62 protein-coding genes and 1 CRISPR repeat array (1 of these 63 running past the window's edge) are annotated in these 54560 nt (G+C 71.0%); of the genes, 34 read left to right on the forward strand and 28 right to left on the reverse strand.

The genetic code is table 11. The features are described 5' to 3' along the window. Positions 1-1039: 1039 nt before the first annotated feature. The 4 genes from D476_RS0105320 to D476_RS0105335 form a co-directional block, all read right to left on the reverse strand. The gene (locus D476_RS0105320) at positions 1040-1879 is read right to left on the reverse strand and encodes a hypothetical protein (protein WP_017622933.1); all 840 of its coding nucleotides are present in this window, start codon (positions 1877-1879) and stop codon (positions 1040-1042) included. Further along, positions 1876-2616, reverse strand: coding sequence for an AAA family ATPase (locus D476_RS0105325; protein ID WP_017622934.1), 741 nt, complete (start codon positions 2614-2616; stop codon positions 1876-1878). The genes D476_RS0105320 and D476_RS0105325 overlap by 4 nt, the downstream gene beginning before the upstream one ends. 9 nt (positions 2617-2625) lie before the next feature. Next, a complete protein-coding gene (locus tag D476_RS0105330; RefSeq protein ID WP_017622935.1) occupies positions 2626-3477 on the reverse strand; it encodes a radical SAM protein in 852 nt (283 codons plus the stop codon). A 175-nt stretch (positions 3478-3652) separates the two neighbouring features. Then, complete coding sequence (locus D476_RS0105335) at positions 3653-4447, reverse strand: sugar phosphate nucleotidyltransferase (RefSeq protein WP_152529225.1); 795 nt, start codon at positions 4445-4447, stop codon at positions 3653-3655. Between the two features lie 29 nt (positions 4448-4476). Between D476_RS0105335 and D476_RS0105340 the strand changes: the two genes are divergently transcribed. Then, positions 4477-4917: an NUDIX domain-containing protein gene (locus D476_RS0105340; RefSeq protein ID WP_239648602.1), complete on the forward strand. Its 441-nt coding sequence runs from the start codon at positions 4477-4479 to the stop codon at positions 4915-4917. Here the strand turns inward: D476_RS0105340 and D476_RS0105345 are convergent. From D476_RS0105345 to D476_RS0105365, 5 genes are all read right to left on the reverse strand, one after another. Further along, positions 4912-6552 (reverse strand): hypothetical protein, encoded by a 1641-nt coding sequence (locus D476_RS0105345; protein ID WP_017622938.1) that lies wholly within the window; start codon positions 6550-6552, stop codon positions 4912-4914. The genes D476_RS0105340 and D476_RS0105345 overlap by 6 nt on opposite strands. Positions 6553-6859: 307 nt before the next feature. After that, on the reverse strand, positions 6860-7051 hold the full coding sequence (locus tag D476_RS37260) for a hypothetical protein (RefSeq protein ID WP_152529226.1): 192 nt from the start codon (positions 7049-7051) through the stop codon (positions 6860-6862). Between the two features lie 155 nt (positions 7052-7206). Beyond that, positions 7207-7563: a hypothetical protein gene (locus tag D476_RS0105355; protein WP_239648603.1), complete on the reverse strand. Its 357-nt coding sequence runs from the start codon at positions 7561-7563 to the stop codon at positions 7207-7209. Continuing rightward, positions 7563-7883: a helix-turn-helix domain-containing protein gene (locus D476_RS0105360; RefSeq protein ID WP_017622940.1), complete on the reverse strand. Its 321-nt coding sequence runs from the start codon at positions 7881-7883 to the stop codon at positions 7563-7565. The genes D476_RS0105355 and D476_RS0105360 overlap by 1 nt, the downstream gene beginning before the upstream one ends. Continuing rightward, positions 7884-8273, reverse strand: a complete 390-nt coding sequence (locus tag D476_RS0105365) for a hypothetical protein (protein ID WP_017622941.1) — start codon at positions 8271-8273, stop codon at positions 7884-7886. It abuts the gene before it with no gap. A 223-nt stretch (positions 8274-8496) separates the two neighbouring features. On the opposite strand from D476_RS0105365, the gene D476_RS0105370 reads away from it, so the two are divergent. Together D476_RS0105370 and D476_RS0105375 are read left to right on the forward strand one after the other, a co-directional pair. Then, positions 8497-9345 (forward strand): helix-turn-helix domain-containing protein, encoded by an 849-nt coding sequence (locus D476_RS0105370; RefSeq protein ID WP_017559118.1) that lies wholly within the window; start codon positions 8497-8499, stop codon positions 9343-9345. A gap of 10 nt (positions 9346-9355) precedes the next feature. After that, complete coding sequence (locus D476_RS0105375) at positions 9356-9553, forward strand: DUF397 domain-containing protein (protein ID WP_017559119.1); 198 nt, start codon at positions 9356-9358, stop codon at positions 9551-9553. Between the two features lie 329 nt (positions 9554-9882). Here D476_RS0105375 and D476_RS0105385 read toward each other — a convergent pair whose 3' ends face one another. Next, positions 9883-10980 carry a methyltransferase domain-containing protein gene (locus D476_RS0105385; protein ID WP_017622943.1) on the reverse strand — a complete coding sequence of 366 codons (1098 nt, stop codon included), beginning with the start codon at positions 10978-10980 and terminating at the stop codon, positions 9883-9885. A 61-nt stretch (positions 10981-11041) separates the two neighbouring features. Continuing rightward, on the reverse strand, positions 11042-11230 hold the full coding sequence (locus D476_RS0105390) for a hypothetical protein (protein ID WP_017559122.1): 189 nt from the start codon (positions 11228-11230) through the stop codon (positions 11042-11044). A 97-nt stretch (positions 11231-11327) separates the two neighbouring features. On the opposite strand from D476_RS0105390, the gene D476_RS38770 reads away from it, so the two are divergent. From D476_RS38770 to D476_RS0105410, 5 genes are read left to right on the forward strand one after another with little or no spacing between them, the layout of a single operon-like run. Beyond that, on the forward strand, positions 11328-11810 hold the full coding sequence (locus D476_RS38770; RefSeq protein WP_239648604.1) for an asparagine synthase-related protein: 483 nt from the start codon (positions 11328-11330) through the stop codon (positions 11808-11810). A gap of 21 nt (positions 11811-11831) precedes the next feature. Beyond that, complete coding sequence (locus tag D476_RS38775; RefSeq protein ID WP_017622945.1) at positions 11832-12308, forward strand: hypothetical protein; 477 nt, start codon at positions 11832-11834, stop codon at positions 12306-12308. Positions 12309-12319: 11 nt separating this feature from the next. Further along, positions 12320-12835, forward strand: a complete 516-nt coding sequence (locus D476_RS0105400; protein WP_017559124.1) for a GNAT family N-acetyltransferase — start codon at positions 12320-12322, stop codon at positions 12833-12835. Between the two features lie 15 nt (positions 12836-12850). Next, positions 12851-13105, forward strand: a complete 255-nt coding sequence (locus tag D476_RS0105405; protein ID WP_017622946.1) for a 3'-5' exonuclease — start codon at positions 12851-12853, stop codon at positions 13103-13105. Positions 13106-13135: 30 nt separating this feature from the next. Then, complete coding sequence (locus D476_RS0105410; protein WP_239648605.1) at positions 13136-13474, forward strand: hypothetical protein; 339 nt, start codon at positions 13136-13138, stop codon at positions 13472-13474. Between the two features lie 102 nt (positions 13475-13576). On the opposite strand, the gene D476_RS0105415 is transcribed toward D476_RS0105410, so the two are convergent. Then, positions 13577-13810, reverse strand: a complete 234-nt coding sequence (locus D476_RS0105415) for a hypothetical protein (protein WP_239648606.1) — start codon at positions 13808-13810, stop codon at positions 13577-13579. 263 nt (positions 13811-14073) lie between these two features. Between D476_RS0105415 and D476_RS37265 the strand changes: the two genes are divergently transcribed. Then, positions 14074-14973 carry a hypothetical protein gene (locus D476_RS37265; RefSeq protein WP_152529227.1) on the forward strand — a complete coding sequence of 300 codons (900 nt, stop codon included), beginning with the start codon at positions 14074-14076 and terminating at the stop codon, positions 14971-14973. A 209-nt stretch (positions 14974-15182) separates the two neighbouring features. Beyond that, entirely contained in the window at positions 15183-15665 is a 483-nt protein-coding gene (locus D476_RS0105420; protein ID WP_017559128.1) for a hypothetical protein, read from the forward strand. Positions 15666-16699: 1034 nt separating this feature from the next. Here the strand turns inward: D476_RS0105420 and cas2e are convergent. From cas2e to D476_RS0105465, 9 genes are all read right to left on the reverse strand, one after another. Further along, complete coding sequence (gene cas2e, locus D476_RS0105425; protein ID WP_017622948.1) at positions 16700-17059, reverse strand: type I-E CRISPR-associated endoribonuclease Cas2e; 360 nt, start codon at positions 17057-17059, stop codon at positions 16700-16702. Then, positions 17056-18000 (reverse strand): type I-E CRISPR-associated endonuclease Cas1e, encoded by a 945-nt coding sequence (cas1e, locus tag D476_RS0105430; protein ID WP_026123259.1) that lies wholly within the window; start codon positions 17998-18000, stop codon positions 17056-17058. The genes cas2e and cas1e overlap by 4 nt, the downstream gene beginning before the upstream one ends. A gap of 1 nt (position 18001) precedes the next feature. Then, positions 18002-18700, reverse strand: coding sequence for a type I-E CRISPR-associated protein Cas6/Cse3/CasE (gene cas6e, locus D476_RS0105435; protein WP_017622950.1), 699 nt, complete (start codon positions 18698-18700; stop codon positions 18002-18004). Further along, positions 18700-19425, reverse strand: coding sequence for a type I-E CRISPR-associated protein Cas5/CasD (gene cas5e, locus D476_RS0105440; RefSeq protein ID WP_017622951.1), 726 nt, complete (start codon positions 19423-19425; stop codon positions 18700-18702). The genes cas6e and cas5e overlap by 1 nt, the downstream gene beginning before the upstream one ends. Further along, the gene (gene cas7e, locus D476_RS0105445) at positions 19422-20597 is read right to left on the reverse strand and encodes a type I-E CRISPR-associated protein Cas7/Cse4/CasC (protein WP_017622952.1); all 1176 of its coding nucleotides are present in this window, start codon (positions 20595-20597) and stop codon (positions 19422-19424) included. The genes cas5e and cas7e overlap by 4 nt, the downstream gene beginning before the upstream one ends. Then, a complete protein-coding gene (gene casB / locus D476_RS0105450) occupies positions 20594-21343 on the reverse strand; it encodes a type I-E CRISPR-associated protein Cse2/CasB (protein ID WP_026123260.1) in 750 nt (249 codons plus the stop codon). The genes cas7e and casB overlap by 4 nt, the downstream gene beginning before the upstream one ends. 2 nt (positions 21344-21345) lie before the next feature. Then, positions 21346-23007 (reverse strand): type I-E CRISPR-associated protein Cse1/CasA, encoded by a 1662-nt coding sequence (gene casA / locus D476_RS0105455; protein WP_017622954.1) that lies wholly within the window; start codon positions 23005-23007, stop codon positions 21346-21348. Further along, positions 22997-25894: a CRISPR-associated helicase/endonuclease Cas3 gene (locus tag D476_RS0105460; RefSeq protein ID WP_051061601.1), complete on the reverse strand. Its 2898-nt coding sequence runs from the start codon at positions 25892-25894 to the stop codon at positions 22997-22999. Before D476_RS0105460 ends, casA begins: the two co-directional genes overlap by 11 nt. 299 nt (positions 25895-26193) lie before the next feature. Then, positions 26194-26592, reverse strand: a complete 399-nt coding sequence (locus D476_RS0105465) for a hypothetical protein (RefSeq protein WP_017622956.1) — start codon at positions 26590-26592, stop codon at positions 26194-26196. Between the two features lie 435 nt (positions 26593-27027). On the opposite strand from D476_RS0105465, the gene D476_RS0105470 reads away from it, so the two are divergent. The 10 genes from D476_RS0105470 to D476_RS0105510 all read left to right on the forward strand — a co-directional run bounded on the left by D476_RS0105470 (position 27028) and on the right by D476_RS0105510 (position 35554). Continuing rightward, positions 27028-27924 (forward strand): pentapeptide repeat-containing protein, encoded by an 897-nt coding sequence (locus D476_RS0105470; protein ID WP_017622957.1) that lies wholly within the window; start codon positions 27028-27030, stop codon positions 27922-27924. Positions 27925-28375: 451 nt separating this feature from the next. Next, positions 28376-29593 (forward strand): helix-turn-helix domain-containing protein, encoded by a 1218-nt coding sequence (locus D476_RS0105475; protein WP_026123261.1) that lies wholly within the window; start codon positions 28376-28378, stop codon positions 29591-29593. 117 nt (positions 29594-29710) lie between these two features. Further along, entirely contained in the window at positions 29711-29920 is a 210-nt protein-coding gene (locus D476_RS37270; protein ID WP_152529228.1) for a hypothetical protein, read from the forward strand. 68 nt (positions 29921-29988) lie between these two features. Then, on the forward strand, positions 29989-30351 hold the full coding sequence (locus D476_RS0105485; protein WP_017622960.1) for a hypothetical protein: 363 nt from the start codon (positions 29989-29991) through the stop codon (positions 30349-30351). An 80-nt stretch (positions 30352-30431) separates the two neighbouring features. Next, positions 30432-30566: a hypothetical protein gene (locus D476_RS39615; RefSeq protein ID WP_275041538.1), complete on the forward strand. Its 135-nt coding sequence runs from the start codon at positions 30432-30434 to the stop codon at positions 30564-30566. 202 nt (positions 30567-30768) lie between these two features. Then, positions 30769-31017, forward strand: a complete 249-nt coding sequence (locus D476_RS0105495) for a hypothetical protein (protein WP_152529229.1) — start codon at positions 30769-30771, stop codon at positions 31015-31017. A gap of 14 nt (positions 31018-31031) precedes the next feature. Then, positions 31032-31859: a CPBP family intramembrane glutamic endopeptidase gene (locus D476_RS0105500; protein WP_017622963.1), complete on the forward strand. Its 828-nt coding sequence runs from the start codon at positions 31032-31034 to the stop codon at positions 31857-31859. A gap of 251 nt (positions 31860-32110) precedes the next feature. Continuing rightward, entirely contained in the window at positions 32111-33529 is a 1419-nt protein-coding gene (locus tag D476_RS0105505; RefSeq protein WP_338036231.1) for a replication initiator, read from the forward strand. Between the two features lie 328 nt (positions 33530-33857). Then, a complete protein-coding gene (locus tag D476_RS36050; RefSeq protein WP_083939421.1) occupies positions 33858-34055 on the forward strand; it encodes a helix-turn-helix domain-containing protein in 198 nt (65 codons plus the stop codon). Then, positions 34052-35554, forward strand: a complete 1503-nt coding sequence (locus tag D476_RS0105510; RefSeq protein WP_017622965.1) for a site-specific integrase — start codon at positions 34052-34054, stop codon at positions 35552-35554. Before D476_RS36050 ends, D476_RS0105510 begins: the two co-directional genes overlap by 4 nt. A 30-nt stretch (positions 35555-35584) precedes the next feature. Continuing rightward, positions 35585-35918: a CRISPR direct-repeat array (repeat unit 28 nt; unit sequence GGAACAGCCCCGCGTGCGCGGGGAGCAG). A gap of 333 nt (positions 35919-36251) precedes the next feature. Here D476_RS0105510 and D476_RS0105515 read toward each other — a convergent pair. After that, positions 36252-37007 (reverse strand): dienelactone hydrolase family protein, encoded by a 756-nt coding sequence (locus tag D476_RS0105515; RefSeq protein ID WP_017622966.1) that lies wholly within the window; start codon positions 37005-37007, stop codon positions 36252-36254. Positions 37008-37130: 123 nt separating this feature from the next. Then, positions 37131-37724: a TetR/AcrR family transcriptional regulator gene (locus D476_RS0105520; protein ID WP_017622967.1), complete on the reverse strand. Its 594-nt coding sequence runs from the start codon at positions 37722-37724 to the stop codon at positions 37131-37133. Positions 37725-37822: 98 nt separating this feature from the next. On the opposite strand from D476_RS0105520, the gene D476_RS0105525 reads away from it, so the two are divergent. Further along, entirely contained in the window at positions 37823-38512 is a 690-nt protein-coding gene (locus D476_RS0105525; protein WP_017622968.1) for a nitroreductase, read from the forward strand. 171 nt (positions 38513-38683) lie between these two features. Beyond that, complete coding sequence (locus tag D476_RS0105530) at positions 38684-38938, forward strand: PLD nuclease N-terminal domain-containing protein (RefSeq protein WP_017622969.1); 255 nt, start codon at positions 38684-38686, stop codon at positions 38936-38938. Here D476_RS0105530 and D476_RS40040 read toward each other — a convergent pair. Next, positions 38901-39020, reverse strand: a complete 120-nt coding sequence (locus D476_RS40040; protein WP_394296922.1) for a hypothetical protein — start codon at positions 39018-39020, stop codon at positions 38901-38903. The two genes, D476_RS0105530 and D476_RS40040, sit on opposite strands and share 38 nt — an antisense overlap. 111 nt (positions 39021-39131) lie before the next feature. Here D476_RS40040 and D476_RS0105535 point away from each other — a divergent pair, with 111 nt between their 5' ends. The 9 genes from D476_RS0105535 to D476_RS0105575 all read left to right on the forward strand — a co-directional run bounded on the left by D476_RS0105535 (position 39132) and on the right by D476_RS0105575 (position 50274). Beyond that, a complete protein-coding gene (locus D476_RS0105535; RefSeq protein WP_026123263.1) occupies positions 39132-39491 on the forward strand; it encodes an MmcQ/YjbR family DNA-binding protein in 360 nt (119 codons plus the stop codon). Positions 39492-39538: 47 nt separating this feature from the next. Further along, entirely contained in the window at positions 39539-40624 is a 1086-nt protein-coding gene (locus D476_RS0105540) for a methyltransferase domain-containing protein (protein ID WP_040725375.1), read from the forward strand. Between the two features lie 114 nt (positions 40625-40738). After that, complete coding sequence (locus tag D476_RS0105545) at positions 40739-41752, forward strand: LacI family DNA-binding transcriptional regulator (RefSeq protein ID WP_040725379.1); 1014 nt, start codon at positions 40739-40741, stop codon at positions 41750-41752. Positions 41753-41869: 117 nt separating this feature from the next. Further along, on the forward strand, positions 41870-43111 hold the full coding sequence (locus D476_RS0105550) for a sugar ABC transporter substrate-binding protein (protein ID WP_017622973.1): 1242 nt from the start codon (positions 41870-41872) through the stop codon (positions 43109-43111). Positions 43112-43123: 12 nt separating this feature from the next. Continuing rightward, positions 43124-44047: a carbohydrate ABC transporter permease gene (locus tag D476_RS0105555; protein ID WP_017622974.1), complete on the forward strand. Its 924-nt coding sequence runs from the start codon at positions 43124-43126 to the stop codon at positions 44045-44047. Continuing rightward, entirely contained in the window at positions 44044-44871 is an 828-nt protein-coding gene (locus tag D476_RS0105560; protein WP_017622975.1) for a carbohydrate ABC transporter permease, read from the forward strand. Before D476_RS0105555 ends, D476_RS0105560 begins: the two co-directional genes overlap by 4 nt. 274 nt (positions 44872-45145) lie before the next feature. Then, the gene (locus D476_RS0105565; protein ID WP_449289394.1) at positions 45146-46906 is read left to right on the forward strand and encodes a glycoside hydrolase family 31 protein; all 1761 of its coding nucleotides are present in this window, start codon (positions 45146-45148) and stop codon (positions 46904-46906) included. A gap of 221 nt (positions 46907-47127) precedes the next feature. Beyond that, positions 47128-49830 (forward strand): glycoside hydrolase family 3 protein, encoded by a 2703-nt coding sequence (locus D476_RS32255; protein ID WP_017622977.1) that lies wholly within the window; start codon positions 47128-47130, stop codon positions 49828-49830. 93 nt (positions 49831-49923) lie between these two features. Beyond that, entirely contained in the window at positions 49924-50274 is a 351-nt protein-coding gene (locus D476_RS0105575; protein ID WP_017622978.1) for a hypothetical protein, read from the forward strand. A gap of 71 nt (positions 50275-50345) precedes the next feature. Here D476_RS0105575 and D476_RS0105580 read toward each other — a convergent pair whose 3' ends face one another. After that, positions 50346-50828, reverse strand: a complete 483-nt coding sequence (locus tag D476_RS0105580; protein ID WP_017622979.1) for a nuclear transport factor 2 family protein — start codon at positions 50826-50828, stop codon at positions 50346-50348. 127 nt (positions 50829-50955) lie between these two features. Here D476_RS0105580 and D476_RS0105585 point away from each other — a divergent pair, with 127 nt between their 5' ends. The 3 genes from D476_RS0105585 (at position 50956) to D476_RS0105595 (ending at position 53333) form a co-directional block, all read left to right on the forward strand. After that, positions 50956-51780 (forward strand): LysR family transcriptional regulator, encoded by an 825-nt coding sequence (locus D476_RS0105585; RefSeq protein ID WP_017622980.1) that lies wholly within the window; start codon positions 50956-50958, stop codon positions 51778-51780. 83 nt (positions 51781-51863) lie between these two features. Continuing rightward, entirely contained in the window at positions 51864-52979 is a 1116-nt protein-coding gene (locus tag D476_RS0105590) for an FAD-dependent oxidoreductase (RefSeq protein WP_017622981.1), read from the forward strand. A gap of 6 nt (positions 52980-52985) precedes the next feature. Further along, on the forward strand, positions 52986-53333 hold the full coding sequence (locus tag D476_RS0105595) for a hypothetical protein (protein ID WP_017622982.1): 348 nt from the start codon (positions 52986-52988) through the stop codon (positions 53331-53333). 9 nt (positions 53334-53342) lie between these two features. Here D476_RS0105595 and D476_RS0105600 read toward each other — a convergent pair whose 3' ends face one another. From D476_RS0105600 to D476_RS0105610, 3 genes are all read right to left on the reverse strand, one after another. Then, positions 53343-53945, reverse strand: a complete 603-nt coding sequence (locus D476_RS0105600; RefSeq protein WP_020380435.1) for a DsbA family oxidoreductase — start codon at positions 53943-53945, stop codon at positions 53343-53345. Positions 53946-53992: 47 nt separating this feature from the next. Then, positions 53993-54400, reverse strand: coding sequence for a winged helix-turn-helix transcriptional regulator (locus D476_RS0105605; protein ID WP_017622984.1), 408 nt, complete (start codon positions 54398-54400; stop codon positions 53993-53995). Between the two features lie 71 nt (positions 54401-54471). After that, positions 54472-54560, reverse strand: the end of a protein-coding gene (locus tag D476_RS0105610) for a DUF7144 family membrane protein (protein WP_026123264.1). 433 nt of this gene lie beyond the right edge of the window; the window shows 89 of its 522 coding nt (coding positions 434-522); the start codon falls outside the window, past its right edge — the gene reads right to left on this strand; it ends in the stop codon at positions 54472-54474.

Here is a 54560-nt window from a genome sequence, read left to right on the forward strand (position 1 = left end):
GCAGCCTGCCCAGTGAACGCGGCCGCATGGCCCGAGTTGAATGGAGCGGTTTCTTGGGCACGGCGGGAAGTCGAGCCGTGGGATTTTTCAGCGGACCTACATGGGAGTGGATCCGCGCACGCACACGCAGCGCCCTGCATGACGAGAAACACCCCAGTTTCCCAGGTGGCGCCCTGCGCGGGAGATCATCGACACCCAAACGGCGGCGTCGACATGGAAAACGAATATGATTCCTCCTCCAACAGAAGAATTATTGAAGGAAGGGTAGGTACGGATAGCTGAAAGACAGGCGGGCTGCACTGGAACCGCAGCTACCCCAGGGCGCGAGCGGTCCCCCGGCCGGTGCGGCGGCCCGCCCACGGTGGAGGAGCCTACGCCGACGGTGTAGGAGTCAGGGATCCCGACTAATACCCCTGAATACGGTCTGACCTGCTGTGATGTCGCCCGACTGGGGCTTGGGGTTTAATCCCAAGCCAAACCCCAAGGGAAAGCCCAAGCCGAACCCACGTCGAACCCAACCCAAGGCCCAAGGGGTCTTCAGGCCGCCGCATCGGCGGCCCGCCCACGGAGGAGGAATCTTCTCTACGGTGTAGAGTCGGCCCAGCCACTCGCCGCCCTTGATTGCGGGCTGACCTGCACTGATATAGGGCCTGATTGCCGCACTCTGGGCGCCTGGTTATAACCAGGCCGCTGTCAGGCGCCCACCAGGCGGCAAAGCAGGCGTCGATCAGGCGGGAAAAAGGCGCCTATCATGCGCCCCTCCTCACGCCACGCACGGACCGGCACATTGGGAATTCTCGCCCGCGCTTACCAAACGGTCGAGGTCGGCTATCCGCTGTAGGCGCGGAAGTCCGCCACTGGTGCGGTATCGATTCGCCAGGTTCCGGGAGAACCCTCTGCAGGGTTCGTGACCAGACTCTGTCGCTCTTCTTCTTGAGCGAGGCCGGTAAGCGCGTCCGCGGCTTGTTAGCAGCGGCGATGGCGCTCGACCGTCACCCAGGGCTCACTTCGCGAGCTGGTTTTTCGTCGACCTCGAGCCTTATCGATCGTGGTTCAACAGCGTTCGGGCGTGGCCGTGAAGCAGCGGAGCGAGTTCTGGATCGTCTCCGCGCTCGATGCGCAGCAGAAGACGAGCGATGACGTAGAGCTGCGCGCGCACGCCGTCGGGGGTGTCGAGCTGGTCGGCGAAGACCTCCCGCACCCTTCCAGCGGTCCCCGGCTGCAACAGGCTGTGGCACAACAGGGTCGCGGCGTCGAGTCCGGCCGGTGCCCGCCCCCAGCCTTCCCAATCAAGGATGCCCAGATCAGGGCCGAGCACGTTGTTCCAATGCAGGTCCGCGTAAGCGGTGCGCCATTGCTGAACCGTCGGGTCGATGGCGTCGCCGAAGAACACCAGCAACCGGCGCGAGATGTCTTCCTGGGCGACCGCGATCCGCTCCGTCGGTGTCCGCCCGACCCGGTCGAGTGCGCCCCGTAGGTCTGCCCACCAGGCGCCGGAGAGCCTCGGGGCGTCGCGGAGCTCGGCAGTCGGCGAGCACACGCGCCCGGGAAGGCGGGTCATCAGCTCGGCGCGCACGCGCTCGGGCGCCTCATCCCATTCGGTGACCTCGACGACCTCGGGCTTGGGAACGCCCGTGATCACGGAGGAATCGGCGTTGCCGGTCCAGAACTCGCCATGTGCCCAGCTCATGTGCTCGGTCGTCACGCGAACCCACATGTCCCCACGGCGCTCTGTGGCGGGCGCGCCGATGCTGCGGTCGCGCCACCCGAACACCACGTCGCCGGCCACGGTCGTCCCGAAGCCCTCGGCCGCTCGGGCGAGCAGGTCGCGCATGCGGGCGCGGTGGCGCTGGTCGGCGAGCGTCTGGGCGGTGGTCATGAGTCGATGATGTGGCGAAGGTACTTGCCGGGGCCGGACAGGTAGCGGCGCCAGTGGTCGACCATCTCCAGCTCTTCCCACTTGCTCCGGCGCGCGCCGTGGTCGCCGACTTCGATGATGTCGGCGCCGGGGGTCGCCGACAGGATCGGGCTGTGCGTGGCGCAGATGATCTGTGAGCCGGACTCGGCGAGCTCGTGCATGAGTCCGACCAGGCGAAGGCAGGACATAAAGCTAAGCGCCGCTTCGGGTTCATCCATCAAGTACAGGCCGGGCTTGTCGAACATGGCGTTCAGGATGATCAGGAACCCTTCGCCGTGGCTGTGCTCGGACAGGTTCTCATCCCAGTAGCCGTGCATGCCCGAGACGGCTTCGGCGAACCCGAACGTCGTTTCGGCGCGCAGGAAGTACCCCGTGCGGGAGCGGCGCCCGGCGCTCATCTGCCGGGCGCCGCGTTGGGTCAGGTCCAGACGCAACCCCTCGCCCAGCGGCGTCTTGGGGCGGTTGTTGGCGTACTTGCGCCCGGCGCGACCGCCGCGCGCGTCCAGTCCGTAGGCTTCGGCGATCCCTTCGACCAGGGTCGACTTGCCCGAGCCGTTCTCGCCGACCAGGAACGTAACCGGCGCGTGGAACTCCAGTGGCTCGGTGAGCAGTCGGCCGACGGCCGGCACCGTGTAGGGCCAGTCGTTCGGGTCCGGGGGGTCGAGTCCTTCGGGGATGTCGATGCCTTGGACGAACACGCTGTTCCTCTACCGGTAGTTCGGTGCGCAGTTGCCTGCGGGGGTGCAGTCCCCCTTGGGCTGACACGCCGGGCTGCACGAGGGTCCGCACTGCGGGTCGCACATCTTCGGCACGCACGTAGACGCTTCGGTGAACTCCGCTTGGAGCTCACCCACCACGGTAGCCATTCGTTCACTGTTGAGGATGTGGTTCAACGACTGCTCTCGCACGTTGCCGACCGGAAGCCAGCGGGTGAAGACGCACGGCCATACCGTGCCGTCCGGAGCGACGGCGAGATTGCCGTGTGCGCACCGCCCCCACAGTACCGAGGTGTCGGGCTCGGCGTCGGTCTGGGCGCCGCGGCCGACGCCGCGAAGGTCGTCGTACCGGACTTCGTCGAGGCCCAGGTCGACGAGCATGCGGCTCGCCTGGTCGCTTCGCTGGGACTCCAGAACACCGATGACACCGGCGCGCAAGGGGATGTCGCGCCGCTTGGCCTCGGTGATGTTGGCGAGCGTGCGCGCGTGGGTGGGGCGCTGGGTGATCTTCGCGTGCTCGTCGGGGTCGTCGGAGTACCACGACGTCGCCAACCGCACGCCGGGGCGCTCGAAGACCTCCCACAGTTCCGCGGGGACGTGCACGAGGTTGGTGAAGACCTCGACTTCGAGACGCCGATCGAGCGCGTGCTCGATCAGCTCGCCGAGATCGGGGTGAAGCACCGGTTCGCCACCGATGAACTGAACCATCCCGGCGCCGGCCTCGGCGACGTCGTCGATGACGCGTCGCCAGTCCTGGGCGGTCATGGTGCCGTGGGTGCCGTCGGGGCCGCTGTCGGCGTAGCAGTGGGTACACGCCAACTGGCACTTGCCGGTGATCTCCAACCAGACGAAGCGCAGGGGCGGAACGTGGTTGGTAGGGGTGGAGTTCTCAAGGGGGGCGTCACGACAGTCTTTTCCGAAGCGGTCGTGCGGGTTACTGGTTCCCCCACGCCCAGGACGGAACAACGGGCACGCGAGGGGTCTATGTCGGCCCCGGAAGGAAGGGGCGTTTCCAGCGTCAGTGAGCCTTGGGAAGCGGGGACCCGAGGTCGGTCACCGGAGTATCCGCACGCAGTACCCGGACCGGCGCCGTTCGGGCGTAGGCGGCGACGGCCAGTGAGAGCTTGGGCTCTCCGTCCGGATTCCGGTACGTGTGCAGGAAGTCGAGGAAGGCGCGGCTGACCCGCGCCCGACCTTCGAGAAGCGCGAGGTTCGCTCGACCGTGCCGGGCTTCGAGCTCCTGGGCTGTCAGGGCGTCGGGTTTCTCGACGAGTCCGACCACGTGGTCACCGTCGCAGGCCAGGACGCCGCGGTGTGCGGCTTCGGCTCGGGCGTAGGGGCGCGCGAACACCGCCGTCTCGGCGCCGAGCTCGCCCAGGGACGCCACGGGACGCGCGCCGGGGTACAGGTTGTCGGAGTACAGCACGTAGAGATGTCTCGGACGGTCGAGATAGTCGTCGGCGTTGAGCACGGACGTGATGTCGCTGTAGGGGCCGCTCTGGGGGATCAGGTCGAGGGCCACCTCGGGCCACCGCTGGGGCGTCGGTGCTGTCGAGGCGAGCCGGTCATAGGTGTCAGGCATGTTCAGGACGCGGCTCGCCCAGGCCGCGAACGCTGCGTAGTAGGGATGGTGCACCATGACTGCCCGCACGTTTCCCAGCTCCGCAACTTCCTCTAGCAGAAGCACAATTCCCGGTCTGCCCTGAACCGGAAAGTATTCCTTCGGAAGAAACCGGGACCAATCGGCGCGGCGCGTCCCCAACCCTCCGGCGGCGATCACCGCAAAGTTCCGTTTCGCCTTTACCGATTCCATTGGTATGCCCCGTTCGCTAGGGTGCCGGTATGGATACACGAGTGACGGGCCTCCTCGTGGAGGACGGGAAAGTACTGCTGCTTGACCAGGACACCGACGGGCCTCGGCGGTGGAGCCTGCCCGGTGGACGGGTCGAGGAAGGCGAAGCGCTCGGCGACGCCTTGGTACGCGAGATGCGCGAAGAGACGGGCATCGAAGTTGAAGTCGGGCGACTTCTCTACGTGTGCGACCACATCGTTCCCGAAAAGGACCTTCACGTCATTCACATGACTTTCGAGGTGCGTAAAGTGGGCGGATCTCTCGGTGAAATCGCCGAAGGGTTGGACACCCGCCCGATTCGCGGAGTGGAGTTCGTGAAAACCGCCGAGCTTCCCGAGCGGGGATTCAGTGACACCTTCGCCCGTCTGGTCGACGAGGGGTTCCCGGGCGCCGGCTCGTACATGGGGCCCAAGTCGGCGATCGGGCTATGACAAGAGCGTGATCGCCTCCTGGTCGAACTCGGCCAGGGGGTGCCCGCGGTCGCCGAGGCCGGCGACCCAGCGGTTCAGGCGGTCGGCGATCTCCCGGGGCGGGCACCTGTGGCCGGTCGAGGTATCGCGGACCAAGCGCACACCGACGCCGCGGGACGCGCCGAGCAGGGTCCGGGACCGCCGCCGCACCACCTCGGCCCGTGTGGCAGGGGTGTTCCACGCGGCACCGTGCAGGTACCGCGTCACCGGTGCCCACTCGGGTTCGTCGTCCGGACCGTCCACGCACCAGGTCTGAAGGTTGCCGACCCGGTGGTGTACGGCGTCGGCGCTTGCTCCGGGCTCGGCGACGGGGGTCACGTCGCCGACGCGGTACTCGGCGTTGCCTGCCTCGGCGCCGCTGGTGAGCCGGTCGAGCTCGTCGGCGGTCGGGAGGCGCGCGCCTTCCCGTAGGGCGTAGGCCGCGGCGCCGAGCCACGTCACCCAGTAGGCCGGATGGTGGTCGAACCCCGGGCTCACGATCCATCCGTCACGCCCGGGGTGAAGACGGCCACCCCGTTCGTGCGGCATGGGGACCGCCAGCAGATGCACACCGTCCCGAGTCGCTGTGAAGCCGGCGTCGACGAGTTCGTTCAAGAACTCGACCATCTCGGCGTTGGAGACCAGGACGTTCCGCCACTGGGGCCCAGCCGGACCCGACGGGACGTAGGCCGGGGTGATCGGCGCCCCCTGGTGAGTGATCGTCAGAGGTGGTGCGGGCGCATCGCTCGTGATCCCGGGCGCCTGCCTGTAGGCGTCCGACCCTCCCAGCCAGTGCCGGACCGTCTTTGCCACCTCGGGCGCCGTGATGTCGCGTACGACGCTCAAGCACCGTGCGGTCTCGGTCACCACCAGATCAGCAGAACCGGGCCGGAGCCGGGCCACCAGCTCGCTCTTTGCCGTCGTGGTGGCGAAGGTGTCGTCGGAGATGGGCCCCTGACAGGGTCCGGCCGACGGCCGCGCGTCGACTTCCGGGAGTAGCTCGACCAAGGGACGCATGGCGGACGGCCGGTCGAGCACCGCCGCTTCGTAGGAGACGTGCACGTACTCGCGTCCGCCGAGGGACTCGGCCAAAAGGGTCGTGTTCAAGGTGATCAGGCGGGTAAGTGCGACGGGCGGGCACGGGTCGTCGTCGGGCACGAGCTCGGCCCAGCGAAGGCGGTCGTCGTCCTGGGTCATGGCGACGATCCGGCGGTAGATGCTGCCGTATCCCCAGCGCCCCCACAGCTCTCCGCGGGTGAAGGAACTCGCCACTCCGAGCGGGGAGCGCGACAGGATGACCACGGGAGCATCCGGGAACATGCTGAGAAGGTCCGGGGCGGTGAAGTAGAGGTTCGTCTCTTTGATGACGTGGGTTCCGCCGTGGTACTTGCTCCGGCGGAACGCCTCGACCCAGTGGGTAGCCAGTGGCGAACGGGCGACGTGACCGGTCGGGGCGGTACTCAACGGCGCCAAGGGGTGTTCTCGGCCGAGCTGTTGCCGAAGGGGTTCGTTGTGCTGGGTCGTCGAGGCTCGCAAGGAGTCGAGGACCCAGTTCGACCCGACGCGCTCGGAGGTCCCCAACACGAGAATCGGAGGGCGCGTCAACTCGGTATCCATGTCTTATGTCCTCCTCGGGGGTAGAGGCCCGAAAGCCGTCGGAGTTGCAGGGGGTAAGCCTCCTGAGGGCGCAGCATCCGAATCGGTGGCGGGCACATGGCATGTCCTGTGGGGCACCGACTCGATCTGCCAAGGTCCGCAGGGCGGCCTGTGCGGTGGCTTGCCTGCCGCGCCGCCCGGCCGAGGGCGGGGCGTGATGGCACGGCGGGTGCACTTCCGCCGGGGGCCGGGTGCCGGGCGCGGGGAAGTCACGCCCGGCCCTCAGTGCGGGTGCCGACCCCGCCCCCTCGGGCCGGGGCCGGCAGTCTCAGGTGACGCGGACAGCGTCGGCGTTCCACCAGCCGTACTCGGTTCCGAGGCCGCCGAGTTCGTCGGCGACGACGGCGAGGCGTTCGCGGGTGGCGTCGCCATCCTCCAGGCCGTGCTCGGCGCAGAACGCCTGCTCCTGGTCGGCGGACATCGTGATGCGCACCTGCATCCTGACCTCCTCAGGATCCATCGTGTCCCCCTCTCTGTTTCTGCCGCAGGTCAGCGGCAGGTCTGTAGAGGGGGAGATCACCTGCAGCCGCAGGGGCGGGGCTGGTCGGCCGGGTAGCTGGTGCCGCAGTGCGGGCATGTGCGGTAGGGGCGGCCTGAGGAGTCGGGCACCGGTCGTCACTCCTCACCCTCCGGAGCCACCCGGGGCAGGCGCCGGACCCCGCGCATGTGATCCAGTATCGCCTCGCCCTGGTAGACAACGGCCCGCCACCACGCCGCAGTGTCCTCGTCCTCGGTGGTGCGGGCGCCGGTCATCGCGGCGTCGAGGAGGGCCTGGAGGACGGCCTGGTGCTCATCGTGGCCGGGACGGAGCCAGAGGCCGCCGCGCGCGTCATCGGTCAGAGTGAGGACCGCGTCGCCGGTCTCGGCGTCGAGGTAGGCCCACACCACGCCCGCGTCCGGGACGGGGTCGAGGTCGGCCGCCTCGGTGGAGGACACGGCGGGGACAGGTCGGGGGTAGAGCTGTCGGGTCATCACGCCGCCCTCCCCGTGCCGTCGGCGGGCACCCAGTACCAGCCGCTCCGCTCGGACCGCTGGCCGGGCATCTGGCCGGTGCGCACTCGGCGCCGGACGGTGCCCGGGGTGACGCCGAGGCGGGCGGCGGCCTCCCGCGCAGTGAGGGTCTCGGGAGCGCGCAGGGCATCGTCCGCCCACCCCGGCCTCCACGACTGGGAGAAGGCGTCGCGGTGGTCGCCGTGGTGTCCCGAGGGCAGCGTGCAGAGGACGCGGTGGCGGCCGACGCCGGGACCCCACCCGGGGCGGCGCTGCCCGCACTGCTGGTCGCCGGTGGGCATCTATGCCACCTCCCGCATGGTGTCGGCCAGCAGCCGCCGCTCGTCGGCATCCGCCGAGGTGGCGGGGACGTAGGGGCGGGCGTAGGCCACGCCGGTGAGCGCGGCCAGCGCGTCGTCGAGGACGTCCACGCTGCTGGTGGTGATGACGGTGTCCTCATCACGGCGGGACTGGGCCCGGTACGGGGTCGGGGACCCGTGGTCGTAGGTGATCCACCAGTCGGAGCGGTGGCGGCTGGCGACCTCGCAGAACCGGCCGTAGCCGGGGATCCGATCGGTGCCGTAGCTGCGGGTTCGGGCGGCGTGGCGCCCCGGCCGCCTCGACGCCGGCGGGGACTGCGGGCGCGCGCCCCGCTCGGAGCGCTGGGGAGAGTCCAAAACGGACACGTCCATACGTGCCTCCTCGGGAGTCGCCGGGTGGGAAGGCCCGGCTGCTTCAGGTGGAGCCATCGTCACACAGCCCGGACTATATTCTCAATGCCCATGTTTGAAGTCGGTGCGAGAATCTAACCTGCACAGTGAGGTCAAGGTTGGGCGGTGTACTAATTTGTCTGCTGGTGGGAAGTTCGGCGTAGGATCACAGGCGAGAGCCACTTCGACGAGGAGCGACCCGACGATGGCCAGCAGCCCTCCCCTCCGCCGTCGGCGCCTGTCCCGGCGCCTGCGTGAACTACGGGAGGCGAGCGGCTACACGTCGGAGTACGTGACCGCTGAGGCGAAGCGCCGTGGTGGAAAGTGGTCGCGGGGCAAGCTCACGCGGATCGAGAACAACGAGTGGACCAGGCCCGACCCCAAGGACGTCGAGGCCCTGCTGGACATCTACAAGGTGACCGATCCGCAGGAGCGCGACGCCTACCTCACCCTCGCCAAGCAGGCGCGCCAGCGCGGATGGTGGGTCAGCTACTCCGACGTTGTCGGCAAAGGGACCTACGTCGGTCTCGAAATCGAAGCGTCCCGCATCCGCACCTACGAGGCCCTCGTCGTCCCCGGCCTCCTCCAGACCGAGGCGTATGCCCGCGCCGTGATGAGCAGCCACGGCGTCACCGACCCCAGCGACATCGACCGCCGCGTCGAGGCGCGGGAGATGCGCAAGCAGATCCTCGCGAAGGCCGACGCGCCGCGCATCTGGGCGATCATCGACGAGGCCGCCCTGCGCAAGATCCCCGCCGACATCCGCGAGGAGCAACTGCGATACCTGGTCGACATCCAGCGGCCGTCACTGCGCATCCAGGTTCTCCCGGACAGTGCCGGCCTCCACGCCGCCACCGCTGGGTCGTTCGTGATCCTGGACTTCCCGGAGGACCCGCCGGTCGTATACCGGGAAGATGTAATGTCCGAGCTGTTCTACGAGGACCCGGTCGAGGTCGACCATTGCGAGATGGTCTACGACCATGTCCACGCCTCGGCGCTGAGCGTGGAAGAGTCCCAACAGTTCCTCGAAGAACTGATCAGCGCATCCCAGTAGGAGAACACCAATGCCTGCCGCATCCCACAGGCTGGTCTTCCGGAAGTCCAGCTACTCCCAGGGCAAGACGCAGAACTGCGTCGAGGTCGCCGACGCCCCCGGGGCATCCGCTGTTCGTGACAGCAAGCATCCGGGCGCCGGCCATCTCCAGTTCCCGGCCACCGAGTGGCGAGCGTTCCTGGAGGACCTCAAGGCCGACCGCATCTGACCGACCACACACGAGCGGCCCCCGGCGCACATGCCGGGGGCCGCTCGCATGCTTACCTGAAGCATCCCGAAGCCATCGTAAGGGGTGTTGCGGCGCTCACCTAGCGGCGGCTGTGTCCGGTCAGGTGGCCGCGGCCACGCGTGCGTCCTGGTAGGCGGTCACGGCGGAAGAGCGGTCGCTGGCGCCGGTTGGGGATGCGGACGACCGCCTACGGCTGCTTGCCGGTCCCGCCGCACATCGTGCACGGGACCATCGCTACGGTCCCGTCCTGGGACTGCTGCACCTGCCCACGCCCGGCGCAACCCGAGCAGTTGACCTCTTTGCGGTGCTCACCCATCGCGTCCTCCGATCACGTTGTCCGGACGGTCCAGCCACACGTGCTGCCCCTGTCGGTCGACGAGCAGCCCGAGACGGTCGCGGCCCGGGGACCCCATCCCCAGCCACTCCAGGTAGACCTCCTCCAGCTCCGCCCACAGTGACCGGGGGCCGCTCTCCTCCACGTCGGGCCCCTCCCCGCCCGTGCGGATGGCGAGGGCGTAGGAGCCGGTGCCCGGGTCCCACAACCCGACCCGGTCGTCAGGGGCGCCCAGGGCGTCGATCGCGACCCCGGGGAGGAGCGCCGCCGCCACCACCTCCAGGCCCCGGTCCGCACCGGCGATGCGCATCGGGTCGACGCGGCCGATGGAGTCGCGGAGCTCGCCGGTCAGCCGGGGCAGCCCCCGGCGCTGGGAGCGCAGCATCATGAACGAGGTGTCGCCGTAGAAGCGCCCCACGGCGCGCCCGCCGCCCAGTCCCGTCAGGGCCACCTTGTGAGCCATCACCTGCACCGGCGCCCAGGGCAGGACCATCACGCCGCCGGGGCGCAGCTGCTCTGCCCACACGGCCGGGATACCGGCCACGGCGCAGGTGACGTGCACCCGGTCGAAGGGCGCGCCCTCAGGGTGCCCCTGCGCGCCGTCGCCCACGACGAGACGGGGCGCGAGTCCGGCGCGCTTGAGGTTGTCCTCCGCTCGGGAGGCGATCTGGGCGTCGACCTCGACCGTGGTCACCCGGTCCTCGCCCAGACGCGCGGCCAGTAGACCGGCGGTCCACCCGGTGCCGGTGCCGATCTCCAGTACCCGGTCGCCGGGATGGGGGGCGAGCAGCCGGAGGAAGTCCAGCACGAGGCCGGGGGCGGTCGAGGAGCTGGTGGGCAGCCCCGTGGTGTCCGGCGTGAGGGGGGCGGCGCCGTCGTCCACCTGGGTGAGGATGGTGGTGTCGCTGTAGACCGCCTCCCGCCACCGGTCGGGGTCGCTGCTGCGGTCGATCAACTGGTGGCCGGCCACGGCCCGGTCGGGGATGAAGTGTTCGCGCGGTACGGCGCGGAACTCCTCATCCCAGTCGGGCACGGCCAAGGCGGTGAGACGGTCAACGTCGGCATCGGCCATGAGACGACGGTAACTGTGCGGGTGCGGTCTGTCAGGAGGTGACCGGGGCCGGTCACCCACGTCACCTCACCGACCCCGGCCAGGCGGCCGTGGCCACAAGCTCGCCCTGGTAAGGAGCGGCCGGGCGGTCACCGTGTCCGGCCACGGGCCGCTCGGCCGGGGCGGGGGCCGGGCGGACCCCGGCCAGCTCCAGCGCCGCCTCGACCCGGCGGACGATCCGGCGGCCGGTGCGCTCCGAGCAGCCGGTCATGGCGGCCACCTCGCCGTGGCCGACCGACCACGTCCTCGTAGAGACCGAGCCCGCCCTACACCGGGTTCCGCGTCGGCTTGCGCCGGACGCCGATGTCGTGGGGGTGTTCGTAGCGACCATGGACGCGGCGATGGACCGGCGCCCCTGGGCCGACTCCACCACCCTGTTCCACCTGACCGGCGGGTTCGACTCGGGCACGGTGGCCACCCGCGCGGCCGAGCGCCACCCCGGCCTGTTCCCCACAGCGACCCTGCTGATCGGCGGGCCGGGACGCGAGCAGCAGATCAGGCGCCGCGCCGAGATGCGCGAGCGCGTGCGGTTCGCCGACCCCGACCTCGTCACCGACGCCATGGAGTACCCGCCGCTGGCACCCGGCTGCCGGTGGGTCGCCGGGGAGGTGGTCTCGCCGACGGAGGACCCCTTGCACCACCCGTTCACCATGATGGCGCGTGCCGTCGCCCAGGCCGGCGCCCGCACGGTCGTGACCGGCCTCGGCGGCGACGAGATGGTCGCCCTCACCCAGAAGGAGGAGCCGCACGAGGGGCCCGGGGACATCAGCGACGCCCAGATCCTGCCCTGAGTCGGGCCGCGCGCACGGCAGGTGCTGGAGTTCGCCGACGACGGGATCGCGCCCCCGGCACGGGTGAACTCCATGACGCTGCTGTCGCTGGAGACGACCGCGCCGATCCTGCTGTGGGAGGGGCTGTGGCCGGTGCACCCGTTCGCCGACCCGGCGATGGTCGAGCTCGGCGAGCAGTTGCCGTTCGCCTGGCGCGAGTTGAAACAGGTACAGCGTCGGCGCCTGGCGTCGCTGGGCATGAGCGAGGACGTCGTACACCCGGTCGAGCGCGAGTCCTTCGCCGAGGTCGTCGAGCACGCGCTGACGGCCCACGCCCCGAAGCTGTTCGCTCGTATGCTGGCCGACGGATCGCCGCTGTTCGACGACGCTCTGGTCGACCCGGACGGGCTGCGCTCGGCGGTGGAGAACCTGACCGCGGGGGCCTACAGCGAAGAGCGGGACGGGAAGACCCTGGAAGTGCTGAGCCTGCACATGAGCGCCACCGCCTTCCTGCGTTGAGAGGACACGCCATGTTCACCATGCGCCCCGCCACCACGGCCGACACCGCCGACGTCGCGAAGATGATCGCCGCGCGCTGCGACTGGCAGGAACAGCACGGACTGGAATCCTGGCGCGGAGAGGTCGAGGACCTGGCAGGACAGGCCGGAAGCGGCACCATGTGGGTTCTCGAAAACGGCGGGCGCATCGTCGGCTGCACCACCGTCATGGACCAGGCACCCCCGAAGGACTGGACCCCCGAGGAGGCCGCGGAACCTGCGCTGTACCTGTTCACGACCGTGACCGACCCCGCCTACCAGGCACACAAGCCCGGGACGCTGATCGCGCTCTGGGCGGTGGACCGGGCGGCACGGCAGGGGCGCACGTGGGTTCGGCGGGGGTGTTTCTTCCCCGAGCTGGTCACGTACTACAGGACACAGGGGTTCGCCCTGGTCAAGGAGCAGGAGCGAAGCGCCGGACACCTGTACCTGCTCGCGCGCCGGGCAGAACGCCTCGACCTGGGACGGCTCGGGATCACTGAGGCCTGAGGAAAGAGCCGCGCTGTGCAGGACCAGCCCTGGACCCATGCGCCCCTCGTGGCCGTGGACCTGGAAGGCACCGGCGCCCAGGACAAGGAGCACGAGGCGATCCTGGAGGTCGCGCTGGTGCCCCTGCACGGCGGCTCCCCCAACATGGCCCGCGCGTGGGAGACCCTGGTTAACCCGGGGCGGCCGGTTCCCAAGCGCCCGTGGATCTCACCGGGGCTGACCGACGAGGTACTCGCCGACGCACCATCCCCTGAGCAGGTGGGGCAGTAGCTGGAGCGCAGGGTGACCGGGGTGTGCCTAGTGGGCCACAACGTAGGGGTGGAGTGGAAGCTGTTGCACCGCCACCACCCGGGGCTGCGCCCCGCCGGTCTGGTGGACACGCTGAAGCTGGCACGCAACACGGGGGTTGCGGCCCCGCGAGGGCTCGGCGCCCTGTTGGACCGGTTCGACCTGCGCGGCCTCGTTGGAGAGCTGGTGCCGGACGGTCGGCCGCACCGCGCCCTATGGGACACGGTCGGGGCCGCAGTTCTGCTACAGCATCTGGCGCAGGACTTCCCCGAAGTACCAACGGTCGGGAAGCTACTGGAGCAGGGCGAAGTCCCTGTGGGCGCGGAACCGGATGAGGCGACGCTCTTCTGAACCGCACCGATTGGACACCGTCATGTCGTCCAGGAGGCGCTCGTTTGCATCACGGCACGGACCGCCGAAAGGCGTTCTGGACCGCCGCCCAGATCCCGGGCGTCAGGCTGCGGCCGGAGCTCGCAGCAAGGCGGCAAGCTCGTCCACAAGCCGCCGGGCCGCCCCCTGCGCATCCGCCCACGGGTGGGTGCACTGGGCGCCGTCGGCGCCGCGCCAGCAGAACGCTCCGCCGCGCACCCACACGGTGACCCCGCCCGGCAGCGAGACCACCGACACCCGGGCGTCCGCCGCCCCGAACACCCGCCCCACCCCGGCGGTCCGCAGTGCCGCGAACAACGCCTGCGCCGCCCCCGCAGCATCACCCTGGTAGCCGCCCTGGGGCCGGTGCCCTGCCCGGGGCGCTGGCACCCCTGCAGGCGCGCCAGCGGCGCGTCGGCGTCCTCCGAACGCCCGAGCGGGTCCCGTTGCCCCGCGCGGGCGGGGCCGCACCAGCCACAGCGGCCCGGTGCTCTGAACGGTCTCGGTGGCGATAGCGGTGGTGGTCAGCATGGACGCCCCTCCCGGGCCCGGCGCCGCCGTGCGCGGCGCGATCACCACCGATGAACCCGCACCTCGACGAGAACCTTCAATACCACGCGGAAAAGTACCTCGAGAACCTCTTTGGAGGAAGTACAGCCGCGGTCATGGCCAGATGTGGCAACCTCCATCCCATACAAGGTCTTTGTGCGACCATCAGCGCTATGCCTCTCACACAGTTCGAACCTCTCGCTGATGACGAAGACCCGACGATCAACGACTACTACCGACCCATCAGAAGCACTCGCTTGCACATCGACGAACTGGAAAGATTGCTAGCTTTCCTAAAGCAAAATACCGAATCAATGAAAATAGCAGCAGGAAATGTGCACAGAAAAAAGAACAAAAGGAAAGATAGGCCCGCTTATTGGCTAACCACGCCAGATGCATTGGCGCTAATGAAGCGCAGAGACCGTAAGCATGTATGGATTTTTACAGAAAACCCAAAACTTGAAATTAGGCTCGGCGACTCATTGGCATACATAAAGACCAACGACACATCCCCTCAGGTACATGACATCGCAGATCGCTTCCATGAACTTGTTTCATACAGACACCCCAAGATGGCCAATCTTTGGCACTTCGGATTCAAGCGCTGGATGTTGATCCTATCCTCAGCCATCGTGGCATCCTTTTTGATAGTCAGTGGAGGAGAATTTACCTCACATGCACATATCAGAAACACTCTCACAGTCCCCGTTGCCACAATCGGATTCATCTATATCTTGACAGCATTTGCAACACGATTCACTGGCAGAGCCCCCATAAGCTCTCGCAGAAGCAAATGGCTCTCAACTATCATTGCAACAATACTGCTTCCACCAGCGATCGAATGGGTCTATGATAAACTTAATTGGGTGATAGACGTTCTCAGTAAGCTGTTTTCCGTGAACCCCAGCCCACGCATAAATGGTTCGCGATAAGCTTCACACTCACCCTGCCGCGTCGATCTCAGCCTGGATGGTCAAATTGCGTAGCGTTTCGTGGTTGGCGTCCAGCTGAACGAAACAGGATGGCGGCTCGGGTATGTTCCGTGAGGCCTAGAGAAATAATCCGGTAACCACCTGTCGTGGTGGATTGGTTGGGTGCATTCTGAGGGTGCCACGATCCGCCGATGGAAGGACCTTCGACGATGCGGTTCCTTGTGTTGGCCGGTGCGCCGGCGCTGTTGGTGATGGCGGGATGCGGCGGTTCGGGGGAGGCAGATCCGGACGAGGATACGTCGTCATCGCTGTCCGCATCGTGGTTCACCGTGAAGGTCACGACCAGCTCGGGGTCGATCGGGCGGAATCACGATGACCGGTTCTGCGCGTGGGTGGGTACCTCATATGTACTGCGCGACGATGACGGCGGCATCGTGGCCGAGGGGGATGCGGAGTCCCGGGTCGAGGGCAAGGCCGAGGCCAACGGTGAGCCCGCACAGATCGGCAAGGTGACGTCGCTGGATCCTTATGAGTGCGTAATGGACTTCCGGGTTGAGGAGGTGCCGCGCGGAGAGTTCTTCGAACTGGAGGTGAGCACCGAGTCGGTCCCCGACGGCGAGGAGTTCACCGAGAAGGTGGTGCTGTCACGGGAAGATCTGGATTCGGTGGTGAAACTGGAGTTTACCCAATGAAGCTGGGCTGGTCCGGCTCAACGTGCTACCCCCAGTAAGCGAAGCCGGACCGGGCGGGGCCCGGCGCGACGGGGTGTGTCCACTGGACGCTCGTGGAATGGCGAAGGGCCCAGGTAAGAGACTACCCCCGCGTGGGTGAGGGCGGTCTGCACCACAGCTCGTCGGCCGATCGCTCCGCGTTCGCTCTGTAGCTGGCGGACAGCGTGCCCCATCCCCGGGGAAGGCCTCCTGTCGAGGTTCTCGGACGCGAGGTGCTCGCCTCGTGGCGGTGTTCAGCGTGCGAGGGCCTCGCGACTTCGGTAGTGGTGGGCGCGGCGGGTCCCACTCAAAATTGGACAAAACCACCATTCACCAGCGGTTCAACCAGCAGCGGAGCGGACTTTTAATCCGCGGGTTCAGGGTTCGATCCCCTGGGGGCCCACCCACAAACATGCAGTTCAGCGGGTTCCGTGGTGCCCGTCAGGGCCAGCGGGCACCCCACCTTCGGCTCCCCCTTCGCTCTTCAGCTTGGACCAAGCTCGCCGCCAGGCCAGCGAACAAGCCGAGCCCCGCCCACGGCCACCCCACCACGCGCCTGGGGACACCCCCCAGGGCCGCCCTTGAACGCCCACCAATGCCCCCGACCGGGCCGCTACCCGCCCTCAGCGACCAGACCCTTCATCGCCCGCCCCAGGCCACCACGGGGGCACCACCTCGAAAGACCCGATCCGCTGGCCAAAGCGGACGAGAACCACAGCGCAGCAAGCCCCCCGACGAGCGCCGCGCCGTGGGAACAGCCCCGCGCACGCGGGGAGCAGTTCGGGGGTGTTGTCGACGAACCATCCGCACCGGGAACAGCCCCGCGCACGCGGGGAGCAGGTAGAAACCTTGTGCGTTTCCAAGACAACTAAGGGAACAGCCCCGCGCACGCGGGGAGCAGGAATCGAATACGTTCCCCGCAAATGGTTCAGCGGGAACAGCCCCGCGCACGCGGGGAGCAGACTCCCCGACCTGCGGTTTCACAAGCGCACACCGGCGTGTCGTGCCACTTCGACTCACCGCCCTCCGAACCGGCGGCGCTTGGATGCCTTGCTCCAACCCTTGGAAGCTGGCTTTGGCTGGGAGGCCTCTTCCCGGTCCTGCCGGTGGGGGCGCATGAGCAGGGTCAAACCCTCGTGGTCCACCGGTCGCCACTTGTGGTCGAAGGTCTCGAAGGTGTACCCCTGCTCGTTGTCGGTGCTGTAGGCCAGCAGCGCCCGCCCGGCCCCCGCGTACGCGCGCACCTCGTCCCACAGGATCTCTCGGATCCGCGCCGAGGGGTTGCCGATGAACACCCCGGCCGAGATCTCCATCAGCCACCGCGTCAAGAACCCCCGCAGCCCCGCCGGGCAGGTGGTCAGTACGATCACCGTCACCAGATCACCCCGTGGTTGATCCCCGACTCGAACTCCGCTCCGCCGTCGCCCTGCAGGTTGACCTGATCCGCAGCGTCCTCGACCTCGGCATCCTCCCCGCCGGGCAGCAGCAGGGTCTTGATGTCCTTCACGCACCGGTCGAGCAGACCGGTGTCGTTGATCCGCTCGCGAAGCAGGCGACGGGTGCGTCCGCCCACATCGATGGGCCCCTCAGCCGCCGCGTCGAAGGCCGCCGGGATGCCCACCTCGGTCTTGTACAGGTCGGCGACGTCCAGCACGAACGACAGCTCGTGTCCGGAGTGGACGAATCCCAGCGCGGGCGAGCAGCCCAGCGCGGCCACAACCGCGTGGGCCACCCCGTACATGCACTGGGCGGCCGAGGTGATCCCCTGGTTCGGCGGATCGCCCGAGTCGAAGTCGCCCGGTGTGTACTTGCGGCCGTGCCAGGGAACCCCCGTGCGGGCCGACTCCTCCCGGTAGAAGATCTTGAGGCGGTCGCCCTCCATGCCCAGCAGCTGGCGGCGGGTGGCCTTCGCCGGGTCCTCGTCGGGGAAGCGCATGCGGTACATGGCCCGGGCGACCTCCAGGCGGGTGCGCCGGTTCGCCCACACCCGGGCCTGGGCCTCGGCCAGTGCCGCCGAGCGCGACAGGGCCCGGCCTCCGGCGTAGTAGCGCACCCCGTGCTCGCCCACCCACACCACCCCGGCGCCGCACTCCCCCAGCAGGCTCATCGCCTTGTGCGTGACGCGGGTCCCCGGCCCCAGCAGCAGGGTGCCGATGGTGGCCGCCGGTATGAAGCGGGTGCCTTCGGCGTCCTCGGCGGTGATGGCATTGTCCTCCCGGTGGACGGTGCACCGCTCCAGGTAGACGAAGGACAGGCGCTCACCCACCCGCGTCAGTTCCCTCGGCGTCAGGGCCTTGCGCGCTCCGATACCGCTCATGTCAGTCCGCCGGGGCCAGTGTCATCAGCCCGCATCCGTAGGCCTTGGCCCGCCCCAGGCCCGTGGCGAGCATCCGGCGCAGCGCTTCGGGGTCGGTGACCGTCAGCCGTCCGTCGAAGGTCGCGGTGACCAGCGGGACCCGGTTCTGCTTCCCATTGGGTTCGACCTTTCCGAACCGGCGGGCGTGCCGGTCGTGCACGATTACCTCGTACTCGTCGTCTGGGCCCCTCTGCCGGTCCTGGGGTTTGGCGACGATCTCGAAGCCGTTGGCCTCCTGGCGCTGCAGCAGCCAGGACAGCAGGTGCTTGGGCGTGCGGTGCGCGGTGACCTTGGTCGGCTCGCCGTCCTTGCGGCGGATGCTGTGCACCGGGTTGGCCGTCAGGCGGAAGGCCCACCTCTGCCCGGTCTGGAGCCGGGACAGCAGGGGCGTGTAGTCGCGGGTCTCCCAGGTCTGCGTGGTGGGCCACCCGGCCTGCTCCACCACGTGGGTCAGGTCGGGCCGGTCCGGGCTGACGATGTAGCAGTAAACCTCGTTGCGGGAGTTGTGGTCGAGCCGCCACAACACCCGCGGCCCTCCCCTGGGCACGGGCACCCCGTCGACGAAGGCGGCCGTGACCGCCCCGTGCATCGCGCGGGGGGAGAGCAGGAGCTTGCGTGCCCCGGCGCGGGCGGGGTTCAGTCGGACCCTGGACAGGAACATCACTCGTCTCCCAACGCGTCCATGGGCTCGTGGACAAGGGGGGCGGCCTGGAGCGGCGCGGCCTGCGCGGCCTGGGGGTTGGGCACGGTAACCGTCGTGTACTCCACGCCGCGCATCGAGTAGCGGCGGTGGGCCTGGTCGAAGCTGACGGGCACGTCGCGCTGTTCGTGGTCGGCGGTGTGCCCTTTGCGCACGTCGATCCACACGCCCAGCTCCACCTCCGCTTCCCTCTTGCGCTTACGCTGGTACCACTTGCCCGCCAGCCACGGGTGCGCCTCCAGGGCCGACTCCAGGTCCTCCTCGACGGCGCCCTGGGGGATGGGGCGTGCCGGGGGGCACGACCTGCGGCCCAGATAGGGCAGGTAGACCGGTGCCCGAAGGGTTTGGTGCAGCTCCTCGACCAGGGCCCGGTCACCTTCGAACGCGGCGAGGAAGACCGCGTCGGCCAGGTAGAAGCGATCGGAGACCGGCATGGCCTCGCCGGTGTCGCCGTGGTGGGCGGTCTGGAAGTCGCGCAGCCGCACGCCCGGCTGGTCGACGCGCACCCCGAATCGCAGGGCGGCCAGGTCGCTGACGTCGTCGCTGCGCTCGCGGCCCTGGGCGGCGGCGAGCAAACCGACAAGCCCGCTCTTGGTGGGGGCGTTCTCGGTCGAGCGGCGGGCGAAGCGGGACGCGGCGCCCCATGACTGCAGTGGTCCGGCGAGCTGCAGCAGGAGCACGCTCATGCCGGGTTCTCCATGCGGGCGGCCACCGCCTGTCCGACCCCACCTACCATCTGGTCCAGCGTGGACGCCGTGCCCAGCGCCTCAAGGGGCTTGGTTGCCTCTCCGACGCGAAGGAGCCAGGTCTTGGCGTCGGCCACCCCGTAGACGCGCTCGATCTCGGCGATGTGCTCGGTGAGCTTGGCGCAGGCGTGTCCGACCTGCCCGTCGGGGGTGTCCTGGGGGACGGGGTCCTCGAACGCGCCGGCGAAGCTGATCGGGCGCGCGTCGCGCAGCTTGACGATGACCGCGGCCGGCAGGCTGTGGTTCGCGAAGGTATTGGACTTACCGGTGGGCATGGACTCCACGAAGCAGCGGACGAACGCCTCGACCGCGCGGCGCACCGGTTCGGCGGCGGGTCGGCCCTCCTGGATCCCGGCCCCGAGGTTGGAGGCGAGCCGGTCGACGTCGACCGCGGCGTAACGGTAGAGCGTTGCGGCATTGAATTCGACGGTGCCGATCATTCCCGCGCCGGGCTCGTCGTCCTCGCGGCGGTCGTCGACGGCGGTGTAGTAGTCGGCCTCGATCTCGGCGGCGTGCACGCTGATGGCGTGAGCGACCTGGGCCGAGGCGTCGACGTTGATGTCGGAGGAGTCGGCGACCATACGGCCGAACAGCGCGATGTCGACCGAGTGGTTGGTATTGGCGATCTGCTTGGCGCGCTTCTTGTTCTCCGGGTCCTTGAGGAATGCCTTGATGTCGGCGCGCCCCTGCACGGCCAGTTCGGCGAGGCCGTCGCGCTGACGCGCGCTGAGGAACATCAGGTAGGAGGACTCGGGGGCGCGGTCCTCCTCCTCGCCCTTGCGGCGCTTGGGCTTCTCGACCTTGGATCCGGTGGCCGCGGTCACGGTCGCGGCGGCCAGCTCCAGTGCCTCTTCCTGGGGGATGCTGTCGTCGAGTTCCGCGATGCGCCCGGCGACCAGTTCAGCGACGCGCTTGGTGCGTGTGCCCAGCTCCTCAGGGGGCAGGACCCCGTTGAACGCCTCCCGTGTGGCGCGCTTCCATGCCTGGCTGGAGACCCTTGCGCGGCGAACACCGCCGTAGACCGCCCCCTTGGGCGAGCCGGTGTCGTCGCGGTTGATGTTGCTCGGGGGGACGGTCTGCAGAATGTGCACGTCCAGGATGGTTCGGCTCACGAGGCGTCCTTGTCGGTGTCGTCGGTGGTGCGGGGTGCCCGGTAGGAGTTGAACCCGAAGTTCCATGCGCGGCGGACCTCGGAGATGCCGCCGGGCTGCTGGGCCTTGTGGATGTGCTCGGCCAGGAGCGCGTAGTCCAGGGGGACACGGTGACGGTGGAGCAGATCCACGAGGCCGCGAAGGCGGTCGGCCATGGTCCTGGCGCTGGTGGCCTTGCCCGCCTGGACGAAGCGCTGGCGCACCGGGTCATGGATCGAGACCGGTCCTGCCTTCCGCTGCCGGCCGTCGGCACCGGCGTCGGGCTCAGGCTCGGAGGGCGCCTGGTCCATGAGCGCACGCACGGCCCACCCAAGGTTGTGGCGGACAGTGGGGCGCCCCTCCGGCTTAGGGGCGGCCCACTTGTACATCCGCAGGTCCGCGCTGCGAAGGGACTGCTGGTGCACGGCGTACAGGCTCAGCGCGATGTGCGCGGCGCGGACGGGGATGTCGTCGTCGAGCCACACCTCGTGCAGGCCGTAGTCGTACCCCAGGAGCCGGGGAAGGTCCTCGGGGAGGCGGCCCGCGCCGGGGCGCAGCCCGGCGAGTACCTGCACGGCCATCGGGTCGTCGGGGTCGCTCACATAGCCCCGCTGGAGCCACAGGAGTTGGCCGTGGACGGCCTGGCCGAAGCCGGTGAGTTCCTTCCGCTCCGCGTCCCCTGCTGCGCCTTCTCCTGCTGGTTCTGTCGTCTCGGTCGTGGGCTCCACGGTCAGTCTCCGGGCTCGTCGGGTTCCTGGGTCAGGGGCAGGGCCGTGGCGAGCTCGTAGTGGAACCGCCGCTCGGCACGCCCGGCGGTCAGCCACAGCTCATCGCCCTTGTCGGTCTCGATGATCCGGCCGCTCCACGCCCGCTCCCCGGCCGCGTCGACCAGTTCGCGGCCGACCGAGGCGATGGCTCGGCGCACCTGGCGCTGCCATTTCCGCCGCTCCTCCCGTGGAGAGGAATCGGAGGCCAGCCCCGCCAGCCACACCCGGAAGAGGTGGTCGAGTTCGCCGAAGCCCCGGTCCCGGGCCTGCGCGCGCGGGGCCTCGGCGTCCAGGCCCGCCGCACGGGCGATACCGGTGGCCAGGTTCCCCAGGGCGAAGACCGCCTGATCGGCGTCCGCAGCGGCGTCGACGGCCGCCTGCCGCAGCTGCGCGGAACGGTCGGCCAGCAGGGTGATGCGCATGTTGACCCTGTCGTCGGTCACCTCGTCGATGACCGACTGCTGGGTCCCGTACCTGGCCCCCACGGTGCGCACGGACACGGGATGGTCCTCGGGGAGCGCCCCGTCGTTGGCCAGGCGGGCGGCCCACTCCACAAGCCCCGGGCGCAGGCGCTCGGCGGCCTCGCCCCGCTGGCGCCCGGCCCGGCCCTGCAGCAGCGATTCCAGGCCCCGCCAGGCGCTGCGGGCCGGATCGTGCTCGGCGGGCATATAGACCTGGTTCTTTCCCAGCTTCTTCTCCTGGGCCGGGCTGCGCCGCCAGGCGGTCATCGGTTCGCGGTGGTGCTGGTTGGGCGCGTCCAGCGGGTCGCCGTAGCACAGCAGCACCCCGTGGACCCCGTCGTCATCGGCGAAGAGGCGGATGCGGCGGCCCTGCCAGGTGTACAGGTCGCGCAGGCCGTAGGGGCGATAGACCTGCTCGGCGCCGCGCAGTGCCGCCGCCCCGGCGGGCGGGAGGGCCCACGCCGGTCGGTCCTGGTCGTCGGTGCGGATGTCGGAGTCGAAGGCGATGAGGTTGAGCAGCAGCGTCTCGCGCAGGTCCCGGCCTTCCAGGAAGACCCCGCCGAGGTTCCCGGCCCACCCGACACCCTGGGGGTAGCCTTTGCCGTTCTTCACCCGCGCATCACCCACGGCTCCGGACTTGATACCGGAGGGGTCGTAGGCGTGGGCGTGCACGAGCCAGCGCGCCGCTTCGGCGAAGCCCAACCGCTGGGCGCCGCGGGCCCGCATGGTGAAGAACGGGGCCCCGTTGGGCACGTCGGCGACGATCCGGTCCAGGGGGAAGAACTCGTTCTTGGCCGTGTGCAGGTCTGCGACCTGCATGAAGGGGGCCTTGGGGTGCAGCAGGTCGAATCGGTCGCGGTGTCGGCCGAGGTAGTCGCGGATCTGCTGGACGGGTAGCTCCTTGGCCTCCCACAGCTCCTGCCACTCCCCCACGTCGGCGGGCCCGTCGAGGGCGTCGTGCAGGACGGCCAGCAGCAGGCGCAGCAGGGCGAACTCCTGGGTGGGAAGGTCGCCCACGATGCGGCGGATGCCGTTCGGGCCGCTGTCGGCGCCCTCGAAGACCTCGGTCAAGGACAGCTCGGCTTCGCTGCCGTCGCGCCTACGCACCGGGATCCAGGGGCGCTCGGTCAGGTCGAAGCCTGTTGCGCCGCCGTCAGTGGGCATCGGTCACCTCAAGACCGTCCTCGTGGGAGTAGTGCACGTCGAAGCCTGCCAGGCGGGTCCGACAGTCCTCGTCGAGGATGAGAAGGAGCTCTCCGGACACCCAGTGGGCGTCCTTGTCCTGCCAGGCCGGGAAGAGGTTCTGCTCCAGCTCCCCGATGACCCGGTCGATCACCCAGGGGGCGACCAGCGGGAAGGGCAGGCGCACCGCGCTGGCGGCGGCGATGCGCCCGGCCTCCTCGGACGGGGCGAAGTCGGTGGGAAGCTCGATGCCGCCCCTGCCCTCCCCCAGGCCGGGAAGGGTCGTGAGCACGCCGTCCGCACGCCGCCGCAACAGCAGCACCTCCAGGCTCTCCCCCGCGTCGCGCACCTGCGCCCGGCCCCGCGGGGTGTCGTCGGCGTCCCCGACCCCGGCCTGGACCCACCCGATGAGCGAGCGCCCCGCCCGTGCGGGCGCGCCGAGCACGAACGCGCGCGCCTCCTCGGTCTTGGCCGCCTGCTCGACCTCGTGCGACTCCCGCGCCTGCTCCAGCGCCTCCTGCCACTCGGGGGGACCGATCGGATCAGGTCCGTAGGCGCCTTGGACCAGGCGGTCGATGTCGTCGGGCAGGACCACCGACCCGCCAGCGGAGCCTCGGCCGTCGTCGGCCTGGAGGAGGGGATCGAGCGCCGCGGCCGCACGCAGCAAGGGGTAGGGGCGGTAGACGAACTGCGACCCCGAATCCGGCTCGGGCGGCTGCTTCGCCCAGGCGGTTCCGGTGATCAGGCAGCGGGCCGTGCGCAGCCTCTCGGGGCGCTCGTGCTGGCCCTCACCGCGGAGGTGGCGGTGCAGGCGGCCCATGCGCTGCAGCATCAGGTCGACGGGGGCCAGGTCGGTGACCAGCAGGTCGAAGTCGATGTCCAGGGACTGCTCGGCCACCTGGCTGGCGACCACGATGCGGGGGTGCTCGGGGCGCCGTCCGCCGAGTTCAGCGACCTTGGCCGACGGCCCGAAGGCCGCCAGTAGCTCCCGGTCCTTGTCCGCCCGGTCCAGGTCGGCGAAGCGCGCGTGCGCGACGGTGACCTCGACGTCCGTTCCGGCGAACCGGTCGCGCAGCACCCGGGCGGCGGCGTGGACCCGCTTGACGGTGTTGCGCACGACCAGCGCGCAGCCGCCCCCGGCCAGCTCGCTCTCAAGACGGCGGGCCAGGACGTCCGGATCATCGTCGAGGCGTTCGATCCGGACCTCGGTCCTGCGGCCCGAGGCCTCCACGGCCTCCACGCGCGGCGCCTTTCCGGGCACGGCGCTGGTCAGGAGCGGGTACCCCTGCGCCTTCTCGACCGCATCGAACTCGGCCGAACCGCGCCGGGCCTGGCAGTAGGCCTCGACCAGCTCCCTGCGGCGGCGCGCCGGAAGCGTCGCCGACAGGACCACCACCGGGACCCGGTAGGCGCCCAGCCAGGACAGAACGGTGTCCAGGTAGGTGTTCATGTAGGTGTCGTAGGCGTGCGCCTCGTCGACCACCACGACCTTGCCCGCCACGGCCAGGTGCCGCAGCGCCAGGTGGCGGCTCTTCAGGCCCGCGAAGAGGAGCTGGTCGATCGTCCCGGCCGCGAAGTCCGAGAGCATCCCCTTCTTCCGGCCCCGCAGCCACCAGTGGGCCGCCAGCCCGCCGCCCCGGCTCTCGGCGGCGTCGCGCTCGACGTCGTCGGCCGATTCCACCCCGGCGAACGGCAGATCGGCGTAGTCGTCGTTGAGGGCCGCCTTCGAGTGCGCCAGGAACACCGACGCCGAACCGTCGAGGCCCTGCAGCGATCCGGCCCAGTCGGCCAGGCGCGAGAACATCGCGTTGCTGGTCGCCATGGTCGGGAGCGCGACGAAGCAGCCACCCGCTCCGGACACCGCCGCCAGGTCCTCGGCGGCCACCAGAGCGGCCTCGGTCTTGCCCTCCCCCATCGGCGCTTCGATGACGAGCATGCCCGGCTCGTCCATGGCCCGCGCGGCAGCGAGCGCGGCCTCCTGGACCGGCCGGACCCGGGTGCTCTCGTCCCAGGAGAAGCGCGCGGCGAACACCTCCTGGGCGCTGCCCTGCGGACGCCGGGGGCGCCAGCGCCCCCTCAGGCCAAGCCGCTGCAGGGCACGGGATACGCGTCCGTCGGCGGCGGAGCCCGCCTGCTGGAAGTAGGGGAACAGAGCGGCGTTGGAGGCGATCCAGTCACTGACGATCACCAGCGCGCTGAGCAGCACCTGGCTCGGCTGCGGCAGTTTCACCGGCGACCAGGCGTCCAGGTGTTCGCGGATCTGGCAGGCGGACGCGGCCGCGTCGAGGAGTTCGCGCTGGACCCGCTGCCACGTGTCGGTGCCCGTCGGCCCGTACAGCAGTTCCGGGTGGGCCAGGGCGTCTTGGAGATCGGCGTCGCTGGGAGGCACGCCGTGGTGGCCGCCGACGACGGCCCCGACCTGCTGCGCGGCCCGCTTGGGCCACCCGCTCTCCTGGAGCCAGGCCACGAGCAGGAGTTGCCCGGCCAGACCGTGGGGGGCGAGTGAGCGCTCTTTGCCCATCTGCGCGGCCGAAGGCATCTTCAGGCCGTGCGAGCGCATGGCCTCGGCCAGCCCTTCGACCTGGCAGGCGAACGCCGGGGTGGCCTTGCCGATGTCGTGCACCATCGCGAGCCAGACCGCCAGCCGTCGGCCGTCGGCCTCACCACCGGGCAGGGCCTCACCAATGCGGGCGCGGACCTGGGCCGGGAGCCACTCGTCCCAGAGGTAGGCCGCCGTTCCCGCGCTGTCGCCCATGTGCCGCCACAGTGGCAGCCAGCCGCCGGAGTCCCAGTCGTGCTTGGCCCACACCGCCCGTGCTGCAGCGCTCAGGTGAGCGCTTAGCTCGTGGGCGTACTCCTCGTAGGGCATGGGGAGATTCAAGCGCACCGAGGCACGCCACATGCTGCGGTTGTCCTGACTGTCCGTATCCGGCCACTCTCGCAAGCCCGTCACGGAGATGCACCCCGATGGCATCGGCGTAGTAGCCCCGCGTGTGTTGGGGCGGCGTTCCTTCGGGGGCGTCGCCCCCTCGCATGTCAGAGCGGGGGCACCTGACCTGCGGCGCTGCGGCGGGGCACTCGGCAGTGTGCCATCGTGTGACACCAAAAGACAGCCTATGCCGTGCTTCCCGGGCCACACACGGGCCAACGGGACAGTATCGGCGCTGGTCAGCGGGTCTCGTCGGGCCACGGCCCGGTGAGCGGCCCGGCCTTGCGGAACGCCTCGTCCAACGCCCGGTTCGCCCGGCGCTCGTCCAAGCGGACCTGTAGGGGATTGGCGGACCGGTCGGGCTCGAACACCGCGACCCGCCCCTCCACGACCGTCGTGCGCACACTCACGCCCCGGATGCGCCCGGCGAGTCTCCCGGCGGCGCGGGCCTCCTGGCGCTGGGCGTCGTCCCGGCAGTCGATGACCACGGCCCCGCTGCGCTTCAACGCCTCGGCGATCCGGTGGGCATAAGCGGTGCGCTCGGCCTTGGCCTCGGCCCTGCGCGCCTCGTTCCGGGCTTGGGCGCGGCGGGCCGTGGGGGCGGCCTCGATGCGGACCACGGGGGCCTTGTCGGTCATAGGGGCGACGCTACCCCGGCCCCGGGCCGCGTGTCCCGGGCCGGTGGGAACCCGTCGCCGCGCCCGGACGGGGTGCTGTACCTGTGCGGGCGCTGCTCCGACGCCCGGGCGGGGCTCGATGCCCCGGCTGGGCGTGGCCCGCCCCGGATTCACCCCAGTTCCCGGCCGCGACGCGGAGGTTGGACGGGTCCGGTCACGCGGGAGCGTCGGGGCGGGGGCCGGGCGGCCGTAAGCTCGGGGCGCGGTCGGGCCCGGAGGGCTCCACCGGCCTTACCCGTCCGGGGCCGCCCGGCCGTAGGGTCCCGCCCCGGCGCGGGAGCGTGGACGGACCCGGACGACCGGACCCGACCGGCGCGGGCGGCCCGAGCATGCGGAAAGGTCACGCTTCCGGGCTTATGGCGGCATGTGTCCGCCGCTGGTGCTGGAATGGCGCGCATGCGGTGGAAGAAGGCGTGGAACGCGGTCAAGGTGTGGGGGCGGCGGTACCTGTGGGTGTGGGCGGTGCCGTTGGCCGTGGTGGTTGTGGGGCTGGTCCTGGTGCTGCTGCTGGGGCCCTTCACCGACTGGGTCGCCGGGCCGGTCGTGCACGACTTGGGTGGCAAGGATGAGGCGGCGGCGCTGAACCAGGTGCGCACGACCGTGTTGCAGGCGGTGGGGGGCACTGCGGCGCTGTCGGCGCTGGTGTTCACGGCCGTCAACTACCGGTTGAACCGGCGGGGCCAGTTCACGGAGCGCTACGCGACGGCGATCGGTCATCTGGCCTCGGACAAGATGGAGGAGCGCATCGGCGGGATCTACTCGCTGGAGCACATCATGCGCGAGTCGGAGCGCGACCACGCGACCGTGGTAGAGGTGCTGTCAGCGTTCGTGCGGGAGAACGCCCCCGCCCCCGTAGAGGCCCCAAAAGCCCCTCCGGATGGCCGGGGCCGGTGGATGCACCCGCCCACTGGCACCCCGGACCCATCCGGGCAGGTGGAGCGCCGAGAGCGGCCTTCCACGGACGTGCAGGCGGCATTGACGGTTATCGGACGCCGTCCCCGACGTCCGGAGGCCAATCCTGTGGACCTTCATGAGACAGACCTCCAGGGCGCGAACCTCTTGGGCGCCCGGCTGGAACACGCGGTCCTGTTGGGCGCCCGGCTCGAACACGCGAACCTGGTGGTCGCCGGGCTGGAACACGCGGACCTGCGGGGCGCCCGACTCGAACACGCGGACCTGCGGGGCGCCCGACTCGAACACGCGAACCTGCGGGGCGCCCGACTCGAACACGCGAACCTGGAAGGCGCTGTTCTCACTGGAGCCACAGGGCTCGACACGGAGCACGGGGGATAGAAGGTCGGGCGCGGCTCCGCCAGCCGAAGCGGAGCGGAGGCCGGAGCGCCCGGACCTGCGGAAACACGGTGTTCCGGGGGTTCTTCCCTGCGCGGGCGGGCGCGCCTGGGGCGAGGTGTGCGGGCGGTGAGCGCTGGGAGCGGCGGGAGGCCGGGGAGCGACGCGGAGCGGGCGCCGTGCGAGCACGCGACGAAGGAGCGCGCGCAGCACGGATGTCCGCGTGAGCGGAGCGACCCACGGCCGCCCCACCGCGAGCACAGCGAAGCCCGCCCGCGCGAAGCGCGGGCGGGCCTTGATCCTGTAGGGAAACTCCTCACACAACCGTGAGGACGCCCTACCGGTGGTGCGCCCCCTGCTACGGGCATGGCCCGAACGGCTGTGGGCCGAAGACACGGGAAAGGTCCCGTCCTACCCTGGGACTGCGAACCCCCAAGAGGACGGGACCTGACTGATGAGTCACGATATCAACCCGGGCGATCGCATACGAGAGCTGCGCCGCCGCCGTGGCATGACTCAGGAACGCCTCGCCGAAGCCGCCCACCTGGCCCTTCCCACGATCAAGAAGATCGAACAGGGCGGCAGTGCGAGGATGGAGACCTTCAACGCCATCGCTCGCGCCCTCGGCAAGACCACGCTCGCTTTCGCCACCCCGGCCGCTCCGACGCCCGGCGACGACTCCCCGGATGCCTCGCTGGCTGCGATCCGCGCGGCCATCAACCCCCCGACCGGCATCACGGGGGACCCCCTGCTCAACCTCGGCAGCGACGAACCCGACCTCGTCATGCTCGGCCGCGCCACGAAGTCGGTGTCGCTGGCCTACTACGCGGACCGATACGACGATGTCGCCCGGCTCGCCCCCTCCGTGATCCGCTCCGCCCACCTCCATGTCCGTGAACTCGACGGGCGCGACAAGGACGAAGCCCATCGCCTGCGCGCGGACATCCTGGGGGTTGCGGGCCGCTACCTGATCCAGGTCCGCCAACACGACCTTGCCCTGACCGCCCTCCGGGACAGCCTGCGTGACGCGCTGGAGATCGGGCACCAGCCGCTCGCAGCGGCCGCGATCTCCTCGCAAGCCTGGGCGCTGATGCGACAGGCCCGGTTCTCGGAGGTGGAGGCGCTGTGTGTGCGCACCGCTGACGAGATCGAACCCCGGATGTCCCGGGCCACCTCCGACCAACTGAGCGCCTGGGGCTGGCTGCTCCTGCGCGCGGGGGCCGCTGCCGCGCGCAACAACCGCGCGGAGGAGTCGCGGGAGTTCCATTCGATGGCGGCTTCGGCTGCGGCCCGGCTCCATGAGGAGGTGGACACCGCTGAGCACCTGATGTTCGGCAGGACCACGGTGCAACTGAAGACCATCGAATCGGAGCTGGTCACCGGGCACCCCGACCGGGTGTTGGAACAGTCGGAGCACGTTCCCGGCGACGTAGGGGAGCGCCTGAAGACGGGGGTGAACAGGCACCGCATCGACCAGGCCAAGGCCCACCTCCAGACCGGTGACCCCGGTGCCGCCCTTGAGGTGCTGCAGGGCCTTCGGCAGGACGCGCCCGAGTGGTTGCGTTACCAGCAGGCGGCCCGTGAAGTCGCTGAGGATATCCTCGCGGCACCCAAGCGGATGCCCAGCGCTGAGCAGCGCGAGTTGGCCGACTTCCTGGGTGTTCCTGTGTAGGGGATACGCACCGTATCCCTTTGCCCTTGGGGCGTAGTCGAAAGGCTGCGCCCCGTTTCTGTTTCCGGCCTTGTGCGCTCCGTAGCTTCGTCCTCATCCCCAATCCCTGGAGGAGCGATGAGGCCGCGAGCGTGGGAGCGCGAGAACCTTCACGGCTGGCCGACTGCGGCAGAGGTGCTGGCCGCCGACTTCCCTGACTGGGAGATCAGCCGCGACCTTCCCGACGACCCCGGCGAGTGGCGTGCGGTGCGCGGCGACGTCGTGCTGTCCGCGCCCACCGTTCCAGAGCTCCGCACCCTGCTGGAAGGGACCGAGGAACAGAAGTGACCAAGACCCCGGCGGCCGGTCGCAACGGCCCCGGGGCGCGGCCCCACCTGGATACGAGGTGAGACGAGATGGACGATATCCCGAAGAACCCCCCACCCGCACCCGGCCCGGGGGGCGAGGGCCTTCCGGACGTTCCGACCGGTATCAGGTCGGCCGCCTGGGAGTGGAACCAACAGCATCCCGGGTGGGTGGCGACCTTCCTGCCCAAGGCTCCGCGCGACTGGCAGTGGGTCGCCGACCGGACACGGCGCCTGGCCCCCGGGGAGCTGGAGCGCGGGTTCCACCCCTACCTGTACGCCCCGGACCTGGACGCGCTGTCGGCGGTGGTCTCGCAGGAGATGAAGGCGCAGGCCGCCGGGCAGCACGCGCCCGCTCCGCCGACCCACCAACCCCCCGGCCCCCCTGTCCCCTGGGGCGGGAGCGCAGCGTGAGAAGGGTGCGCCGCCCCTTGGGCTGTGAGTACGGGGCCGCGATCGCCCGGGTAAAGGCTGCGGCTGCGAGCGCCGGTTACGTGCTGCTCCGCGTCCCCACCCGGACCGGGCAGCTCTACACCCTGCACGACGGGGCCACGCTGCGCTCGGTCATCGTCCGGGTGTACCTGGGCGACATCCAAAGGTTCCTGCGCGATGAGGGCGTAGACGCCTGAAGCCGCCCCCCGCCCGCCGGTGACCCCCTCTATTCCCGGCGGGCGGGTGGGCACCCACCGCCTTTGCCAATGACGGGGCCCGGTGGAGGTCGCGCACCTGGTGCTGGCAGGGAACCGCCGCGTGCTGTCCTATGCCTTCTCGCCCTGACCCCCTCCCCGCGCCCCCTGTGAACGGCCCTACCCGGGAAGGCCCCGCCCTTTGTTGCGCCCTGATGAGGTCCTGGCCCTGTACGTCGCGCTCACCGCTGTGGGCCTGCCCCTTGCCGCGTTCGGGATGCGCCCGGCGCGGCGGCTGGCCGCTCCTGTCGGCCCGTGGCGCCTGTGGCTGCTCCTGGCGGTGCTGGCGGCCCTGTTCTGGGTGCTGCTGAGCGGCCGGGGCGCCCCTGAGGCGCCGCGCCCCGTGGTGCCGCCCGCTGCGGCGGCCCGTGATGTGAATCCGCCCCTTCGATAGCTGAGGATCCCTCGTTGCCGACGACCCCCTTTACCCCCCTGTCCCGACGTGCGGGCGCCCTGCTCGCCTACCTGGCGCCGGTGCCTGAGGCCACGGCCGATCCCGTCCGGCCCCGGCGCTTGTCGCCCTGGGCCGCCTACGGGCTGCTCGCCGTGGCCTACCTGGTGGTGTTCGGCCAGTCCTTGTTCCAACAGGCCCTTGTGCTGGCTGAGGGCTACGTCCCTGAGGTGCGGCCCCCGGGGCCCGATGAGCTGTGGCCGGTGGCCGCGATGACGTGGGCCGAACACGCGGTCCGAGTGGTGCTGGCGCTGTTGATGGCCGTCGCCGCGGCTCGGGCGACCGGCCTGCGCCTGGGCGAGGTGTTCGCCCCGCACGGTCGCAACCGCAAGCAGAGTGCTGCGGTGTTCGTGTGCGCGCTGGTGGCCTACGCCGCGAGTGTCTCGGCCGTGGGCGCGGTGCGCACGGCCACCGGGGCCGAAGGCGGCTTCATCATGCGGGATTTCGGTGACGTCGCGCGGATGGTCGCCATGATGGGGCCGACCCAGGTGACGACCGGCTTCACTGAGGAACTGGTCGCGGTCGGCCTGGTGGTGCTGCTCCTCGGGGCTGCCCGCCGCCCGGCCTGGGAGGTCGGGGCGGTGGCGGTGGTGGCCAAGCTGGCCTACCACGCCTACTACGGCTGGCCCGTGCTGGCGCTGGCCCCGGCGGCGCTGGTGATGGCCTGGCTGTACGCGCGGACCGGGCGCATCTGGCCAATCATTGCCGCGCACGCAGTGTTCAATCTCGGCCAGAGCGTGAAAGTACTCGCCGTGGCGGCCCTGGCACCGTCCATGCTCGGCTGAGGCACCCCCGACCGACAATCTCCCCGAAAGCCCCGCCTGGCCCCTTTGCCCGTCCGCGCAGGTGAAGGGGCTCTTCGCATTTCCAACCATGCCGTGACCTGTGTATTCGTGATTCTGGACATTTTCCAGGGCGCGGGTGAGCATCGATCACAGAAGGCGAACACGCGTTCTAGCGGGACTGCGGGGGTGCCGTGTCTTCTGGGAATCCGAACGGGGTCGATGACAGGTGGGTGGAGGCGGTCCACCGGAGAATGGCCCGGGAGGATTTCCCCTCCTGGCGCGCGCAGGTGGAACGCGTGGGCGGGTGTGTACGGCCGGTTCGGGTGGCCGGGTCGGCGGCTGCGGCGGATGCGGCCTCGGGTGAGGTGCTGGCGGCGTTCACGACTCGGGATGCGCCGGATGGTGTGGTTCTGGTGGCGTGCGGGGACCGGCGGGCCTCGGTGTGCCCGGCCTGCTCGGAGCGCTACCGCCGCGACCTGTGGCACCTGGTGGCCTCCGGGATGCGCGGACGCGACGGCGCGACGGCCGACGACGCGGTGCCCGGGACGGTGGGGGCGCATCCGAGGTTGTTCGTGACGCTGACCGCTCCCAGCTTCGGGCCGGTGCACTCGGCCCGGGGCGGGGCGTGCCGTCCGCGCCGCTCGGGCTCCCGGTGCGTGCACGGTCGGCCGGTGGGCTGCGACCTGGTCCACGAGGCGGACCACCGGGTGATGGGGACCCCGGTCTGTGCGGAGTGCTGGGACTACGCGGGCGCTGTCATGTGGAACGCGCACGTGGGTGAGTTGTGGCGGCGCACACGGATCGCGGTGGGTCGGGCGCTGGCCCCGGCGGCCTCGGCCGCGCTCGGCCGCCGCGTGACCGTCCGCGAGGTTGACCGGCTGCTGCGGGTCTCCTACGTCAAGGTCGCCGAGTACCAGCGGCGGGGGCTGGTGCACCTGCACGCGGTGGTGCGCCTGGACGGCGTGGACCCTGACGCCAGGGGTGCGGTGGTGGCGCCTCCGTCCTGGGCCACGCCCGCCCTGCTGGCCGGTGCGGTCCGCTCGGCGGTGGGCTCGGTGTCCTTCCCCCTGCCGTCGCCGGACGGGGCGCTGCGCTCGTGCGAGTGGGGCCCGCAGCTTGACGTGCGGGACGTGACCTCCACGGGTGAGGACGATCCGGCCAGGTTGGCGGCCTATCTGGCGAAGTACGCGACCAAGACGGCCTCGGACGGCGCCCCGGCCGCGCTGGCGCACCGCCTGCGCCGGTTGGACCTGCCCGCCCTGGTGGCGAAGGTGGGGCCGCACCTGGCGCGGATGGCGGCCACCGCGTGGGCCCTGGGCGGGCGCCGGGACCTGGCTGATCTGCGGCTGCGGCGGTGGGCGCACACGCTGGGCTACCGGGGCCACCTGGCCACCAAGAGCAGGCGGTTTTCGACCACTATGGCGGCGTTGCGGGCGGTGCGGCGCACGTGGCGCGCCCGCCAACGCGTCGAAGAAGGTTCGCCGGACCCGTGGGCGCGGGCCGCGACCGGGGACGCGGTACTCCTCGGCCAGTGGGCCTATGCGGGTTCGGGCTTCACCGGGCTCGCCGATGCGGACCTGGCGGCGGGGATCACGGCCGACCTGGAACACGCCCGCCAGGAGTACCGGGAGCTGTTGGCGCGTGAGGCCGCGCTGGCCCGTGAGCTGTGAGGCGCCCCCGGGCCCCGGCGGCGCTTACGGAGAAAATCCGCGCGCGAAGCGCGTCCGCCCCTTCCCCCTCCTGCGCGCCGGAGGCTTGGCGGTGGCCCCGGCCACAGAGCAGAAACACTGCCGCGCGAAGCGCGTCCTATGCGCCTCGGCGCCCGCCGGGCGAAGGGGCGGGTGGTCGGGGGTTCGGCCTGTGGGCCGCCCGCCGCGTGACCGTCAACCTGATGGAATGCAATTCCCGATTTTTGTTTGGCCTTTTCCGGCCGTTGTCCGTGGCCCGCGGCCGGCCCGTGGCGAATGGCTCTGAGTCGGTTTCTGCGGAGGTGGAGCGTTGAGTGGGGACGGGGTGCTGACCGTGGCCGGTATGGCGCGTGAGCTGGGTTTCAGCCGCCGGACGGTGTACCGGTGGATAGAGCACGGAAAAGGGCCGCGAACGTTCAAGTCCCCCGGTGGAAGCATTCGGATTAACCGTTCGGATTTCATAGAATGGGTGCGATCCAATCAGCTAGACGGAAGGAACCGCGGATGAGTGAGGGTGCGCAGGACATTCAGTTCTGGGAGGTCCGCAAGCGGGCCAACCGGAAAAAGCCGTGGGAGCTGCGGTGGCGCATCGACACCACGGAGAAGTCGCGTTCGTTCCTGACCAAGGAACTCGCGAACAACCACAAAACGGCACTTCACCGCGCGGCCCGGGCCGGTGAGCGCTTCTCGACCGTCACCGGTGAGCCCGAGTCCTGGGCCGCCTCCCGGGAGTCGGTGTGGTCGCTGCTGCGGGACTTCGTGCGCCACGCCTGGGCCCACACCTCCTCGGGCAACACCCGCCGCACCATCGCCGACAACGTCGCCCGGCTGGCCCTTGCGGCAATCGACGACGCGGCCCTCAAGCGGTGCGCGGCCCCCGCCCCGGCCTGGCAGGTGCGCAAGGCGGTGCACGCCGCGCTGGCCTTCCGCATCGTCGCCGGTGCGGAGAAGGCACAGGACCGGGTCATCCCGCCCGACCCGGCCTCGCTGTCGGAGCTGGACCGCCACTGCCTGGCCTGGCTGGAAAGGGTCTGCCTGCCCGTCTCGGACGCGGGCTCGGAGAAGGGGGCGCGCCAGGTGCTGGACCGCTCGGCGATGCGCGCCGACGGCAAAGGCCGGGTGGCCGGTGACACGCTGCGGCGACGGCGCGGGATCTGGTCCAACGCCCTGGACCACGCGGTAGCCCGGGGGCTCATCGGCGCGAACCCCATCGCGGGGGTGCGCATGCGGCGGGCGCGCTCGGCCGATGCGGTCAACCCCCGCACGGTCCCCGACTACGAACAGGCATCCCGCCTCATCCGGGCCCTGATGGACAGCGGACGCGAGCGGGACGGCTACCTGTCGGCGTTCTTCGCCACGGCCTACCTGGCGGGCACGCGCCCGGGTGAGACACGGGGCATACGGGCCCAGGACATCGTGTGGCCGGAAGACGTGCGCGACCCTGAAGCGGTGCCCGGGTGGGGCGTGCTGATGGCCTCGGGCTCGCGTAGCGAGGTGGCCGGGCGCTACACCGACGACGGCGCCCACGGGGAGGACCGCGAGCTGAAACAGCGCGCATCCGACGACGTGCGCCCGGTGCCGCTGTGCCCGGAACTCGTCGGTCTGCTGCGGGGCCACCTGGCCCGCTACGGCACGGCGCCGGACGGGCGGCTGTGGTGGCACGCCTCCCCGCACGGCGAACACGACGTGTTCCCGGGCAAGCTGTACCGGGCGGCCTGGTCCCGCGCCCGTGAGGCGGCGCTCACGCCCTCGGAGCTGTCGCTAGGGGTAGCCTCCCGCCCCTATGACCTGCGGCACGGATGCGCCTCCTGGCTGCTGTACACAGGGGTCCCCGCCCCTGAGGTCGCCCGGCGCCTGGGCCACACGGTCGAAGTGCTCATGCAGACCTACGCCCACTGGTTCACCGGCCAGACCAACGCCGCGAACGCCCTGGTAGACGCGGCCTTGGAAAAGGCCGGGCCCCTCACGGGCCACCACGACGAAAACACCACCCCCGACCGGCGTTAATGCAGGTAGCGGGGTCGCATCGGCGAAAAGGCCACATCCCCGCGTGCGCGGGGAGCAGTCTTCTGCGGCGTCGGGGGCGCCCCACCCACAGGGAACAGCCCCGCGTGCGCGGGGAGCAGCAAGTCTTTCTTATCCTGGCAGATGGAGAATCCGGGAACAGCCCCGCGTGCGCGGGGAGCAGCGGAAGAACATCACTGACAATCGATGTAACCTGGGAACAGCCCCGCGTGCGCGGGGAGCAGCGACGAGGAACCTGTCCTTCACCCAGGTGGACCGGAACAGCCCCGCGTGCGCGGGGAGCAGGACGTCGTGAGCCGGATGCCCGCAGTGACCGCGGGAACAGCCCCGCGTGCGCGGGGAGCAGACTCGGTGACCTGGGGCGATTCACCAAGCAATCTCTTGTTTTCGACAACTTGGCTCATTCTCCGTACTCACCAGTAGGGTAGCCACCGGCAAGCCGATACCGCCTCTCACCCATGATCACGCTCCCTCTCGAGCCTGCCTCGGGCCACCTGACACCGGGCACAGTCGCCCCGGTTCACGTTCCAGGATCCTGCAGTGGCAGTTTTGCACCCGCTCAGGCCGGACGGTTACCGAAACGGCCAGTTCACCGAGCGGCCCTGATGAGGCACGTACCTACATGGCACCGTTCGATCACTCCGCGCTCGCTCTGTGGCCGACCGCTCTTCGGGGCGGGTTAGAGGTTGCGGGCGAACAGGTCCAAGAGGGCCTGCCAGTGGCGGTCCGCGGCCTCGGCGTTGTACGCCTCGGTGTCGGCCATCGTGAATCCGTGGTCGGCCCCCGTGTAGACCTCTGCCCTGTGGCGTACCCCCGCTGCGGCCAGCGCCCGGGTGAGGCGCTCCTGCTGTTCGGGCGGGTTGGCCGCGTCGCCGTCGGCGTGGCCGAAGTACAGTTCGGCGGTGATCCCGTCCGCGAGCAGGTGCGGGCTGTCAGGTGCCTCGGTGGCGAGTCCGGCTCCGTGGAGGCCCGCGGCGGCGGCGACCTTCGCCGGGTGGCTCCCCGCGGTGATCAGGGACAGCCGGGCGCCCATGCAGTAGCCGACCGTTCCGACGGGGTGCCCGTCGGTCTCGGGGCGGGCCTGCAGCCAGGTCAGGTACGCGTCCGCGTCGGCGGCCACCGCCTGAGGGGTGAGGTCGCCCATCATCGGGAAGAGCTTCCCGAACAACGCCTCGCGGTCCTCGTCGGCGATCTTGTCCGGGAGTTCGACCACCGGGGCGCGGCCGTGACGGTAGAGGACGTTGGGGACCAGCACCGCGTACCCCGCCTCGGCGATGCGGTCCGCCATGGCACGCAGCTGCGGGCGCACGCCGAACGCGTCCATGTAGAGAAGCACCGCGGGACGGGCGCCACCGTCACCGGGGTGAGTGAAGTAGGCATCCGCCGTGCCGTCGAGGGCGGGGATGTCGACGGTCGTTCCCAGTGCGTCGGTCATGATGCCGTCCTTGCCTCTGGTGGATCGCTCTCCGACCGAGGACCCTACGACTTCGCCCATGGGCCCGCGAACCGGCCGCGCAGGACGGTCGGGACCAGCGCGGCGCGGCCGTCGATCCCCCGGTCAGCCTGTGCGCGAGAGGGCGTTGTCCAGGAGGACCTCGGCCGCCGCTCGTGCGTGGCGGCCGTAGTCCGGGGCGTCCAGCACCATGGCGCGGCTGGCGGCTCCGTCCGCGAGTGTCACGAGCTGTTCGGCGAGTGCGGCGGGCTCGCGGCATCCCAGTTCCGTCACCAGCTCGGTCACCAGCCGCACCATCAGGAGCTTCTGTTCGCGGGCGTGGGAGTGGACCGCGCTCTGCGGGTCGGGGAACTCGGCGGCGGCGTCGATGAACGGGCAGCCGCGCACCGGGGCCGTGTCGTCCGCGGGCAGGACGAACAGGGCGAGGATGCGCTCCCTGGCCGGGATGTCCTCGCGGGTCAGCACACCCTCCAGGGTGCGCCCCGTCGAAGCGAGGTCCTGCAGGTGGGCGACGACCAGGTCGCTCTTGGTCCGGAAGTGCGCGTAGAGCGTGCGCTTGGACACCGGCGCCTGCTCGGCGACCTGCTCCATGCCGGTCGCGTTGATCCCCTGGGCCGCGAACAGCCGGGCGGCGGCGGCCAGGATGCGCTCGCGCCCCCCGCGCCCCTGCCGTCGAGGCGCCGTCGTCACGGTGCTCATGCCACAAGTGTACGCCTCCGTTTACTTCAGGCGGAGAAAGCGGCTATGGTCCCTCCTGAGGTAAACGGATGCGTTTACTTGAGTCTGAGGAGAGTCCCATGAGCGAACCGGCCTTCACCGAGCTGAGCCACTACGCCGAGAAGCTGATCCGCGGACGCCACGCGACCCGCGCGTTCCGCCCCGACCCCGTGCCCGAGGACACCCTGCGCGCGATCTTCTCCCTAGCGGGCAGCGCGCCGTCCAACTCCAACGCGCAACCGTGGCGGGTCGAGGTGGTCGGCGGCGCGAGGCGCGAACGGCTGGCGAAGGCCCTGCAGGCGGCCCACGCCGAACAGCGCACCTCGGTCGACTTCCCGTACTCCGAGGACATGTACACCCCCGTCCACCAGGAACGGCGGGCGGCCTTCGGCGCCGGGCTGTACGGGGCACTGGGCATCGGCGCCGACGACCATGCGGCGCGCGCGGCCTATGACGCGGAGAGCCTGGGCTTCTACGGCGCGCCGCACGCCGCCTTTCTGTTCGTCACCGGCGACGGCGGGGCCCGGCTGGCCGCCGACGTCGGCGCCTACCTGCAGACGCTGCTCCTGGCCATGGCCGCCTACGGCGTGGACAGCTGCCCGCAGGGCCTGCTCAGCTTCTACGCCGACACCGTCAGGAGCGAACTCGGCGTCCCCGAAGGGAGGCTCCTGGTGGGCGTCTCTTTCGGATACGCCGACGAGAGCGCGCCGGTGAACCGGGTCGTGACCGAGCGGGCCGCCCTGGGCGCGACCACGGCCTTCCATCTGTGAGCCGCCGGGCGCGACGAACGGACGCCTCCGGGACCGACGATGGGATGGCCATCGGGCGCCACCACCGACTTCCGATCTAGCGGAGAACCGGTCATCCGGGCGAGGAAACGGCCGGGATCGGGTTCCTACCGTGAAGGGGACGTCGAAACCGAACGGATTGGACTCCCCGCGATGCCCGCCCTCGAAGCCGCCCCGCTGGCCGACCTGCTCCCCCAGTACGGCGGCATCGCCCTGCTCCTCCTCACCGGGTTCGCCATGCTGGCCTACGTCGTCTTCATCGTCGCCGCGTTCCTCGGCAGCCTGACGTCCCGGCTCGACGTGGGGATGAAGCTCGTGTGGGCCATCTTCATCATCTGCGCACCGTTCCTCGGCGCCCTGTGCTGGTTCCTCATCGGCAGGCGGAGCGCGGCCGCCACGGCCCGGTAAGGCCGCGGAGCCGGTACCCCAGATCCTTCTGCCCGGTCACCGGGCGGCCGGCGATGTGCAGGTTGCCGTCCGAGTCGAGCACCCCGATGGCCTATCAGCGACCAACGGAACCTGGCCCGCCCTCTTCCGATCCGGTGCGGGCACCCGCCGGGCAGGAGGGCCGACGGTCGGTGGCCTGTGGTTTCCTCATCCCATGAGTGTTGAGATGACACGCTTCCTCCGGCTCCTGGACGCGCTGCCCGACGTGGTGCACAAGGAGTCCGCGCAGTGGACCTCCTTCAGCGTCCACGGCAGGAACTTCGGGTACCTCTGGCCCCGCACGCGGACCGTCGGGCTGAAGCAGACGCTCTCCGAGCAGCTCGCGCTCGTGGCCGAGCGGCCCGACGTGTTCGAGGTGCAGTTCACCACCGGGGGATTCGGCTGGGTGGTCGTCCACCTCGACAGGATCGACCTGGACGAGCTGAGCGAACTCGTCCTGGAGGCGTGGCGGCTGTCGGCCCCCGAGGACCTGTTGGAGGACCTCCCCTCGCCGGACGACCTGGTGCAGCACTGACCAGTACGCTTGGACGGTTGCACGACGGCGGGGAGGAAGCGCGGAACTTGGGCGCGAGACTGATGGCGCGGACACTGCGCGGGCTCGAAGAGGTCTCCGCCCGGGAGATCGAGGAACGCGGCCTGGGCACCGTGGAGCGGCTGCGCCACCGCGAGGTCTGGTTCTCCTCCGAGGACCCCGGCCCGCGCGTGCTCGGCCTGCGCACCGTGGACGACGTGTTCCTGCTCGCCGCCACGCTGGACGGCATCGGCCACACCAAGGCCGAACTCGACCGCTTCGCCGCCCCCGCCCGCACCGCCCCCTGGCGCGACCTGCTGAACCTGCGCGGCCGCTGCGGCGGCCCGTCCTCACCCACGCGGATCGACGTGGTCGCCTCCTTCCTCGGCAAGCGCAACTTCAACCGCTACGACATCGAGGACGCCGTGGGCCGGGAGGCCTCCGACGTGCTGGGCCTGCCCTACCGCTCGCGGCGTGAGGGGCGCCCGCCCGAGGACGGCGAGCCCTTCCCGATCCGGGTCACCCTCGAAGGCCCGGAGGCCGCACTGGCCGTCCGGCTCACCGGCCGACCGATGCACCGCCGGGCCTATAAGCGCGAGTCGGTGCCGGGCACGCTGCACCCCCCGCTCGCCGCCGCGATGGCCCGGCTCGCCGGGGTGGGCGACCTCGCGCCCGGCGCGCGCGTGCTCGACCCGACCTGCGGCACCGGCACCATCCTCATCGAGGCCCGGCACCTCGCTCCCGGGCTGCACCTGGTCGGCACGGACGCCGACCCGGACGCCCTCCGCGGAGCCGCGGCGAACTCGGCTGACGCGGCGGAGGAGGACGCGCCGATCGCCTACGCGCTCGCGGACGCCGGGCGCCTGCCCCTCGCCGACGGGACCGTCGACCGTGTCGTGGGCAACCCTCCCTGGGGCCTGCAGGTGGAGCCGCACGGCTCCCTGGCCCGGCACCCCAAGCGGTACTTCGGGGAGGTCCAGCGGGTGCTCAGGCGCGACGGCGGCCGGGCCGTGCTGCTCCTGCACGACCCCGACACGCACCTGCCCCTCGCCGAGTCCGTCGGCCTGCGCGTCCGCGACTCCCTCACGGTCAGCCTGTTCGGCACCCACCCCTCAGTGGTGGCACTGGAGCGCTGAACCCCCATTGCGCCCGCGCAGCGCCGGGGTTAGCATCACCGCAATCGAAGCGCTTCGACACCGTCGAAGGGCGCCCGGAGAGCAGCCGCCCGCCGGGAGGTGAAGGGGGTGCCCGTGTCCATCGCCGACGTCGCCCGGCACGCCGGGGTCTCCCCCAGCACCGTCTCCTACGTCCTCAGCGGCAAGCGCTCCATCTCCGCCGACACCCGCCGCCGGGTCCTGGAGAGCATCCGGGTCCTGGGCTACCGTCCGCACGCCGGCGCCCGCGCGCTGGCCAGCAGCCGCTCCAACACCCTCGCCCTGGTCGTGCCGCTCCGCTCGGACGTGCACGTCCCCGTCGCGATGCGGTTCGCCGTGTCGGTGGTGACCCGCGCCCGCGACCACGACCACGACGTCCTCCTGCTCACCCAGGCCGAGGGCGCCGACGGGCTGCGCCGGGTCGCCGGGTCCTCCATGGCCGACGCGATCATCGTGATGGACGTGGAGATCGACGACGCCCGCATCCCCGTGCTGCGCGAACTGGGCCTGCCCGCGGTGCTCATCGGGGTGCCCGCCGACACCGACGGCCTGGCCTGCGTCGACCTGGACTTCACCGAGGCCGGTCGGCTCTGCGTGCGGCACCTGGCCGGGCTGGGCCACCGGGACCTGGCCTTCGTCGGCGAGCCCCCGGCCGTCTACGAGCGCCGCACCGGCTTCGCCGAGCGCACCCTGGCCGGGTTCCGGGAGGCCGCCCGCGCCCTGGGCGGCCCCGAGCCCGCGGTGCTGCCGTGCGAGCAGACCCGCGCCGCCGCCGAGCGGGCGGCCGCGGAGCTGCTGCGCGAGCACCCCGGCACGACCGGCCTCGTGGTGCAGAACGAGGCCGCCGCCGAGCCGCTGGTCGCCGCGGTGCGCGCGGCGGGCCTTTCGGTGCCCGGCGACCTGTCCGTGGTGGCCATCGGCGCCGACGACGTCGCCGCGTCCGCCACCCCCGCGCTCTCCTCGGTCGGCCTGCCCGCCGAGGAGCTGGCCGAACGCGCCGTCGAGCTGGCCGTCCGCGGCCTGGACGGCGGCACCCCCGCGGGCGTCACCCTGCTCCCGCCGACCCTCGTGGACCGCTCCAGCACCGCGCCGCCCCCGCGCCGCGCCTGACCCTCCCCGCCCCGAGCCACCGGCCCCGACACCCGTCTCCGCCCGCACCGGCGCCCCGCGCCCTGAAGAGCGCGTCGCGCCAGTGCCATCGAAGCGATTCGACCCCTGGAGGCCCACGTGCCCCGTCCCGCACCCCCGACCACCGCCGCCGCCCGCACCGCGCGCCCCGCCTGCGCGCTGCTCGCCGCGGGCCTGCTCGCCACCGCCTGCTCCCCCTCCTCCGACGAGGGCGACGCCTCGGTCCTGACCTCGCTGGACTACAACATCGCCGAGCCGCAGAACGCAGCCACCGCACAGATGCTGGAGGGCTGCGCCGAGCAGGCCGGCGTCACCGTCGAGCGCGAGGAGCTGCCGCGCGAGCAGCTCATGCCGCGCCTGCTGCAGGGCGCCTCCCAGCAGGACCTGCCGGACCTGATGCTCATCGACAACCCGGACCTGCCGCAGGTGGCCGCCACCGGGGCGCTGCTGCCGCTGGAGGAGGCGGGCGTGTCCACGGACGGCTTCTACCCCTCGGTGCTGGAGGCCGGGACCCACGACGGGACGCTGTACGGCATCGCGGCCGGCGTCAACGGACTGGCGCTGTTCTACGACACCGGGAAACTGGACGAGGCCGGCGTCGAACCGCCGGAGACCTGGGACGACCTGCGGTCCGCCGCCGAGGAGCTGACCTCGGGCGACACCAACGGCCTGGCGTTCTCGGCCATCGGCCACGAAGAGGGCACCTGGACCTTCGAGCCGTTCTTCTGGTCCAACGGCGCCGAGCTCACACAGGTCGACTCCCCCGAGGCCGTGGAGGCCCTGGAGCTGTGGGCGGGCCTGGTCGAGGACGGCTCCGTCTCGCAGTCGGCCGTCAACTGGACCCAGGCCGACGTCAAGGACCAGTTCGTCGGCGGCAGGGCCGCGATGATGGTCAACGGCTCCTGGCAGCTCCCGGTCCTCGCCGAGGAGGACGTGGAGTACGGGGTGGTGCCGCTGCCCGTCCCCGAGGCCGGGGCCGAGCCCGCGCCCCCCATGGGCGGCGAGGTGTGGGCCGTGGCGCGCAACGGCGAGGAGCGCGAGGCCAAGGCCGTCGAGGTGCTGCAGTGCCTGGTCGAGGACGCGAACATGACCGAGTGGGCCGAGCTCAACGCCTACGTGCCGGGCAAGGAGGAGCTGGCCCGGACGCTCGCCGAGGAGGACCCCGGCATGGCGCCGTTCGTCGAGTCGGTTCCCAGCGCGCGCTCCCGCACGGCCGATCTGGGCGAGGACTACCCGGAGGTGTCCTCGGCCCTGGCCGACGCGATCCAGTCCGTCCTCGCGGGCGACGCGGACCCTGAGGAGGCGCTCTCCCAGGCACAGGAGTCCGTCCCCGCGTCGTAGGGAGACCCACCGATGCCGTCGCACCGGCTCAGAGGCGCCCTGTTCCTCGCGCCGCTCGCCCTGTACATCGCCGTCTTCTTCGGCTACCCGCTGGCCACCAACGTCGGGATGTCCTTCCGGGAGTACACCGCCGCGTCGTTCTACACCGGCGAGGCGCCCTTCACCGGCCTGGACAACTACGCCCGGCTGCTGGGGGACCCGCTCTTCACGAAGACCCTCGCCAACACCGTCCTGTTCACCGTCGGCTCGCTGGTCTTCCAGTTCGGCATCGGCCTGGCGCTGGCCGTGTTCTTCCAGCGCCGGTTCCCCCTCAACGGGGTGCTGCGCTCGCTGCTGCTGGTGCCCTGGCTGCTGCCGCTGGTGGTGTCCGGGACGGTGTGGCGCTGGATCTACGACCAGGAGTACGGCGTGCTCAACCAGGCCCTGCTGGGGCTGGGCGGCGCCGTGGAGCGGCTGACCGGGTGGGCGCCCCTGGGGGGCGAGGGCATCGCCTGGCTCTCCAGCACCGACATGGCGCTGGCGTCGGTGACCATCGCGAACATCTGGGTCGGCATCCCGTTCAACATGGTCATCCTCTACGGGGGCCTGCAGAACATCCCCCGGCACCTGTACGAGGCCGCCGCGCTCGACGGCGCCGGGCCCTGGGAGCGCTTCCGGCACGTCACCTGGCCGCTGCTGCGCCCGGTCACGGCGGTGGTGCTGATGCTCGGCCTCGTCTACACCCTCAAGGTCTTCGACGTGATCGTGGTGCTCACCAACGGCGGGCCCGCCAACGCCTCGCACACCCTGACCACGTGGTCCTACCAGATCTCCTTCACCGACCTGGACTTCGGAGCGGGCGCCGCCGCGGGCAACGTCCTCATCCTCATCGCGCTCGCCTTCGCCCTGGTCTACCTGCGCTCGGGCCGCACCGCCGACGAAGGGGGAGCACGATGAGGCCCACCCGGCCCACCCGGTCCGCGCGCACGACGGTGGCCGCGCTGCTGATCGTGGGCGTCCTGCTGTTCCCGCTGTACTGGATGGTGAACGCCTCGCTGCAGCCCTCCACCGCGCTGCTGGAGACACCGCCGCGCTGGCTCCCCCTGGGAGGCACGCTCGACGGCTACCGCGAGGCGCTCTCCGGGCAGGGCGGAGCGCTCCTGAACAGCACGGTCGTCGCCGTCGGCACGGTCCTGCTGACGCTGGCGGTGGCCGTCCCCGCCGCCTACGCGCTGAGCCGCTTCTCCCTGCCGGGAGGGCGCGCGATGCTCTTCGCACTGCTGCTGGTGCAGATGATCCCGGGCATCGTCATGGCCAACTCGCTGTATGCGGTCATGAACACCGCCGGGATCCTCAACACCTATGCGGCGATGATCCTGGCCGACTCCACGCTGGCCGTCCCCTTCGCCGTCCTCATCCTGCGCGCCTTCATGGTGACCATCCCGCGCGCGCTGACCGAGGCGGCCGAGGTCGACGGCGCGAGCCCGCTGCGCGTGCTCGTCTCCGTCGTCCTTCCCGTGAGCCGGAACGCCGTCATCACCTCGGGGCTGTTCGCGTTCCTGTTCGCCTGGGCCGACTTCCTGTTCGCCGTCACCCTCAACCAGGACGACGCGACTCAGCCGGTGACCGTCGCGATCTACCGGTTCATCGGCGCGCACACCGCCGACTGGAACGGGGTCATGGCCACCGGCGTGATCGCGTCCGTGCCCGCGGCGGTCCTGCTCGTCGTCGCCCAGCGCTATGTCGCCGCCGGGGTCACCGGCGGCGCCCTCAAGGACTGACACCGCCTCACCCGCCTCATCCGCCTTACGGAAAGGACAGCGCGTGTTCCACGAGATCGACGGGGGAATCGAATGGCGCGGCGGCCACCAGGTCGTCCGGGTCGAGGCCTGGGGCTCCGGCGCGGTCCGCGTGCGGGCCGGTCTGTACGGGCTGACCGACGGCCTGCCCGGAGCGCTGGGCCCGCGCCCGGACCACGACGCCAAGACGGTGGTGGCCGACGACCGCGCGGTGCTCTCCAACGGCGCGGTCACCGTCGAGGTGGGCGCGGACGGGATGCTGCGCTTCCTGCGCGGCGGGACGGCCGAGGAGCTGTTCGCCGAGGAGCGCGCGCACTTCTGGTGGCCCGGCCCGCGCGCGTTCACCTCCACCGGCAACGGCTACTACCGCATCGAGCAGCGGTTCCGCGCCTATGAGGGGGAGCGCCTCTACGGCCTCGGGCAGCACACCCACGGCCTGTTCGACCAGAAGGGCGCCGTCGTCGACCTGGTGCAGCGCAATGCGGAGGTGACGATCCCGTTCCTGGTGTCCTCCCGGGGATACGGCGTGCTGTGGAACAACCCCGCCATCGGCCGGGTGGAGCTGGCCGAGACCGGAACCCGGTGGGTGGCCGACAGCGCGCGGCAGATCGACTACTGGGTGACCGCAGGCCGCCCGGCCGACGTGCTCGCCCGCTACGCCGACGCCACCGGGCACGCGCCGGAGCTGCCCGAGTGGGCCTCCGGGTTCTGGCAGTGCAAGCTGCGCTACAAGACCCAGGAGGAGCTGCTGGAGGTCGCGCGCGAGTACAAGCGGCGCGGCGTGCCCCTGTCGGTGATCGTCTCGGACTTCTTCCACTGGAGCCACCTGGGCGATTGGCGGTTCGACCCCGAGGAGTGGCCCGACCCGGCGGCCATGGTGCGCGAGCTGCGGGAGATGGGCACCGAGCTGATGGTGTCGGTGTGGCCGTCGGTCAGCCCGATCAGCGAGAACTACTCCGAGATGCTGGGCGCCGGGCATCTGGTGGCCACCGAGCAGGGGCCGCCGGTGCACGCCGAGTGGGCGGAGAAGGGCGTCGACGGCCACGTGCAGGTGTCGTTCTACGACGCCACCAACCCCGAGGCCCGCCGGTACGTGTGGGAGAAGGTCCGCGACAACTACCACTCCCTGGGCATCCGCGTGTGGTGGCTGGACGCGTGCGAGCCGGAGATCAAGCCCGGCCACCCGCAGAACCTGCGCTACCACGCCGGTCCGGGCACCGAGGTCGGCAACATCTACCCGGCCGAGCACGCGCGCGGCTTCTACGAGGGCATGCTCGCCGAGGGCGAGACCGAGGTGGTCACCCTGTGCCGCTCGGCGTGGGCGGGCAGCCAGCGCTACGGTGCGGCCCTGTGGTCGGGCGACATCGCGGCGACCTTCCCCTCCCTGCGCGCGCAGATCCGCGCGGGCCTGAACACGGCGCTGTCCGGCATCCCCTGGTGGACCACGGACATCGGCGGCTTCCACGGCGGGGACCAGGACTCCCCCGAGTACCGGGAGCTGCTGGTCCGGTGGTTCCAGTACGGCGTGTTCTGCCCCCTGTTCCGCCTGCACGGCTTCCGCGAGCCGTTCGTCGACCGGCTGGACCCGGACATGTCCNNGGACATGTCCGGCGGCCCCAACGAGATCTGGTCCTACGGCGAGGAGGTCTACGGCATCCTCCGCGACCTGGTGCTGCTGCGCGAGCGGCTGCGCCCCTACGTCATGGAGCAGATGCGCACCGCCCATGAGACCGGCCTGCCTCCGATGCGCCCGCTGTTCGTCGACCACCCGGACGACCCCGGGTGCTGGGACGTGGAGGACCAGTTCCTCTTCGGCCCGGAGCTGCTGGTCGCGCCCGTCACCGAGTACGGCGCCCGCGAACGCGACGTGTACCTGCCCCAAGGTTCCGAGTGGGCCGACCCGTGGACGGGCGACGTCCACCCGGGCGGCCGCACCGTTCGCCTCGCCGCCCCCCTGGACCGGGCCCCGGTGCTGACGCGCCATGGGGCCCGGCTGCCCCTCCGCACCCCCCGCTAAGGAGGAACCCGCCGTGCCCATCCCCCGTCTCCCCCGCCCGCGCGGCCTCGTGGCCGTGCTGGCGGGGGGGGGGGGCCGNGCCCGCCGCCGCCGACGATCCCCCGTTCCGCGACCCCGACCTCCCCCTGAACGAGCGCATCGACGACCTCATCGGGCGTCTGACCACCGACGAGAAGATCTCGCTGCTGCACCAGTACCAGCCCGCCATCCCCAGGCTGGGGATGGAGCCCTTCCGCACCGGAACCGAGGCCCTGCACGGCGTCGCCTGGCTGGGCGAGGCCACCGTGTTCCCCCAGGCCGTAGGGCTCGGCGCCACCTGGGACACCGGGCTCGTCGAGCGGGTCGGCGACGTGACCGGCACGGAGATGCGCGGCTTCAACGCCCAGGACCCCGCGGCGCACGGCCTCAACGTGTGGGCGCCGGTCGTCGACCCGCTGCGCGACCCCCGGTGGGGCCGCAACGAGGAGGGCTACTCCGAGGAGCCCCTCCTGGTCGGCGAGATGGCCACCGCCTACACCGGCGGGCTGCGCGGCGACGACGACTTCTACCTGAAGACCGCGCCGTCGCTCAAGCACTTCGCCGGATACAACATCGAGGAGAAGCGCGACCGGCTGTCGGTGACGGTTCCGCCGCGCGCGCTGAACGAGTACGTGTACCCGTCCTTCCGCCCGGCCATCGAGGCGGGCAACGCGACCGGGGTGATGGCCTCCTACAACCTCGTCAACGGGCGCCCGGCCCACCTGACCCCGCTGCTGGACGACGTGCGCTCCTGGAGCGACGAGGACCTGATGGTCGTCAGCGACGCCTTCGCACCGAGCAACGTCGTGGAGACCCAGGGCTACTACGACGACCACGCCGAATCGCACGCCGCGATGCTCAAGGCGGGCATCGACAGCTACACCGACCAGGGCGAGGACTCCAGCGTCACGGTCGGGCGCTTCACCGACGCCCTCGACCAGGGGCTGATCGGCGAGGAGGACCTGGACCAGGCCGTGGGGCGCATCCTGAGCGTGCGGTTCCGGCTCGGCGAGTTCGACCCGCCGGACCGGGTCCCGTACTCGGACATCACCCCCGACGTGATCGACTCCCCCGAGCACCGGGAGCTGGCCCGCGAGGCCGCGACGTCGCAGATGACGCTGCTGCGCAACGACGGGGCGCTGCCGCTGGACGCCGGGTCCGACACGGATGTGGCGGTGGTCGGGCCGCTCGCCGACACGCTGTACGAGGACTGGTACAGCGGCACCATGCCCTACCGCTCCACCCCCGCCGACGGCATCGCCGACCGGCTCGGCGACGCCGGATCGGTCGGCGTCAGCGACGGCGCCGACCGGATCGCCCTGAAGGCCGACGGCGGATACGTCACCGCCTCCGGCGACGAGGACGGCGGCGTCCTGCGGGTCGGCGACGGGGAGGGGGACGCGCGTTCCCTCACCGTCTTCGACTGGGGCGAGGGCGTGGTCACCCTGCGCACCGACGCCAACGGCAAGGTCGTCGGCCTGGGCGAGGGGAACCGGCTCTACAACGACCAGGACCAGCCCAACGGGTGGTTCGTGCAGCAGCTGTTCCGCTTCGAGGAGGTCGACGGCGGGGTGGCGCTGAAGTACGCCGGATACGACGAGTGGAACCGCAAGTACATCGCCGTGGACGGCGAGGGGCGGCTGTCGGTGTCGGCCGACGCGGTCGAGGACGCGGCCGTGTTCGAGCGGGAGGTGCTCTCCAGCGGCGCCGAGGAGGCGGTCGAGGCGGCCTCGGGCGCCGACGCGGCCGTCGTGGTGCTGGGCAACATGCCCTTCATCAACGGCAGGGAGACCGACGACCGGGAGGAGATCGAGCTGCCGCCCGCCCAGCAGGAGCTGCTGGAGGCGGTGACCGAGGCCAACCCGAACACCGTCCTGGTGGTGGAGAGCAGCTACCCGATGGCGGTGCCGTGGGCCGAGGAGAACGTCCCGGCGGTGCTGTGGACCTCGCACGCCGGCCAGGAGACCGGCAACGCGCTGGCGTCGGTGCTCTACGGCGACGCGGAGCCGCAGGGGCGCCTTCCGCAGACGTGGTACCGCGCCACCGGCGACCTGCCGGACATGGGCGACTACGACGTCCAGCACTCCGGGCACACCTACCGCCACTTCGAGGGCGAGGCGCTGTACCCGTTCGGGCACGGGCTGTCCTACACCTCCTTCGAGTACGGGAAGCCGAAGGCGGACCGCAGGAAGGTGGGCCCCGACGGGACCGTGACGGTGGAGGTGCCGGTGACCAACACCGGCGGCCGCGACGGCGAGGAGGTCGTGCAGCTCTACTCCCGCCAGCTCGACTCGCGCACCGAGCAGCCGCTCAAGCAGCTGCGCGACTTCGCGCGGGTGAGCGTCCCGGCCGGGGAGACGGTGACCGCCGAACTCACGGTCGACGCCGCGGACCTGGGCTTCTGGGACGTGACGCGCGGCGAGTGGGCCGTGGAGAAGGCCAAGCACGAACTCATGGTCGGCGCGTCGGCGGACGACATCCGGCACCGCATGAAGATCAAGGTCAAGGGCGAGAGGATCCCGGCCCGCGACCTGACCGGGCGGACGCGGGCGGCCGACTTCGACCGCTACTCCGGCGTCGCGCTCGCCGACGAGACCAAGGTCGAGGGCGACACCGTGGAGGCGGACGCCGGGGACTGGATCGCGTTCGACGGCACGGACCTGTCCTCCAAGCCGTCGGTGTTCACCGCCCGCGCGGCCGCCGCCTCGGGCGGAGCCGCCGTGGAGGTGCGCGTCGGCGCCCCTGACGGGAGGAAGATCGGCGAGGCCGCGATCGGCGCCACCGGGGGCGTGTACGACTACGAGGAGTTCACCGGGGACCTGGGCAAGGCCCCGGGCGGCAAGAAGAAGGACGTCTACCTGGTCTTCACCGGGGAGGTGAGGCTCAGCTCCTTCAGCCTGGAGTAGGCGTTCGACCGTTGGACGGGGGCTGCGGGGAACCACTCTCCCGCAGCCCCCGTCCCATGGGCGTCGCGGGTCCGGGCGGTGGAAGGGGCGGGCGTGTTCGAGGGGCTGGACGGCATCGACTGGGGTGCGCTGGAGAGCGGCTGCGGGGGTTCGGACATCCCCGACCTCATACGCGGGCTGCTCGATCCCGAGCCGCAGATCCGGGAGGACTCCTTCGGCGACCTGGAGATCGAGCTCCTGGAGTTCGGCTACATCCACGAGGCGGCCGTCCGGGCGGTCCCCTTCCTGGCCGAGGCGGCCACGGCGGAGGGGGTCCCGGACCTCCTGGAACGGTGGCGCGGCGACTACGGCGAGCTGGTCCCACCCCTTGGCGGGCTGCTGGACGACCCCGACCCCGCCGTCGCGTCCCTGGCAGCCGAGCGCCTCCGCGGGCTGCACGGGTAGGCCGCGCGTTCACCCGTGAGAGCGCCGCCAACGGCCCATGACGAGCCCCACCGGTTCATCCGCCAGCCTGGTCACGCGCCGAAGATCGCCGAAGGGTCGCCCGTGTACCAGGCGTTCTCGATCCGCATCCGGCGGACGGCCCAGCGGTCCCCGTCCCGGACCAGGTCGACCTCATAGTGGTTCTTCAGCAGCGCGAAGACCGCGTGGTCCTCGGAGAGCAGGTGCTGGGCCTCCACGAGGGCGGTCATCCGGGCGGTGTCGCCCGCCACGGCGACGCGCGGGTTGGCGACCTGGTGGGTGGTGTCCACCCGGCCGGTGAACATCCGCAGGATGGTGTCCGTGATGTCCCACCGGCCCGTCATCACCGGCGGGCGCGCTCCCCACTTCGCCGCCGCCGGGCGGAAGTCGAGTTCGGCGTCCTCGGCGAAGGCCGACGCCAGGAGGTCCCGGTCCTTGAGGTCCTGGCCGAGCGCGAAGCGGTAGAGGGCGTCGGCGGCCTCGGCGCGGTCCTTCAGGTCACGGGCGACGGGGTCGTGTCCGGTGGTCGTATCCATGGGTCCGCTCCGCCTGTTCTCTCCGGTCTCTCGCTCTGCCTCCTCAAGGCTCCGGTGTGCGCTTCTTCGGAACAACGCCGATGTGTGCAACGATCGTGAAGCAGCGCTCAACGATCGGGGGACCGGCATGCTGGAGCGGCACGAGCTGGACACCTTCCTCACGCTCTGCGAGGAGCTGCACTTCGGCCGCACGGCCGAGCGGCTGCGCGTGTCCACGTCCCGCGTCAGCCAGACCGTCCGCGCGCTCGAACGGCGCATCGGCGTGCCCCTGTTCGACCGGACGAGCCGCCGGGTGGAGCTCTCCCCCGCCGGGCGCGCGCTGCGGGACGACCTGCTGCCGCACTGGGAGGCGATCGGTGAGGCCATCGCCAGGGCGGTGGAGGCGGGCAAGGGCTTCACCGGGGAGCTGCGGGTGTGCTTCACCGAGCCCCAGCACGGCCTGTTGCTCGCCGGGGCGGCTGAGCTCTTCGGCGAGCGGCACCCCGAGTGCGCGGTCCGCCTGCGCGAGGTGCGCCCGGACGAGGTCCTGACCCTGCTGCGCGACGGCACGGCCGACATGGCGATGGCGCAGAAGGACGGGGAGGCCGAGGGAGAACGGGGCATCGCATCGGGGCCCGTCCTGGTGAGCGAGGCGCGTTTCCTCGCGGTCCCCGTCACCCGCCCTTTCGCGCGCCGGGACACCCTCCGGTGCGCCGACCTGAAAGGCGCCGCACTCCTGACGGCGTCCTCCCTGACCACCCCCGAGGCCCTGACTCAGGTGGGCGCGGGCACCGGGGTCCTGCCCGTCGGGGCCAGCACGCGGCGCTATCACGCCCGGCCGGACGTGGCCTATGTGCACATCGTGGACGCGCCACCGGTGGAGACGCACCTCCTCTGGCGCGCGGACTCGGCCACCGCCCGTGTGCGGGCCTTCGCGGAGGCGGCCCAGGACCTGGTGAGCGCTCACCGGTGACCACGGTTCTACGCCGACTTCCCCGATACCGTTAACGGCATCGCCGCCCACGGCCCACGGCCCCTCCGTTTCCCGGGAGCGCAATGGACGCAGTACCTTCGCACACGGGCATCGCAGTCATCGGCGCCGGGCTCATGGGGACCGCCACCGCGCGGGCGCTCGCCCGGCGCGGGCACGCGGTCGCCCTGTTCGACCGGCACGCCCCGGGGCACCGGCACGGCAGTTCGCACGGCAGCGCACGCGTCGTACGGCGCGCTTACGCCGACACCCGGCACGTCCGCCTCACCGGGCGCGCCATGGACCTGTGGCGCGCTGCCGAGGACGAGTCCGGTGCCGCGCTCCTGCGGATGACCGGCGGCGTCGACCACGGGAATGCCGACGTCGACGCCATCGCCGCCGCCTTGGAGACCGAGGACGTCCCCTACGAGTCCCTCACCCCGGCCGAGGCCGAGTCACGCTGGCCGGGCGCGCGCTTCGAGGGGCGGGTGCTGTTCCACCCCGAGGCCGGGACCGTCGACTCCGAGGCCGCTATGGATGCCTTCACCGGCCTCGCCCGCCGCGACGGGTGCACGTTCCATCCGGACACCCCCGTCCTGGGGATCTCCGCCGAGGCGGACCACGCGGTCCTCACCCTGCCTTCGGGGACCGTGCGCGCCGACAGGGTCGTCGTGGCGGCGGGCGCCTGGGCGCCCGCCCTCCTGGACGGTGTCGTCCCGCTCCCCCGCCTCACCGTCACCCAGCAGCAGGTCTTCCATTTCCCCCGCCGCGCGCTGGCCGCCGACGCCCCGACCGTGATCCACCACCGCGACCCGCTCACCTACAGCCTCGCGGGCGGGCGCGACGGCGGCCCAGGCGACGGCCGCAAGATCGCCGAGTTCCTCGACCCTTTGGGCGGCCCGGTCACCCCGGACACCAGGAGCGGGGCGGTCGACCCACGCGCGCGCGAGCGCGTCACCGAGTATGTGCGCGAGTGGTTCCCCGGGCTGGAGCCCGAGCCGTTCAATGAGGCGACCTGCCTGTACACCTCAACGGACGACGAGGAGTTCATCCTCGACCGGAAGGGCCCGGTGGTCGTCTGCTCCCCGTGCTCGGGCCACGGCGCCAAGTACGCCCCGCTGATCGGCGAACTCACCGCCGACCTGGCCGAAGACGGCACCGCCCCCGACCCCGCCTTCACTCTCAACCCCCGGCGAGGCTGACCCCCCATGGCCCCATCCTCCCCGCTCCGGGTCGGCGTGCTCGTCGTCACGTCGCTGCTGGCGATCGTCGCCATCCTGTGGCTTTTGTTCGTCGCGCTCCTCGTCAGCGAACCGCCCGAGTGCTCCCTGCCCCTGACCGAGATGGGCCGCGCGCAGTGCGACCTGGCCCGGGAACGCGGCGACCACAGCATGCTCCCGTCCTATGCGCTCGCGGCGACGGCGGCGCTTCTGGCCGCCACCACCGGCGCCGCATGGGTTCTGGCCCGGCGGTGGGCCTGGGTCCCGTGGATCGCGCTCGTCTCCGTGCCGGCGGTGTCCCTGCTCGGCTTGTTCGCCTTCACTCCGCAGACGTGATCCGCGGCCTCAGCCGGGGCGGCGCTCCAGGAAGCCGACCAGGTCGTCGGCGTCTGGGGAGACCAGCAGGTACTTCTCGTCCACGACGAGGCTGGGGACGCCGCGGACTCCGTACCGGGCCGCGCGGGCCAGGTCCTCATTGACCTCCTTCTTGTAGGCGCCGGGCTCCAGCGGAGGCAGGCCCAGCTCCCCGGCGATCCCGCCCAGGTCGACCGGATCGCCGATGTCGCGGCCCTCCACGGCGTAGGCGCGCATCAGGGCCTCGGCCGTCTCGGTGCCCTTACCGTGGGCGCCGCCGTGCTTGACCAGGCGGTGCGCATCGGCGGTGTTGGCCATGACCGCGCGGTCGAGGCGGTACTCGAGGCCCACCTGGGCGGCCACGTCGGTGACCGCCTTCCGGCGGCGCCGGTCCTCGGCGGCGTCGAGGCCGTAGCGCCTCACATGCGCTTCGGCGAGGGTCCACCGGAGGCCGGCGGGGAAGGCGGGGTCGAGCTGGAAGGCCCGCCACACCACGTCGGGCCGGGCGCCGGTGCGCTCCAGGGCGATCGAAAGCCGCCGCTTTCCGATGTAGCACCACGGGCAGACCATATCGGAGAAGATCTCGATTCTCATGGCCCCGACTATAGAAAACCGAAGCGCGTCCCGTAAGTACGCACTTTTCAGTCAGACACTTTCTTGGAGAAAGTCCCCTCTTCAGTACGGTCATAGCGCCGCTGGGCGGCGACGATCCGGTCGGTGCGGCACGCGATCCAGTCGACCAGCGTGCGCAGCTGGGAGGAGAGCTCGCGGCCGAGCGGGGTGAGCGCGTACGAGACGCGGGGCGGCGTGCTCGCCTCCACGCTCCGCTCGACGAGGCCGTCCCGGGCCAGCAGCCGCAGGTTCTGCGCGAGCATCTTCTCGCTGATCCCGCCGATGCCGTCGCGGAGCTCGTGGAAGCGCATCGGACCGCCGTGGAGCGAAGTGAGGATCAGCACGCCCCACCGGCTCGCCACATGGGTGAGCACCACACGGCTCGGGCAGTCCTCCTCGAAGGCCCCCTTCCGGTTCCCCGTCCCCGTGTCCACCATTCCGGCACCCTCCCGCTCCGTCGGAGACATCTCACTCCGAAGCTTACTCAAGGAAAGTGCTGGGATTTCCATCAGCCGAAGGACTGCTCGTGTCCGCCGTGGTGCAGTGGGCGCCTCGGTTCGCGGGTCTCGTCTCCGGGGACGGGCGCGTCGTCGGCGT

Origin of the sequence: Nocardiopsis chromatogenes YIM 90109, from assembly GCF_000341185.1 — a bacterium.
GTDB classification, from domain to species: domain Bacteria; phylum Actinomycetota; class Actinomycetes; order Streptosporangiales; family Streptosporangiaceae; genus Nocardiopsis_A; species Nocardiopsis_A chromatogenes.

Coding starts and splice junctions, on each gene's coding strand:
- D476_RS0105555 (WP_017622974.1), top strand. CDS start 43,124: ATGCCGTCGCACCGGCTCAGAGGCGCCCTGTTCCTCGCGCCGCTCGCC.
- D476_RS37265 (WP_152529227.1), top strand. CDS start 14,074: ATGAACCCGCACCTCGACGAGAACCTTCAATACCACGCGGAAAAGTAC.
- D476_RS0105360 (WP_017622940.1), bottom strand. CDS start 7,883: ATGCCCACCGGCGACCAGCAGTGCGGGCAGCGCCGCCCCGGGTGGGGT.
- casA (WP_017622954.1), bottom strand. CDS start 23,007: ATGCCCACTGACGGCGGCGCAACAGGCTTCGACCTGACCGAGCGCCCC.
- D476_RS0105590 (WP_017622981.1), top strand. CDS start 51,864: ATGGACGCAGTACCTTCGCACACGGGCATCGCAGTCATCGGCGCCGGG.
- D476_RS0105580 (WP_017622979.1), bottom strand. CDS start 50,828: ATGGATACGACCACCGGACACGACCCCGTCGCCCGTGACCTGAAGGAC.
- D476_RS0105560 (WP_017622975.1), top strand. CDS start 44,044: ATGAGGCCCACCCGGCCCACCCGGTCCGCGCGCACGACGGTGGCCGCG.
- D476_RS0105355 (WP_239648603.1), bottom strand. CDS start 7,563: ATGACCCGACAGCTCTACCCCCGACCTGTCCCCGCCGTGTCCTCCACC.
- D476_RS0105400 (WP_017559124.1), top strand. CDS start 12,320: ATGTTCACCATGCGCCCCGCCACCACGGCCGACACCGCCGACGTCGCG.
- D476_RS0105385 (WP_017622943.1), bottom strand. CDS start 10,980: ATGGCCGATGCCGACGTTGACCGTCTCACCGCCTTGGCCGTGCCCGAC.
- cas1e (WP_026123259.1), bottom strand. CDS start 18,000: ATGAGCGGTATCGGAGCGCGCAAGGCCCTGACGCCGAGGGAACTGACG.
- D476_RS0105535 (WP_026123263.1), top strand. CDS start 39,132: ATGAGTGTTGAGATGACACGCTTCCTCCGGCTCCTGGACGCGCTGCCC.
- D476_RS0105585 (WP_017622980.1), top strand. CDS start 50,956: ATGCTGGAGCGGCACGAGCTGGACACCTTCCTCACGCTCTGCGAGGAG.
- D476_RS0105370 (WP_017559118.1), top strand. CDS start 8,497: ATGGCCAGCAGCCCTCCCCTCCGCCGTCGGCGCCTGTCCCGGCGCCTG.
- D476_RS0105365 (WP_017622941.1), bottom strand. CDS start 8,273: ATGGACGTGTCCGTTTTGGACTCTCCCCAGCGCTCCGAGCGGGGCGCG.
- D476_RS37270 (WP_152529228.1), top strand. CDS start 29,711: ATGAGGCCGCGAGCGTGGGAGCGCGAGAACCTTCACGGCTGGCCGACT.
- D476_RS0105390 (WP_017559122.1), bottom strand. CDS start 11,230: ATGACCGGCTGCTCGGAGCGCACCGGCCGCCGGATCGTCCGCCGGGTC.
- D476_RS0105465 (WP_017622956.1), bottom strand. CDS start 26,592: ATGACCGACAAGGCCCCCGTGGTCCGCATCGAGGCCGCCCCCACGGCC.
- D476_RS0105375 (WP_017559119.1), top strand. CDS start 9,356: ATGCCTGCCGCATCCCACAGGCTGGTCTTCCGGAAGTCCAGCTACTCC.
- D476_RS0105530 (WP_017622969.1), top strand. CDS start 38,684: ATGCCCGCCCTCGAAGCCGCCCCGCTGGCCGACCTGCTCCCCCAGTAC.
- D476_RS0105505 (WP_338036231.1), top strand. CDS start 32,111: ATGGCCCGGGAGGATTTCCCCTCCTGGCGCGCGCAGGTGGAACGCGTG.
- D476_RS0105475 (WP_026123261.1), top strand. CDS start 28,376: ATGAGTCACGATATCAACCCGGGCGATCGCATACGAGAGCTGCGCCGC.
- D476_RS0105470 (WP_017622957.1), top strand. CDS start 27,028: ATGCGGTGGAAGAAGGCGTGGAACGCGGTCAAGGTGTGGGGGCGGCGG.
- D476_RS0105460 (WP_051061601.1), bottom strand. CDS start 25,894: ATGCCCTACGAGGAGTACGCCCACGAGCTAAGCGCTCACCTGAGCGCT.
- D476_RS0105525 (WP_017622968.1), top strand. CDS start 37,823: ATGAGCGAACCGGCCTTCACCGAGCTGAGCCACTACGCCGAGAAGCTG.
- cas6e (WP_017622950.1), bottom strand. CDS start 18,700: ATGTTCCTGTCCAGGGTCCGACTGAACCCCGCCCGCGCCGGGGCACGC.
- D476_RS0105510 (WP_017622965.1), top strand. CDS start 34,052: ATGAGTGAGGGTGCGCAGGACATTCAGTTCTGGGAGGTCCGCAAGCGG.
- D476_RS0105485 (WP_017622960.1), top strand. CDS start 29,989: ATGGACGATATCCCGAAGAACCCCCCACCCGCACCCGGCCCGGGGGGC.
- D476_RS0105605 (WP_017622984.1), bottom strand. CDS start 54,400: ATGGTGGACACGGGGACGGGGAACCGGAAGGGGGCCTTCGAGGAGGAC.
- D476_RS32255 (WP_017622977.1), top strand. CDS start 47,128: ATGGAGCCCTTCCGCACCGGAACCGAGGCCCTGCACGGCGTCGCCTGG.
- D476_RS0105345 (WP_017622938.1), bottom strand. CDS start 6,552: ATGGATACCGAGTTGACGCGCCCTCCGATTCTCGTGTTGGGGACCTCC.
- D476_RS0105520 (WP_017622967.1), bottom strand. CDS start 37,724: ATGAGCACCGTGACGACGGCGCCTCGACGGCAGGGGCGCGGGGGGCGC.
- D476_RS0105340 (WP_239648602.1), top strand. CDS start 4,477: ATGGATACACGAGTGACGGGCCTCCTCGTGGAGGACGGGAAAGTACTG.
- cas5e (WP_017622951.1), bottom strand. CDS start 19,425: ATGAGCGTGCTCCTGCTGCAGCTCGCCGGACCACTGCAGTCATGGGGC.
- D476_RS0105420 (WP_017559128.1), top strand. CDS start 15,183: ATGCGGTTCCTTGTGTTGGCCGGTGCGCCGGCGCTGTTGGTGATGGCG.
- D476_RS37260 (WP_152529226.1), bottom strand. CDS start 7,051: ATGGATCCTGAGGAGGTCAGGATGCAGGTGCGCATCACGATGTCCGCC.
- D476_RS0105335 (WP_152529225.1), bottom strand. CDS start 4,447: ATGGAATCGGTAAAGGCGAAACGGAACTTTGCGGTGATCGCCGCCGGA.
- D476_RS0105600 (WP_020380435.1), bottom strand. CDS start 53,945: ATGAGAATCGAGATCTTCTCCGATATGGTCTGCCCGTGGTGCTACATC.
- D476_RS0105320 (WP_017622933.1), bottom strand. CDS start 1,879: ATGACCACCGCCCAGACGCTCGCCGACCAGCGCCACCGCGCCCGCATG.
- D476_RS0105595 (WP_017622982.1), top strand. CDS start 52,986: ATGGCCCCATCCTCCCCGCTCCGGGTCGGCGTGCTCGTCGTCACGTCG.
- D476_RS0105515 (WP_017622966.1), bottom strand. CDS start 37,007: ATGACCGACGCACTGGGAACGACCGTCGACATCCCCGCCCTCGACGGC.